63 protein-coding genes, 4 riboswitches and 1 other annotated feature (2 of these 68 only partly in view) are annotated in these 56,308 nt (G+C 41.6%); of the genes, 47 read left to right on the top strand and 16 right to left on the bottom strand.

Annotated elements, in window-relative coordinates; all coding sequences use genetic code 11:
* The 6 genes from AKG37_RS13990 to AKG37_RS13965 form a co-directional block, all read left to right on the top strand.
* Positions 1-495, top strand: partial view of a dihydrolipoamide acetyltransferase family protein gene (locus AKG37_RS13990; RefSeq protein ID WP_060699350.1) — the final stretch only. The gene continues 828 nt to the left of window position 1, outside the view; 495 of the gene's 1,323 nt are visible here — the last part of the coding sequence; its start codon lies beyond the left edge, outside the window; its stop codon occupies positions 493-495.
* A 12-nt stretch (positions 496-507) separates the two neighbouring features.
* Positions 508-1,890 carry a dihydrolipoyl dehydrogenase gene (gene lpdA, locus AKG37_RS13985; protein ID WP_060699349.1) on the top strand — a complete coding sequence of 461 codons (1,383 nt, stop codon included), beginning with the start codon at positions 508-510 and terminating at the stop codon, positions 1,888-1,890.
* A gap of 25 nt (positions 1,891-1,915) precedes the next feature.
* A complete protein-coding gene (locus tag AKG37_RS13980) occupies positions 1,916-2,617 on the top strand; it encodes an SDR family NAD(P)-dependent oxidoreductase (protein WP_237697763.1) in 702 nt (233 codons plus the stop codon).
* Entirely contained in the window at positions 2,595-3,380 is a 786-nt protein-coding gene (locus AKG37_RS13975) for an SDR family NAD(P)-dependent oxidoreductase (RefSeq protein ID WP_060699347.1), read from the top strand. Before AKG37_RS13980 ends, AKG37_RS13975 begins: the two co-directional genes overlap by 23 nt.
* A 93-nt stretch (positions 3,381-3,473) precedes the next feature.
* Positions 3,474-4,430: a sugar-binding transcriptional regulator gene (locus AKG37_RS13970; protein ID WP_060699346.1), complete on the top strand. Its 957-nt coding sequence runs from the start codon at positions 3,474-3,476 to the stop codon at positions 4,428-4,430.
* Between the two features lie 64 nt (positions 4,431-4,494).
* Positions 4,495-4,824 carry a hypothetical protein gene (locus AKG37_RS13965; protein ID WP_008358910.1) on the top strand — a complete coding sequence of 110 codons (330 nt, stop codon included), beginning with the start codon at positions 4,495-4,497 and terminating at the stop codon, positions 4,822-4,824.
* 13 nt (positions 4,825-4,837) lie between these two features.
* Here the strand turns inward: AKG37_RS13965 and AKG37_RS13960 are convergent, their stop codons facing one another.
* Positions 4,838-6,163, bottom strand: a complete 1,326-nt coding sequence (locus AKG37_RS13960) for an APC family permease (protein WP_060699345.1) — start codon at positions 6,161-6,163, stop codon at positions 4,838-4,840.
* 329 nt (positions 6,164-6,492) lie between these two features.
* Between AKG37_RS13960 and AKG37_RS13955 the strand changes: the two genes are divergently transcribed.
* On the top strand, positions 6,493-7,449 hold the full coding sequence (locus AKG37_RS13955) for a ring-cleaving dioxygenase (protein ID WP_060699344.1): 957 nt from the start codon (positions 6,493-6,495) through the stop codon (positions 7,447-7,449).
* A 229-nt stretch (positions 7,450-7,678) separates the two neighbouring features.
* On the opposite strand, the gene AKG37_RS13950 is transcribed toward AKG37_RS13955, so the two are convergent.
* Positions 7,679-8,995, bottom strand: a complete 1,317-nt coding sequence (locus tag AKG37_RS13950; protein ID WP_060699343.1) for a S1C family serine protease — start codon at positions 8,993-8,995, stop codon at positions 7,679-7,681.
* Positions 8,996-9,163: 168 nt separating this feature from the next.
* Here AKG37_RS13950 and proG point away from each other — a divergent pair, with 168 nt between their 5' ends.
* From proG to AKG37_RS13900, 10 genes are all read left to right on the top strand, one after another.
* Positions 9,164-9,988, top strand: coding sequence for a pyrroline-5-carboxylate reductase ProG (proG, locus tag AKG37_RS13945; RefSeq protein WP_060699342.1), 825 nt, complete (start codon positions 9,164-9,166; stop codon positions 9,986-9,988).
* 189 nt (positions 9,989-10,177) lie between these two features.
* Positions 10,178-11,002, top strand: a complete 825-nt coding sequence (locus tag AKG37_RS13940; protein WP_060699341.1) for a M55 family metallopeptidase — start codon at positions 10,178-10,180, stop codon at positions 11,000-11,002.
* Positions 11,003-11,020: 18 nt separating this feature from the next.
* The gene (locus AKG37_RS13935; protein ID WP_041116384.1) at positions 11,021-11,956 is read left to right on the top strand and encodes an ABC transporter permease; all 936 of its coding nucleotides are present in this window, start codon (positions 11,021-11,023) and stop codon (positions 11,954-11,956) included.
* The gene (locus AKG37_RS13930; RefSeq protein ID WP_078061025.1) at positions 11,953-12,912 is read left to right on the top strand and encodes an ABC transporter permease; all 960 of its coding nucleotides are present in this window, start codon (positions 11,953-11,955) and stop codon (positions 12,910-12,912) included. Before AKG37_RS13935 ends, AKG37_RS13930 begins: the two co-directional genes overlap by 4 nt.
* 7 nt (positions 12,913-12,919) lie before the next feature.
* Positions 12,920-13,933, top strand: a complete 1,014-nt coding sequence (locus AKG37_RS13925; RefSeq protein ID WP_060699340.1) for an ABC transporter ATP-binding protein — start codon at positions 12,920-12,922, stop codon at positions 13,931-13,933.
* Entirely contained in the window at positions 13,930-15,552 is a 1,623-nt protein-coding gene (locus AKG37_RS13920) for a peptide ABC transporter substrate-binding protein (protein WP_060699339.1), read from the top strand. The genes AKG37_RS13925 and AKG37_RS13920 overlap by 4 nt, the downstream gene beginning before the upstream one ends.
* Before the next feature lie 110 nt (positions 15,553-15,662).
* Positions 15,663-16,604: a S66 peptidase family protein gene (locus AKG37_RS13915; RefSeq protein WP_060699338.1), complete on the top strand. Its 942-nt coding sequence runs from the start codon at positions 15,663-15,665 to the stop codon at positions 16,602-16,604.
* Positions 16,601-17,680 carry a mandelate racemase/muconate lactonizing enzyme family protein gene (locus tag AKG37_RS13910; protein ID WP_060699337.1) on the top strand — a complete coding sequence of 360 codons (1,080 nt, stop codon included), beginning with the start codon at positions 16,601-16,603 and terminating at the stop codon, positions 17,678-17,680. The genes AKG37_RS13915 and AKG37_RS13910 overlap by 4 nt, the downstream gene beginning before the upstream one ends.
* The gene (locus tag AKG37_RS13905) at positions 17,680-18,573 is read left to right on the top strand and encodes a C40 family peptidase (RefSeq protein WP_060699336.1); all 894 of its coding nucleotides are present in this window, start codon (positions 17,680-17,682) and stop codon (positions 18,571-18,573) included. Before AKG37_RS13910 ends, AKG37_RS13905 begins: the two co-directional genes overlap by 1 nt.
* Positions 18,574-18,586: 13 nt before the next feature.
* On the top strand, positions 18,587-19,555 hold the full coding sequence (locus tag AKG37_RS13900) for an ABC transporter ATP-binding protein (RefSeq protein ID WP_060699335.1): 969 nt from the start codon (positions 18,587-18,589) through the stop codon (positions 19,553-19,555).
* Positions 19,556-19,592: 37 nt separating this feature from the next.
* On the opposite strand, the gene AKG37_RS13895 is transcribed toward AKG37_RS13900, so the two are convergent.
* Positions 19,593-20,474, bottom strand: coding sequence for a dimethylarginine dimethylaminohydrolase family protein (locus tag AKG37_RS13895; RefSeq protein WP_060699334.1), 882 nt, complete (start codon positions 20,472-20,474; stop codon positions 19,593-19,595).
* 179 nt (positions 20,475-20,653) lie between these two features.
* Between AKG37_RS13895 and AKG37_RS13890 the strand changes: the two genes are divergently transcribed.
* The 5 genes from AKG37_RS13890 to AKG37_RS13870 all read left to right on the top strand — a co-directional run bounded on the left by AKG37_RS13890 (position 20,654) and on the right by AKG37_RS13870 (position 23,529).
* Entirely contained in the window at positions 20,654-21,175 is a 522-nt protein-coding gene (locus tag AKG37_RS13890; protein WP_060699333.1) for an acyl-CoA thioesterase, read from the top strand.
* A 115-nt stretch (positions 21,176-21,290) separates the two neighbouring features.
* Positions 21,291-21,617, top strand: coding sequence for a PadR family transcriptional regulator (locus tag AKG37_RS13885; RefSeq protein WP_060699332.1), 327 nt, complete (start codon positions 21,291-21,293; stop codon positions 21,615-21,617).
* 4 nt (positions 21,618-21,621) lie between these two features.
* Positions 21,622-22,374 carry an HAAS domain-containing protein gene (locus AKG37_RS13880; protein WP_060699331.1) on the top strand — a complete coding sequence of 251 codons (753 nt, stop codon included), beginning with the start codon at positions 21,622-21,624 and terminating at the stop codon, positions 22,372-22,374.
* 104 nt (positions 22,375-22,478) lie between these two features.
* Positions 22,479-22,967: a small multi-drug export protein gene (locus AKG37_RS13875; RefSeq protein WP_060699330.1), complete on the top strand. Its 489-nt coding sequence runs from the start codon at positions 22,479-22,481 to the stop codon at positions 22,965-22,967.
* 16 nt (positions 22,968-22,983) lie between these two features.
* Positions 22,984-23,529, top strand: a complete 546-nt coding sequence (locus tag AKG37_RS13870) for a GNAT family N-acetyltransferase (protein WP_060699329.1) — start codon at positions 22,984-22,986, stop codon at positions 23,527-23,529.
* A 22-nt stretch (positions 23,530-23,551) separates the two neighbouring features.
* Here the strand turns inward: AKG37_RS13870 and AKG37_RS13865 are convergent, their stop codons facing one another.
* Both AKG37_RS13865 and AKG37_RS18610 read right to left on the bottom strand, forming a co-directional pair.
* Entirely contained in the window at positions 23,552-24,592 is a 1,041-nt protein-coding gene (locus AKG37_RS13865; RefSeq protein ID WP_060699328.1) for a bifunctional transcriptional activator/DNA repair enzyme AdaA, read from the bottom strand.
* Between the two features lie 218 nt (positions 24,593-24,810).
* Positions 24,811-24,945, bottom strand: a complete 135-nt coding sequence (locus AKG37_RS18610) for a YrzI family small protein (protein ID WP_077233722.1) — start codon at positions 24,943-24,945, stop codon at positions 24,811-24,813.
* Positions 24,946-25,121: 176 nt separating this feature from the next.
* Positions 25,122-25,232, top strand: a riboswitch (guanidine-I (ykkC/yxkD leader).
* 65 nt (positions 25,233-25,297) lie between these two features.
* Between AKG37_RS18610 and AKG37_RS13860 the strand changes: the two genes are divergently transcribed.
* Positions 25,298-25,627, top strand: a complete 330-nt coding sequence (locus AKG37_RS13860; RefSeq protein ID WP_060699327.1) for a DMT family transporter — start codon at positions 25,298-25,300, stop codon at positions 25,625-25,627.
* Positions 25,624-25,938, top strand: coding sequence for a DMT family transporter (locus tag AKG37_RS13855; RefSeq protein ID WP_060699326.1), 315 nt, complete (start codon positions 25,624-25,626; stop codon positions 25,936-25,938). Before AKG37_RS13860 ends, AKG37_RS13855 begins: the two co-directional genes overlap by 4 nt.
* Before the next feature lie 29 nt (positions 25,939-25,967).
* Here the strand turns inward: AKG37_RS13855 and AKG37_RS13850 are convergent, their stop codons facing one another.
* Positions 25,968-26,153, bottom strand: a complete 186-nt coding sequence (locus AKG37_RS13850) for a hypothetical protein (RefSeq protein ID WP_060699325.1) — start codon at positions 26,151-26,153, stop codon at positions 25,968-25,970.
* Positions 26,154-26,315: 162 nt separating this feature from the next.
* On the opposite strand from AKG37_RS13850, the gene purU reads away from it, so the two are divergent.
* From purU to AKG37_RS13820, 5 genes are all read left to right on the top strand, one after another.
* Positions 26,316-27,218, top strand: a complete 903-nt coding sequence (gene purU, locus AKG37_RS13845) for a formyltetrahydrofolate deformylase (RefSeq protein WP_060699324.1) — start codon at positions 26,316-26,318, stop codon at positions 27,216-27,218.
* 43 nt (positions 27,219-27,261) lie between these two features.
* Positions 27,262-27,479, top strand: a binding site (T-box leader).
* A gap of 54 nt (positions 27,480-27,533) precedes the next feature.
* On the top strand, positions 27,534-28,631 hold the full coding sequence (gene proB, locus AKG37_RS13840) for a glutamate 5-kinase (RefSeq protein ID WP_060699323.1): 1,098 nt from the start codon (positions 27,534-27,536) through the stop codon (positions 28,629-28,631).
* Between the two features lie 12 nt (positions 28,632-28,643).
* A complete protein-coding gene (locus AKG37_RS13835; protein WP_060699322.1) occupies positions 28,644-29,891 on the top strand; it encodes a glutamate-5-semialdehyde dehydrogenase in 1,248 nt (415 codons plus the stop codon).
* Between the two features lie 125 nt (positions 29,892-30,016).
* Complete coding sequence (locus tag AKG37_RS13830) at positions 30,017-31,153, top strand: response regulator aspartate phosphatase (protein ID WP_060699321.1); 1,137 nt, start codon at positions 30,017-30,019, stop codon at positions 31,151-31,153.
* 294 nt (positions 31,154-31,447) lie between these two features.
* Positions 31,448-31,876 carry an organic hydroperoxide resistance protein gene (locus tag AKG37_RS13820; RefSeq protein ID WP_060699319.1) on the top strand — a complete coding sequence of 143 codons (429 nt, stop codon included), beginning with the start codon at positions 31,448-31,450 and terminating at the stop codon, positions 31,874-31,876.
* A gap of 39 nt (positions 31,877-31,915) precedes the next feature.
* Here AKG37_RS13820 and AKG37_RS13815 read toward each other — a convergent pair whose 3' ends face one another.
* A complete protein-coding gene (locus tag AKG37_RS13815; RefSeq protein ID WP_060699318.1) occupies positions 31,916-32,362 on the bottom strand; it encodes a MarR family winged helix-turn-helix transcriptional regulator in 447 nt (148 codons plus the stop codon).
* A gap of 161 nt (positions 32,363-32,523) precedes the next feature.
* On the opposite strand from AKG37_RS13815, the gene ohrB reads away from it, so the two are divergent.
* Complete coding sequence (gene ohrB, locus AKG37_RS13810; RefSeq protein ID WP_060699317.1) at positions 32,524-32,940, top strand: organic hydroperoxide resistance protein OhrB; 417 nt, start codon at positions 32,524-32,526, stop codon at positions 32,938-32,940.
* A 205-nt stretch (positions 32,941-33,145) separates the two neighbouring features.
* Here ohrB and guaD read toward each other — a convergent pair whose 3' ends face one another.
* The 4 genes from guaD to AKG37_RS13790 form a co-directional block, all read right to left on the bottom strand.
* A complete protein-coding gene (guaD, locus tag AKG37_RS13805) occupies positions 33,146-33,616 on the bottom strand; it encodes a guanine deaminase (protein ID WP_060699316.1) in 471 nt (156 codons plus the stop codon).
* Positions 33,617-33,753: 137 nt separating this feature from the next.
* Entirely contained in the window at positions 33,754-36,042 is a 2,289-nt protein-coding gene (gene metE, locus AKG37_RS13800; protein WP_060699315.1) for a 5-methyltetrahydropteroyltriglutamate--homocysteine S-methyltransferase, read from the bottom strand.
* A 152-nt stretch (positions 36,043-36,194) separates the two neighbouring features.
* A riboswitch (cobalamin riboswitch) is annotated at positions 36,195-36,386 on the bottom strand.
* Positions 36,387-36,498: 112 nt separating this feature from the next.
* Positions 36,499-37,458, bottom strand: coding sequence for a S8 family peptidase (locus AKG37_RS13795; RefSeq protein ID WP_060699314.1), 960 nt, complete (start codon positions 37,456-37,458; stop codon positions 36,499-36,501).
* Between the two features lie 377 nt (positions 37,459-37,835).
* Positions 37,836-38,315, bottom strand: a complete 480-nt coding sequence (locus tag AKG37_RS13790; RefSeq protein WP_060699313.1) for a GNAT family N-acetyltransferase — start codon at positions 38,313-38,315, stop codon at positions 37,836-37,838.
* A gap of 215 nt (positions 38,316-38,530) precedes the next feature.
* Here AKG37_RS13790 and AKG37_RS13785 point away from each other — a divergent pair, with 215 nt between their 5' ends.
* The 7 genes from AKG37_RS13785 (at position 38,531) to AKG37_RS13755 (ending at position 44,726) form a co-directional block, all read left to right on the top strand.
* Positions 38,531-39,217, top strand: coding sequence for a response regulator transcription factor (locus AKG37_RS13785; RefSeq protein WP_060699312.1), 687 nt, complete (start codon positions 38,531-38,533; stop codon positions 39,215-39,217).
* A gap of 3 nt (positions 39,218-39,220) precedes the next feature.
* Positions 39,221-40,570 carry an ATP-binding protein gene (locus AKG37_RS13780; protein ID WP_060699311.1) on the top strand — a complete coding sequence of 450 codons (1,350 nt, stop codon included), beginning with the start codon at positions 39,221-39,223 and terminating at the stop codon, positions 40,568-40,570.
* Between the two features lie 67 nt (positions 40,571-40,637).
* Positions 40,638-41,327, top strand: a complete 690-nt coding sequence (locus AKG37_RS13775) for a PepSY domain-containing protein (RefSeq protein WP_060699310.1) — start codon at positions 40,638-40,640, stop codon at positions 41,325-41,327.
* 93 nt (positions 41,328-41,420) lie between these two features.
* The gene (locus tag AKG37_RS13770) at positions 41,421-41,939 is read left to right on the top strand and encodes a PepSY domain-containing protein (RefSeq protein WP_060699309.1); all 519 of its coding nucleotides are present in this window, start codon (positions 41,421-41,423) and stop codon (positions 41,937-41,939) included.
* Positions 41,940-42,017: 78 nt separating this feature from the next.
* Positions 42,018-42,158, top strand: coding sequence for a hypothetical protein (locus AKG37_RS19040; RefSeq protein ID WP_162838486.1), 141 nt, complete (start codon positions 42,018-42,020; stop codon positions 42,156-42,158).
* 131 nt (positions 42,159-42,289) lie between these two features.
* A riboswitch (M-box (ykoK) riboswitch) is annotated at positions 42,290-42,453 on the top strand.
* 208 nt (positions 42,454-42,661) lie between these two features.
* Positions 42,662-44,020, top strand: a complete 1,359-nt coding sequence (gene mgtE / locus AKG37_RS13760; protein WP_060699307.1) for a magnesium transporter — start codon at positions 42,662-42,664, stop codon at positions 44,018-44,020.
* 307 nt (positions 44,021-44,327) lie between these two features.
* Positions 44,328-44,726: a metal ABC transporter substrate-binding protein gene (locus tag AKG37_RS13755; protein WP_060699306.1), complete on the top strand. Its 399-nt coding sequence runs from the start codon at positions 44,328-44,330 to the stop codon at positions 44,724-44,726.
* Between the two features lie 105 nt (positions 44,727-44,831).
* Here AKG37_RS13755 and AKG37_RS13750 read toward each other — a convergent pair whose 3' ends face one another.
* The gene (locus AKG37_RS13750) at positions 44,832-45,695 is read right to left on the bottom strand and encodes a LysR family transcriptional regulator (RefSeq protein WP_060699305.1); all 864 of its coding nucleotides are present in this window, start codon (positions 45,693-45,695) and stop codon (positions 44,832-44,834) included.
* Positions 45,696-45,852: 157 nt separating this feature from the next.
* Here AKG37_RS13750 and AKG37_RS13745 point away from each other — a divergent pair, with 157 nt between their 5' ends.
* The 3 genes from AKG37_RS13745 to AKG37_RS18930 all read left to right on the top strand — a co-directional run bounded on the left by AKG37_RS13745 (position 45,853) and on the right by AKG37_RS18930 (position 46,908).
* Complete coding sequence (locus AKG37_RS13745; protein WP_060699304.1) at positions 45,853-46,215, top strand: cupin domain-containing protein; 363 nt, start codon at positions 45,853-45,855, stop codon at positions 46,213-46,215.
* Between the two features lie 115 nt (positions 46,216-46,330).
* Positions 46,331-46,696, top strand: coding sequence for a cupin domain-containing protein (locus tag AKG37_RS13740; RefSeq protein ID WP_060699303.1), 366 nt, complete (start codon positions 46,331-46,333; stop codon positions 46,694-46,696).
* 62 nt (positions 46,697-46,758) lie between these two features.
* Complete coding sequence (locus tag AKG37_RS18930; RefSeq protein WP_160316323.1) at positions 46,759-46,908, top strand: hypothetical protein; 150 nt, start codon at positions 46,759-46,761, stop codon at positions 46,906-46,908.
* A 94-nt stretch (positions 46,909-47,002) separates the two neighbouring features.
* Here the strand turns inward: AKG37_RS18930 and AKG37_RS13735 are convergent, their stop codons facing one another.
* Entirely contained in the window at positions 47,003-47,332 is a 330-nt protein-coding gene (locus tag AKG37_RS13735; protein WP_024424656.1) for a MerR family transcriptional regulator, read from the bottom strand.
* A 192-nt stretch (positions 47,333-47,524) separates the two neighbouring features.
* On the opposite strand from AKG37_RS13735, the gene AKG37_RS19035 reads away from it, so the two are divergent.
* The 3 genes from AKG37_RS19035 (at position 47,525) to AKG37_RS13725 (ending at position 48,703) form a co-directional block, all read left to right on the top strand.
* The gene (locus AKG37_RS19035) at positions 47,525-47,680 is read left to right on the top strand and encodes a hypothetical protein (protein WP_162838485.1); all 156 of its coding nucleotides are present in this window, start codon (positions 47,525-47,527) and stop codon (positions 47,678-47,680) included.
* A 38-nt stretch (positions 47,681-47,718) separates the two neighbouring features.
* A complete protein-coding gene (locus AKG37_RS13730; protein WP_060699302.1) occupies positions 47,719-47,883 on the top strand; it encodes a hypothetical protein in 165 nt (54 codons plus the stop codon).
* 355 nt (positions 47,884-48,238) lie between these two features.
* Entirely contained in the window at positions 48,239-48,703 is a 465-nt protein-coding gene (locus AKG37_RS13725; RefSeq protein WP_095408317.1) for a MarR family winged helix-turn-helix transcriptional regulator, read from the top strand.
* A gap of 31 nt (positions 48,704-48,734) precedes the next feature.
* On the opposite strand, the gene AKG37_RS13720 is transcribed toward AKG37_RS13725, so the two are convergent.
* The gene (locus AKG37_RS13720; RefSeq protein ID WP_060699301.1) at positions 48,735-51,155 is read right to left on the bottom strand and encodes a bifunctional diguanylate cyclase/phosphodiesterase; all 2,421 of its coding nucleotides are present in this window, start codon (positions 51,153-51,155) and stop codon (positions 48,735-48,737) included.
* A gap of 246 nt (positions 51,156-51,401) precedes the next feature.
* Here AKG37_RS13720 and AKG37_RS13715 point away from each other — a divergent pair, with 246 nt between their 5' ends.
* The 4 genes from AKG37_RS13715 to AKG37_RS13700 all read left to right on the top strand — a co-directional run bounded on the left by AKG37_RS13715 (position 51,402) and on the right by AKG37_RS13700 (position 55,239).
* Positions 51,402-52,016, top strand: a complete 615-nt coding sequence (locus tag AKG37_RS13715; protein WP_060699300.1) for a DedA family protein — start codon at positions 51,402-51,404, stop codon at positions 52,014-52,016.
* A 77-nt stretch (positions 52,017-52,093) separates the two neighbouring features.
* Positions 52,094-52,264: riboswitch (yybP-ykoY riboswitch) on the top strand.
* A 31-nt stretch (positions 52,265-52,295) separates the two neighbouring features.
* Positions 52,296-53,087, top strand: a complete 792-nt coding sequence (locus tag AKG37_RS13710) for a TerC family protein (protein ID WP_060699299.1) — start codon at positions 52,296-52,298, stop codon at positions 53,085-53,087.
* A gap of 215 nt (positions 53,088-53,302) precedes the next feature.
* On the top strand, positions 53,303-54,058 hold the full coding sequence (gene sigI / locus AKG37_RS13705; RefSeq protein ID WP_060699298.1) for an RNA polymerase sigma factor SigI: 756 nt from the start codon (positions 53,303-53,305) through the stop codon (positions 54,056-54,058).
* On the top strand, positions 54,055-55,239 hold the full coding sequence (locus AKG37_RS13700; protein ID WP_060699297.1) for an anti-sigma factor domain-containing protein: 1,185 nt from the start codon (positions 54,055-54,057) through the stop codon (positions 55,237-55,239). The genes sigI and AKG37_RS13700 overlap by 4 nt, the downstream gene beginning before the upstream one ends.
* Before the next feature lie 39 nt (positions 55,240-55,278).
* Here AKG37_RS13700 and AKG37_RS13695 read toward each other — a convergent pair whose 3' ends face one another.
* A complete protein-coding gene (locus tag AKG37_RS13695; protein WP_060699296.1) occupies positions 55,279-55,473 on the bottom strand; it encodes an alpha/beta-type small acid-soluble spore protein in 195 nt (64 codons plus the stop codon).
* Positions 55,474-55,597: 124 nt separating this feature from the next.
* Positions 55,598-56,308, bottom strand: the 3' portion of a protein-coding gene (locus tag AKG37_RS13690; protein WP_060699295.1) for a DUF1836 domain-containing protein. 6 nt of this gene lie beyond the right edge of the window; only the last 711 of its 717 coding nucleotides appear in the window; the start codon falls outside the window, past its right edge — the gene reads right to left on this strand; its stop codon occupies positions 55,598-55,600.

The raw sequence follows: 56,308 nt of genomic DNA, 5'->3' as shown, positions 1-56,308 counted from the left end.
CATGCGGTCAGCAACGTACTCACGCGCCACCCGCACATCAATATGACATTTGAACAAAATGAGCTCCATTTCCATGACGATGTACACATTGGCCTCGCTGTTGCTGTGAAAGACGGCTTAATGGTTCCAGTCATCTCTCATGCGAATGAAAAAGGATTAAAACAGCTGACAAAAGAGGCAAAAGAAATTGGCCGAAATGCACGTGACCAAAAGCTGCTGCCAGACCAGCTGAAAGGGTCCACTTTTACCATTAGTAACTTAGGTATGTATGCCATTGATACCTTTACCCCAATTATTAATCAGCCAGAAGTGGCGATCTTAGGGGTTGGGCGCATTCAAGAAAAACCTGTTGTGGTAGATGGAGAAATTCAGGTGCGGCCAATGATGGGTGTGAGTTTATCGTTTGATCACCGAGTGGTAGATGGCGCACCAGCGGCTGCCTTTTTAACAGACCTTAAAAAAGTGCTTGAACAACCATTTGAATTGCTAATGTAGGAGATGAATCGGATGACGAAAACGTATGATCTGACAGTCATTGGCGGAGGGCCTGGCGGGTATACTGCCGCCCTTCAAGCAGCTGAGCGTGGACGGAAGGTCGCATTGATTGAAGAGGATTTTCTTGGCGGTACTTGTTTAAATCGGGGCTGCATTCCTTCGAAGACACTGCTCAAACATGCAGAAGTCATTGAATCAATTGAAAAGGCGAAAAGCTGGGGAATCGAAACAGGTGACATGATCCTTTCCTTCGATAAAATGAGAAAGCGCAAAGATGACGTCATTGAAAAGCTCAGGGGCGGAATTGCCTTTTTATTAAAGCAAGGAAAGATTGATGTATATAACGGCAGAGGTACTGCTGTAACAAAGCACCGGATTGAGATTGAAAAACAAGAAGGTTCAGAATCAATTGAAACGAAAGAGCTTATCATTGCCACTGGATCTTCACCTGCCATTCCGCCAATACCGGGGCTTAAAGACATTCAATTTGATACAAGTGATACGATCTTTGACATTCCAGATATTCCTGCTTCTGTCGTCATCATTGGCGGCGGTGTCATTGGACTTGAGCTGGCTTGTATTTTCCAAAGTCTTCAATCAAAAGTCACCATTATTGAAGCGGCTCCATCGATTATTCCGCAAGAGGACGAGGAAGCATCTAAGCTCTTAGAAAGAGAATTAAAGAAAAAAGGCATCCATATCGCGAAGAAAACCACTGTGACCGAGGTGACAGAAAGCGAAGGAGTCAAAGCGGTTCATGCAACAGACGATAAAGGAGAAACGCACATCTTTACGGCGGAAAGATTGCTTGTTTGTGTAGGAAGAAAACCGAATGTATCAGCTGTCAGCGAGCTTGACCTTCAGCTGGATGGTCCGTTTATCAAGGTGAACGATCAGATGCAGACAAGTGCGGAAGGTGTTTATGCAGTTGGCGATGTTGCCGGCGGTTATCAGCTGGCTCATGCGGCAATGGCAGAGGCAGCTGTTGCGGTCAGTAACATTTGCGGTGTATCTGAAAAAATGAATGCTGATGTCATGCCTAGATGTATTTATACATTACCAGAGGTAGCAAGTGTCGGTCTGACTGAGAAAGAGGCAAAAGCCAAAGGACTTAACGTACGGGCGGAACGATTTGATTTAGCGGCAAGCGGTAAAGCACTAGCGGCAGGTGATCAAACAGGCTTTATTAAATTGGTATACGATACAGCTTATGGTGAAGTGATTGGTGCGACGATGGTTGGTCCGCACGTTACAGAAATGATTTCAGAAGCTTCCTCATTTATGTATTTAGAAGGAACAGCAGAAGAGATGGCGAAAATGATTCATCCTCATCCGACCATCTCAGAAGGTTTTTATGAAGCAGCTCTTGATATCGTGAGCAAGCTGAGAAAATAAACGCCAAACAAGGGATAGGGAGGAGATGCATGTGCACGTCCAGCTTCATCAGAAAGCGGCACTTGTGACAGGTAGCACAGATGGGTTTGGAGAAGCCATCTGCCTGGCTTTAGCCCGGGCAGGTGCACATGTTTTTTTGCACACATTTCATGACGAATCAAAGGCTAAAACCATTCGTGAAGACATTCAAAAAATGGGCGGTCAAGCAAGTATCATCAAGAACCCGCTAGAAACACCGCGCGATGCCACGCAGATGCTAAGGCAAGTCATTGATACATGCGGTAAACTAGATATTTTGGTCAATCAAGCAGAGCAAGGAGCAGGCGCACAGCTTGATGACGATAGTCCCAATGAGTGGGTGGAAGAAGTGGAATCGGTTGTGAATACAGTCTTTCTTTCCAGTCAAGCCGCCGTATGGCATATGGTTGATCAGAAGCAAGGCTGCATCATTAACATATCGTCTTCAGGCAGTATAACAGGAGATGGCGGAATTTCACATGCTACATCGAACTCTATGCTAAATGCCATGACAAAAGGGTTAGCAAGAGAATTTAAAGACAAAGGTATCCGGGTGCTTGCGCTGTTGCCGCCGCCTCTCGATTTGGTTCCTGATACAGAGCAAATCAAGGAGACTGTGGCCCATATGACGGTGTTCCTAAGTACATCGTATGGCGCATTTACAGATGGCGCAGCGATTATGCTTGATGGGGGTGAGAGCGCTGGCTAATAATCAAAAACCAGTTCTCATCGTTGGCGGAGCCCAAGGGATCGGAAAAGAAATTGCTGAGCGTTTTTTAAAAGAAGGGCACCCGGTCGCCGTGTCAGATATAAATAAAGAAGGACTTTTGCTTTTAAAGAAACAGCATCCTCAGCTGCTGACGTTTCAAGCTGACGTTTCATCGTGGGAAAGTGTTCAGCAGATGATATCAGCAGCTGAAAGGGAGCTGGGGGGCATTGCTCACCTTGTGTATTCAGCAGGGATGACAAAATCACTTCCTTTTTTAGAAGTCGATTTTTCACTTTGGAAAAAGACACTGGCTGTGAACTTATATGGTCTTTATTATTGCATTAAAGCGTTGGCACCCTATATATGTGAGCGGCAAGAAGGGAGTATTGTCATCATTGGATCGGGATCTGCAATTACTGGCTCAGGCGGCGGTATTCAGTATTATGCATCAAAAGCAGGTGCTTTTGGTCTGATGCGTTCACTCGTAAAGGAACTAGGCTCGCATCATATCCGCATCAATGTGATTGCCCCGCGCGTGATTGAATCTCAAATGCTTGATACGCTATATCCTACTGAAGAGAGGAAACAGCAGCTGCAATCACTTATTCCCATCGGCAGATTAGGAAAGCCTGGGGATATCGCAGGACTGACTTTATTTCTCACACGTGACGAGGGAAGTTATGTGCACGGGCAAATTATCCTGTTAGACGGCGGGAGAACGTATCAGCCGAAATATACTGAGGGAAAAAGAGCGGAGAATTAATCGCTCTTTTTGTCATTTTCATAACAATTGTTCCAATTGGAAACGAATGTTTGGTATACTGGTAATCATAGTATATTAAAAGGATGATGTCACATGCTGAATTGGGAAGAAAGACGGCAGCTCGTCAAAGTTGCTCATCTTTATTATACAGACGGGTGGACGCAGCAGGAAATTGCAAAAAAGCTCAATGTCTCAAGACCAGTCATTTCAAAGCTCTTACAAAAAGCAAAAGATGTGGGAATCGTTGAAGTGTACATTAAAGACGAAAGTATTCATACGGTGGAGCTGGAAAAGCAGCTAGAAACAACCTTTCAATTAACAGATGCGGTCGTTGTCCCAAGTGTTGGAACGATGTCTGAGATGGTGAAACGGGCAGTCGGTCAAGCAGGTGCTTACTATCTCTCTAAAAACATGAAAGATGCTGAGAAAATCGGCATTTCATGGGGGACGACGCTTGCTGAGCTTGTAAAGGAATACCCGTTTGAACGAAGAAACGATGTGAAGGTCATTCCATTAGAGGGCGGAATGGGCAGACAGGCCGTCGACATTCATGCGAATCAGCTGGCATATGAGCTGGCAAAGAAGATGAATGGTACATGTTCCTATTTGTATGCCCCTGCGATTTTAGAAACAGAAGAATTAAAAGAGCGGCTTATGGCGATGCAGGACATTGAAGCTGTGCTTGAAGAAGGCAAAAATGTGGATATTGCCCTCATCGGAATAGGCAACCCGCATAAAGGCTCAACTTTAAAAACAGTCGGTTATTTAAAAGAAGAGGATTTATCTGGTTTAAGGCAATCAGGGGCTGTCGGTGATATTGGTTTTCGTTTCTTTGACGGAGAAGGAAAACCCGTCCAAGATGAACTGAACCAAAAGGTCATTGGATTATCACTGGAACAATTAAAGAGCGTCAAAACGGTCATTGCGGTTGTAGAAGGAACCCATAAAGCTGAAAGTATTTTAGGGGCATTGAATGGCGGCTTTATCCAAGTCTTGGTGACAGACGAACTGACAGCGGCAGCTATTTTAAAGGAAGCATCTGTCCAATAAACGACAGGCAGCGATCGAATGGTATAGAAAAGAGCAACATCAAACGAGAAAGGAGCTGTGTATCTTGAAGAAAACCGAAATGGAAGCAAACCTACACTGTACTCGGTGCCAAGAAGAGACCCTCCACAGCATCGTTTATGTGAATGATCAGATGAAAAGCGTTGAGTGTACAGAATGCCATCAGAAGATCAGTGTGCAAGTCGACATCATGAAGGAATTTTACAAAGAGGTATATGAAAAAATAGCAACAAAGCCGAAGCGGATGACGCAGGAATATAAGGCGAATTTGAATGGATTTATCTCAAGACTCCCAATCCGCGTGCTGAGTAAGCCATACCGTCTCATGAGATATTTAAACGAATCATACAAAGTGATCAAGCAATATAAAAAGTAAAGCAGAGCAAGGTTTAGCGCTCTGCTTTTTTTTGTGTGTTTTTCATATAATAATAAATTGGCAGTCCAGCCAACCCGATCAGTATAGAGATGAGGCAGCTTTTCCAATCGGTGATCATGGTGCTGATTAAGACGAATAAAGAGCCGATAATCGCAATGATCGGTGTCAGCGGGTAAAGTGGCACACTATAAGCACGCTCCATTCCACTATTTTGTTTTCTCAGCTTAAAGACGGCGAAAAAGGCCATGACATAAAAGATGTAGATCATGAAAATTGACACCTCAGACAGCTTCTCTGGATTACTGACGATCATAAACACAATGGCGATTAGAATTTGCACAAATACAGCGATCCAAGGTGTTTTGAAAGTAGGGTGAATACGTGAAATCGCATTGGCAAATGGAATTTGTTTTCGTTCTGCCATTGCAAAAATCACCCGAGGGAATGAAAGAACCTTTCCGTTCAAACAACCAAAGATACTAATGATGATCCCAATACTAATGATTTTACCGCCAATTGGCCCAAAGAGCATTGTAGCGGCGGTGCTTGTCGCATTTTCACCGAGCTGGACGATTTGATCAGCTGGCAAGACGTGTAAAAGTGCGACATTAATAAAGAGGTAACAAGCCGTCACAATTAAAATCCCGCCTGCCATCGCACGAGGAAGCAGTTTCTCTGGGTTTTTCATTTCACCGCCAAGCGCAGCAAGTAAAATCCAGCCATCATAGGCAAACAACGTAGCTAAAATCGCTGCACCGAAGTTCATTTGAGCAATACTATCGTTGACAGCCATAAAGATGTTTTCGTTTCCTTTCCATAAGCCAAACACAATAATAGCGGCAATCGGGACAAGCTTTCCAATGGTGGTCAGCCCTTGCACAAATCCACCGTATTTCGTTCCCATCACGTTGATGACACATAAAAATAAAACGGTCATAATGCCAATCGTTGTAGACCATAAAGAAGAAAGAGAAAATAAATTGGCTAATAATGAACCAAAATAAAGACCAAGCGCACCAATGATGGCAGGCCCGTAAATAATAATCTGCACCCAGCCGCATAAGTAGCCCCAAAATTCACCGTACACCTCTTCAAGATAGGCGTACAATCCGCCGGTTCGCGGGATTTGTGTACCAATTTCAGCAACAGTCAGTCCGCCTGCAAGGGTTAAGATTCCACCTAACAGCCAAGCGAATAATGCGATGTCTGAGCTTCCAGAATAGGAAAGGACGTTGCCTGGCTTCATAAAGACGCCGGACCCAATAATGGTTCCGATGACAAGAGATAGGGCAAAAAATAAGCCGATGTCTTGTTTTAACGCGGGTTGTTCTTTGTTCATTCCACACGACCTCCTGCATCACTTTCGTACGTTACTGTGACATGTATTTTGTTCATTGTAATACGATTTTAGGAAAACAAGAATTAAAAAAATTTTCTGATTTTCGTATTTGTATTTAAAAGTGTTCGTTTATTGGAGATATTAGGGTGAAAGGTATTTAAAAGACGAACGATAGTAGATTATTTTTGGTCTAATGTTAATTTAATCGCTAGAAACCGAACATCTCATAAACGTGCAGTCAAAAGGTTGACTTTTCTTGAAAAATGACCTATTTTATTCATAAGGATATTATCTTGAATTCGAGATATTTTGAAATAGGAGTGAAAATAATGAAAATCAATGGGATTCACCACGTATCAGCATTAACAGCCAATGCTCAAAAAAATGTAGATTTCTACCGCCAAATCCTTGGCTTGAAACTTGTAAAGAAAACAGTTAATCAGGATGACCCATCAATGTATCATTTATTTTATGGAGATGAGGTTGCTTCACCAGGAACAGAGCTTACATTCTTTGAAATTCCAATGCTTGCCCGCCGTTTGGAAGGGACAAATGCGATCACACGCACAGGTCTTCTTGTTTCATCTGAAGAGGCACTTTCTTTTTGGGAAAAGCGCTTTGAAGAAAAAGGCGTGCAGCAAGAAATAGCTTCCTTGAGAGGCGGGAGACCTGCCTTGCGCTTTAAAGATCCAGAAGGGCAGCAGCTATTTTTAACAGTAGAACCGAATGCACAAGAGGCAGGCTCACCGCCAGTGCATGGCGATATTCCGGCAGAGTTTGCAATTAGAGGTCTGGGGCCAGTTGAATTAACCGTTGCAGAAGCGGACAAAACGATCCGTGTTTTAACAGACATCCTTGGCTTCACCGAAAGAGCGCGTGAACAATCGAATGATGGTGAGATCGTGACTATTTTTGAGTCAGGAAATGGCGGGGCTGGAACAGAAATTCATGTGATTGAAAAAGCAGAGGGACCTTCTGAGCGTTCCGGCAGAGGCAGTGTGCATCACGTCGCCTTTCGCGTAGAGGATGCAGAGGAGCTGGAAAAATGGTATGACAAAATATCAAAAGCAGGCTTCACGAACTCTGGTGTTGTGGAACGCTTCTACTTTAAAGCCCTTTACTTTAGAGAGCCGAATGGTATTTTATTTGAAATTTCAACAGATGGTCCTGGGTTTACAGTCGATGAAGGGGTGGATGAACTTGGCGATCAATTAGCCCTTCCGCCATTCTTAGAGCATAAACGAGCAGAAATTGAACAAAGATTAACGCCAATTCAGTCTTCATAACAAAAAGCAGCTCACTGAGCTGCTTTCAGCATGTAGACAAATCCTCGCATTCGTTGTCAGGTCTGCGTTCCAGTGCTCACGAATGTCAAATTCGCTCCGCACCGGTGCTCGCCCTTCCTAGACTGCAAAGGTTTTCTATCATGCTGAAAAGAAGACAAAGGGCTAAAATAAAGATCATTTTAGCCCTTTGTCAACAATTTGAAAGCAGCTCATTGAGCTGCTTTTTTTATTAGGAACTGACCTGCTTAGATTCAGATTGTGTTAATGTGACCCTTTTTGTTTCTTCTTTTCCGTTTCGAATGAGGGTGATGTTCACGGTGTCTCCTACTTTTGCATTCGTGTAAAGCTCATGACGTAATTCACTTCCGGTTTTGATTTGTTTCCCATTGATGGCAGTAATGACATCCTCTGACTTTAAGCCAGCTTTGGCGGCAGGTGAGCCTGCAGCGATTTCTTTGACGTACACGCCTTGATCGAGCTGACTGCTTTTGAGTCCGAGTGTTTCTTTCTGATACACATCTGGGACTTGTTCAAGGTCCAGCATGCTGATACCGATATATGGCCGCTCAATTTTCCCTTTTGCAAGAAGCTGTTCAGCGATTGGTTTGACATCATTGATTGGGAGCGCAAATCCAATGCCTTCAACACCTGTTTCGGAAATTTTCATGCTTGTGATCCCCACAACCTTTCCGTCTGTTGTAAGAAGCGGGCCGCCGCTGTTCCCTGGGTTAATGGCTGCATCTGTTTGAATGACATTAATGCTGCTTTCACCTGCTGATGTGTCCATAGAGACTGTTCGATCGACCCCGCTGACAATTCCTTGTGTCACCGTTCTTGATAGGTCTTCACCAAGCGGGTTTCCGATTGCAATGACAGTTTCCCCGGCACGAAGTGAGGAGGAATTACCTAATGTCGCAACCTTCGTCACATGACTGCTGCTAATTTCTACAACGGCTAGATCAGTGAGCGGATCAGCTCCAACTAGTTTTCCTTCAATGGTTTGACCATCGTGTAAGGAAACGGTTAATTTATTTGCTCCTTCAATGACGTGGTTGTTTGTTAATACATAAGCTTTACTGCCGGACTTTTTGAAAATGACCCCTGAGCCTGTACCGGTCTTTTCCTCTTGACTGCTTTTGTTTTGCTGGGATTCATCAAAGGGTGTATTGAAATCGCCAAAGCTTGTATCTGTTTGACTTTGTGCTTGATAGTTTGTAATACCGACAATAGCGGGTGAGACATTTTCGACCATGCTGGAAATGCTGCTGGATGAATTTGATGTTTGGACAGCTGTTGTTTTTGATGAATTGTCACTTGTGTTATTTGTCGATACGGCTGCTGTTTTCGTTGACGAATCATTTGCTGTATTGTTTAATGGGTGCTGGGCATATGGCGAAAGAACGTAGACCCCTAACGCTAATGTCCCGCCCACAACGCCGCTGACAAATGGCTTAAACCAGCCGCTTCGTTTCTTCTTGTGTGTTTGCGGCTGTTCCATTGTTTGCTGTTCATGAGACGTTTGTTTTTCATCATTGTGATGTGTCATTCGAATCACTCTCTTTCATTTATTTTTCATGTGTGTGTTTAAGGTGTTGTACTGTATGTGATGGATACTAACTTGATGGTAAGAAAAAAGTGTGGGATAAAAATGAAAACATTGTGGGAAATTGTTAAAATAAGTAGTGAATTTAAGCAAAATAGAGGAGATTAAACTGTGGAGATAATCGGAATTATTGGATATGGAAGCATGGCTGATATGATGGTACAAAAGTGGCTGGAAAAAGGAGTGCTAGATGCCCGTCAAATAATGATTCATACAAGAAGTGAAACGGAGAGGCTGCAACAGCTCAAAGAAAAATATCAAGAAATACACATCTGTTCATTAGAGGAACTATCTGCGTCATGTGATGTATTGTTTGTGTGCGTGCCACCACTTGCTGTACTTGATGTTCTGGATCAGCTGCCTTCTGTAGCGAGAGCGGTACATATTGTGTCAGTAGCAGCAGCTGTGACATTAGAAAAGTTAACAAAGCATACGACTCAACCAGTATCCAGATACATCCCAACGCTCACGTCAGCTGTAGGAACTGGCGTATCCCTTGTTGCACATGGTGAAACTGTAGGACCTGAGGATCAAGAGCGTTTGCACCGCCTGCTTTCAGCTTTTAGCATCGTCCGAGAAGTAGAGGAAGACCGGTTTGATGCTGCGAGCAATTTGACAAGCTCATCTCCTGGTTTTATCGCTGCGATTTTTGAAGAAATGGCGAAAGCGGCTGTAAGAAATAGTGAGCTTTCCTTAGAGGAAGCGTATGAATTTTTAACGTATGCCCTTTTAGGTACAGGGCAGGTTCTTGTAGAACGAGGCTTAACCTTTGCTGAAACCGTCGATAGAGTGGCAACAAAAGGTGGGATTACAGGAGAAGGTGCTGAGGTCATTCAAAAGCAGGCACCCCAAATGTTTGATGATTTATTTACACAAACCATGAAGAAATATGATCAGCTGAAATCGCAGATCAACGAAGCAGACAAACACCACTAAAGACATAGTTAGTGGTGTTTTATATGTAAAAAAAATCCTTTATTTGTTATTCTTTTGACCTGTAGTATCTGAGTCTATTTTCCTTATTTTTAGACATTGTATTGAAAAATCAATCAAGTTCTCATATAATTTTTTAGAAAATTTAGAAAAATATACACAAATTTTATGTTTAATTAAAGGGGGATGGGAATGAAGCTCTATCTATCTGTCGATATGGAGGGGATTACTGGTCTAGCTGATCATACATTTGTCGATTCGCGTCTGCACAACTATGAGCGGGGAAGGCATTTGATGACGAGTGAAGTAAATGCCTGTGTAGAGGCGCTTCTTCAGCATGGTGCAACCGATATTTTAGTGAATGACAGTCATTCTAAAATGAACAATCTTTTGATCGAAGAATTGCATGAGGAGGCAGTTCTCATATCAGGTGACGTAAAGCCTTATTCAATGGTGCAGGGATTGGATCAAACCTATGATGCAGCTGTTTTTTTAGGCTATCATGCAAGGGCATCCATGAAAGGTGTGATGTCGCACAGTATGATCTTTGGTGTCAGACATTTTTACATAAATGATCATCCGATTGGTGAAATGGGCTTTAATGCGTATGTTGCAGGCTACTATGGTGTTCCCGTGATACTTGTTTGCGGAGATGATCAAGCAGCACTTGAAGCAGAAAAGCTGATCCAAGGTGTGAAAACAGTAGCAGTGAAAGAGACGATATCAAGATCTGCTGTGAAATGCTTAACTCCTGCCAAAGTCAATCAACAAATCTCGCTGCAAGTGGAAGCTGCGATGAAACAGATTGATCAAATAAGGCCGCTGACGCCTCCTGATCAGCTGCTATTGAAGATTGAGTTTGCCAATTATGGACAAGCTGAATGGGCGAATTTAATGCCGGGTACTGCCATCATAGAAGGAACAACGACAGTGGCATACCAAGCTGACAATATATTAGAAGCCTATCAAGCGATGCTAGTCATGACAGAGCTTGCCGCACGGACAACATTTTGTTAAGTGAGGGGGAGACAGCAGATGGCCAGCTTTTTGCTCAAGCGTTTTATTGCGATGATTGCCACAATCTTAACGATTACGACTTTAACGTTTATTTTAATGAAGGTCATCCCAGGATCGCCTTTCAATGAAGAACGAAATACGAACGAAACCGTCCAGCGAAACCTCGAAAGCTACTATCACTTAGACGAACCACTCTATGTTCAATATGTCATCTATTTAAAATCGATTGTTACCTTTGATTTTGGTCCTTCCATTAAAAAGCCTTCTGAAAGTGTCAATGATCTATTGGCGAGAGGCTTCCCAGTCTCATTAGAACTAGGTCTTATCTCAATATTGATTGCTGTCATCTCCGGCATCCTGCTAGGGGTCATGGCTGCCCTCCGGCATAATGGTTTGATTGATTACATCGCCATGACCATTGCTGTTTTCGGTATTTCCATTCCAAACTTTATCTTTGCTACCTTATTAATTCAGCAGCTTGCTGTCAATTTGAAGCTCTTTCCTACAGCGATGTGGACAAGTCCTATGCATATGGTACTACCTACAATCGCCCTTGCTGTCGGCCCGATGGCCATTATCGCCAGACTAACGAGATCGAGCATGATTGAAGTGCTGTCGCAAGACTATATCCGTACTGCCAAAGCGAAAGGACTTTCTCCCTTTAAAATTGTATTTAAACATGCACTTCGGAATGCACTTTTACCCGTTGTGACCATTCTTGGAACACTTGTTGCAAGTATTTTAACAGGAAGTTTTGTCATTGAAAAAATATTTGCCATCCCAGGAATGGGAAAATACTTTGTCGAGAGCATTAACAACCGTGATTATCCTGTCATCATGGGAACCACTGTTTTTTACAGCATTATTTTAATCACACTTCTTTTCATTGTAGATGTGGCGTATCGTCTCCTTGATCCAAGGATTCAGCTGCATCAGAAAGGAGGAAAGGCATGAGCATGCATCTTCCCGATCAACCGAACCGGCATCATGAGGTGCCAGACGAATGGTTTTCTCCTCGAGAGCAAAAGAAAACGGAAGCCCATGCCATTAAAAGACCCTCTCTTTCATATTGGGCAGACACATGGAGACGGCTGAAGCAAAATAAGCTTGCGATGTTTAGTCTGTCGGTTCTGATGTTTCTTTTTGTCATGGCAGTCTTAGGCCCATTACTTGCGCCAAATAGTGTGACAGAGCAGCGCCTTTCTATGCAAAATCTGCCTCCATCAGCGGCTCATTGGTTCGGAACAGATGAGCTTGGACGAGATGTGTTCACACGTACATGGTATGGAGCCCGAATTTCGTTATTTGTCGGCGTCATGGCAGCCCTTATTGATTTTGCCATCGGCGTGATTTATGGGGGCATTGCCGGCTATAAGGGCGGGCGCTATGACCATGTCATGATGCGAATTGTCGAGGTGCTGTACGGTCTTCCTTATTTACTTGTCGTCATTTTATTGATGGTGCTCATGGGGCCGGGGCTTGTCACCATCATTGTAGCGCTCACTGTCACCGGATGGATTGGAATGGCAAGGATCGTGAGAGGTCAGGTGCTTCAGCTGAAAAGCCAGGAATATGTCCTTGCCTCAAAAACCTTTGGTGCAAAAAGCCTGCGGATCATTCGCCGCAACCTGCTGCCGAATACGATGGGACCGATTATTGTCCAGATGACCCTGACTGTGCCGACCGCGATATTTGCTGAAGCGTTTCTAAGCTTTCTCGGTTTAGGCATTCAAGCGCCGTTTGCAAGCTGGGGCGTCATGGCGAATGATGCCTTACCTACTGTGCTGTCAGACAATGGACATTGGTGGCGATTATTTTTTCCTGCATTTTTTATTTCACTCACGATGTTTTGCTTTAACAATTTAGGTGATGGCTTGCAAGATGCGCTTGATCCAAAGATGAAGAGGTGATGGCGCTTTGAAAAAAGTTCTACAAATCATCGATCTGCACGTCAGCTTTCGGACATACGGCGGTTCAGTTCATGCAGTGCGCGGAGTGAATATAGATGTATATGAAAATGAAACGCTTGCCATTGTGGGAGAATCAGGATGCGGGAAAAGTGTGACATCACAAAGCGTTATGAGGCTTCTGCCGGCATACAGCGCAAATATCGATCAGGGAGAAATCTGGTTCCAAGACCGCAACTTGCTGTCATTATCTGAAAAAGAAATGCGCGCCATACGAGGTGTCGATATCTCGATGATCTTCCAAGATCCGATGACCGCACTGAACCCCACCTTGACAATAGGGGATCAGCTGATGGAGGCGGCGAAGGAACATCAAAAGCTAACGAAAAAAGAAGTGAAAAAAGCCGCCATACAAATGCTTGATTTGGTCGGCATTCCACAGCCGGAGGAAAGATTAAAGCAATATCCGCACCAGTTCAGCGGGGGAATGAGGCAGCGGCTGATGATTGCAATGGCATTGATTTGCGAGCCGAAGGTGCTGATCGCAGATGAACCAACGACTGCACTGGATGTGACCATACAGGCACAAATTTTAGAGCTGTTTAAAGAGATTCAGAGGAAAACAGGTGTCACCATTATTTTAATCACACACGACTTAGGGGGCGTAGCCCAAGTTGCCGATCGGGTAGCAGTCATGTACGGAGGGAAAATGGTTGAAGTCGGAACAAGGCGAGATATTTTTTACAGTCCGCAGCACCCTTATACAAAAGGGCTCCTGCAATCTGTTCCTAGACTTGATATGAAAGATGAACTCATTCCCATTGAAGGCAGCCCGCCTGATTTATTTGCTCCACCAAAGGGCTGTCCTTATACCGATCGCTGCCCGGCTGCGATGAAAGTGTGTGATCATATCATGCCGTACGAAACGCAGCGTTCACCTACTCATACGGTGCATTGCTGGCTCCAGGATGAGCGAGCGAACCAAACGATTTTATCTTTAACACAAAGGGGGAGTTTTTCATGAGAAAAAAAGGGTGGATGATTAGTGTCTGTTTGTTCATCATTATGCTGCTTGCAGGATGTACAGCCAATGAGCAAGCAGGTAAAGGATCATCAAGCGATCAAGGTGCAAAGAAGGTGTTAACCTTAAATAACGAAAACGAACCTACGTCATTTGATCCGCCGATTGGTTTTAATAATGTATCGTGGCAAGGACTGAATAACTTAATGGAGGGTTTAACGAGGCTAAATGAAAAGCATGAGCCATCTCCTGCCATGGCGGAAAAATGGGAGATTTCAGGGGATGGGAAAACGTACACGTTTCATTTAAGAGATGGCATCAAGTGGTCGAATGGTGATCCGGTGAAAGCGAGTGATTTTGAATATGCGTGGAAGCGTCTGCTCGATCCGAAAACAGGCTCCTCTGCATCGTTTTTAGCCTACATGATTGAAGGCGGAGAGGCATTTAACAGCGGGAAAGGAAAGAAAGATGACGTAAAAGTAAGCGCTGAAAATGACAAAACGCTAAAGGTTACACTGGCATATCCGCAGAAGTCCTTCTTAAATATGACCGCAAACCCAGCCTTTTTTCCTATCAATGAGAAGGTAGCTGAGAAGGACCCAAACTGGGCAAAGGATGCCAAAACTTTTGTCGGGAATGGGCCGTTTCAGCTGACAGAATGGAAGCATGATGAGAGCTTCACCATGGAAAAAAGCGAGACGTATTGGGACAAAAAAACAGTCAAGCTGGATCAGGTGAAGTGGCTGATGATCAGTGATCGAAACACAGATTATCAAATGTATCAATCGGGAGATTTAGATACTGCCTTTGTCCCAGCGGAGCAAAGTGAAAATCTGTTGAAAAATAAAGATGTACAAATTGAAGATCAGGCTGGATTGTTCTTTTATCGTCTGAATGTGAACATGGAGCCTTTTCAAAATAAAAACATTCGCAAAGCCTTTCAAATGGCGATTAACCCGCAAGATATCGTCGATTATGTAACGAAGAATAAAGAAAAACCAGCTCGCGCCTTCGTATCACCGGGTATTCTAGATTCAAAGGGGGAAGATTTCAGAGAAGCTGGCGGAGACCTTGTCAAACATGATACAAGTGAGGCTGCGAAGCTATTAGAAAAAGGGCTGAAAGAAGAGAACTATTCGAAGCTACCGCCCGTCACATTAACATATAGTACAAAGCCAGAAAACAAGAAAAAAGCAGAAGCCATCCAGCAGCAATTAAAAGAAGCGTTAGGTGTAGACGTGAAGCTTGCAAACATGGAAGCGAATGTATTTGCAGAAGATCAAAAGGCGCTGAAATTCCAATTCTCGCAAAGTTCATTTTTAGCAGATTATGCAGATCCGATCAATTTCCTAGAGAGCTTTCAAACAGGGAATGCGATGAACCGGACTGGATGGTCAAACGACACCTATGATCAGCTGATTAAAAAGGCGAGTCAGGAAGCAGATGAACAAAAAAGAAACAGCATCCTTCATGAGGCAGAGGCACTTCTCATTGAAGAAGCACCGATCATTCCAATTCATTTTTATAACCAAGTTCATTTACAAAAAGAAGGCGTGAAGGGGATTGTCCGCCATCCCGTTGGGTATATCGATTTGAAATGGGCGCAAGTAGATGGAGAGTAGTAAATGAGAAACACGGACGCTTTGGAATAAAGCGTCTGTTCCTTTATTTGTTCATGTTATGGAGAAGTAGCCCATAGATTGAAAGAAACAAAGAGAAAGAGGGGATTGGCATGAACCAGCTGCCAGCGGCACTTCAAACAGGGGATACGGTGGGAATTATTGCACCAGCAAGCCCGCCTGATGAATTGAAATTAGCAAAAGGGATTGCCTTTTTAGAAAGCCTCGGGCTGAAGGTGAAAAAAGGGAAGTATCTTGACCACCGGTACGGTTATTTAGCAGGGCGTGATCATGAAAGAGTGGAAGATCTTCATGGCATGTTTCAAGATCCAGAAGTCAAAGCGGTTATTTGTGCCTGCGGAGGATACGGGACTGGAAGACTGGCAGAAGCCATTGACTATGACCTCATTCGCCGGAATCCAAAAATCTTTTGGGGTTATAGTGATATTACGTTTTTACATACGGCCATCCAGCAGCAGACCGGCCTAGTGACCTTTCATGGTCCAATGCTTTCCTCTGATGTGGGACTTGAAGAGGTCCATCCTTATACGAAGGATACTTTTTTGCAGCTGTTCACACCGAAAGCCTTTACGTATACGCATCATTTGTCACCTCTTCATACCTTCTACCCCGGCACCGCTTCAGGTGAGATTATAGGAGGGAATCTTGCCCTCCTCGTGACAACACTTGGTACACCCTTTGAAGTGGATACGAAGGGAAAACTTTTGTTTATTGAAGATATTGACGAAGAGCCTTATAAAATCGATCGAATGATGCAGCACCTTACCTCTGCTGGAAAATTGGATGATGCGGCTGGATTCATCATTGGAGATTTTCATCAATGCGAACCGAAAAAGAAAGACCAGTCCCTCACCTTGGAACAGCTCTGGGAAACCTATGTTGTGCCGCAAAAAAAACCTGCACTTGGCGGCTTTCGGATTGGGCATTCATCACCGAACTTTGCCATTCCGATGGGCGTGCAGGCTGCACTAGATGCGGCAGAAAAAAAACTACACATTTCTCCAGGTGTTGCAGCGAAAGAGGCGATCAAATGAAAATTGTGGATGTTCGTACATGCAGAACGAGTGTGCCGCTAAAAAAGCCTTTTAAAACCGCTTTAAGAACGGTGTATGACGCAGCATCTCTGATCGTCATCATCACATATGATCAAGGTGATGTCAGCTACGGAGAAGCAGTCCCCACCTCGGTGATTACAGGAGAAACACTGGAAAGCATTGACTATGCCATCTGTGAAGTAATCAGACCGATTTTGCTTGGGGCTTCCTTGACAGAGTATGAACAAATCTTTTCCGCTATGACCCGCGTGCTCGCATACAACACAAGCGCAAAGGCAGCGATTGATATGGCCCTTTATGATGGCTTAGCGAAGCAGGCAGGGCTTCCGCTTTATCAATACCTTGGCGGATATCGTCATCAGCTCGAAACCGACTATACGGTCAGTGTAAACCGGCCGCTTGAGATGGCAGAAGATGCGAAGCAATACGCAGCTGAAGGATTTCAGACGTTGAAAATTAAAGTAGGAAAAGATGACATACACACGGATATTCAGCGGATCAAGCGGATTCGAGAAAAAGTCGGGCCAGATATTCAGATCAGGCTCGACGCAAACCAGGGCTGGACGTGGAAGGAAGCGATCATCGCCATTCGAAAAATGGAAGCGATGAATATCGAATTAGTAGAACAGCCAGTGCCAAAAGAAGATATTGAAGGACTGCGCCGTGTGACGGAAGCAACCGATACATTGATTATGGCAGACGAAAGCATTTTCAGTTTCCATGATGCAATCAAAGTGCTTGAAACGAGAAGCTGTGATCTGATCAATTTAAAATTAATGAAATCAGGCGGCATAAAAGAAGCATTAAAAATCAATGCCCTAGCCGAAGCGTACGGGGTAAAGTGCATGGTTGGAAGTATGATTGAGTCAAAGCTTGGCATTACAGCAGCCGCACATTTCGCCGCAAGCCAGCCGAATATCACCCGCTGCGATTTTGATGCCCCGCTTATGTTGAAAGAGGACATGATAGACGGAGGAATCGTGTACAAAGGAAAAGATATATTTTTACCACTGCATCATGGGTTAGGCATTCAAGGTGTGAAAGGAGTCTCGTGATGATATATGAATCAAAGGTTCCGGTCGCTAACATATGGACAACGCCGCAGTCGCCGAGAGACATCGATCGAAAGGTACTTCAGGATTCCATCAACATCAACGAGTGGATTGACGAGCAAACATATGAAGAAAAATTGGCTCTATGTGAAGAAAATTTGATCCAATCGCAAGTATTGCTTGGCGAACGAGTGATTGGATTAGAAGAGGCGGATGGCTGGGTGAAAGTCGTCATTCCGCAGCAAGCCAGCCGGAAACACCCGCAAGGCTACCCTGGCTATATACCTGCGAAACAATTAAAGCAAGTAACAGAGGAAAGTGCGTCCGCTGCATCTCTTATCGTTTATCAGAAAAAAGCCATCCTATATCAAAACGGGGAACCAGATAGGGAGATTAGTTTTTTAACAGAGCTGGCAGCAGCCAAAGAAACAGATGATCAATTTCATGTTGTGACCCCAGTAGGTATGAGAGAAATCAACAAAGCGGATGTGCGCCCGGTTTCGCAAGCTTTCTCTGCAACTGGCAAAGATGTCGTAGACGCAGGAAAGCAATTTATTGGTCTTTCGTATTTATGGGGAGGCATGAGCAGTTTTGGATATGATTGTTCAGGGTTTGCTTACAGCATGTACAAAGCATGTGGATATCTTTTACCGAGAGACGCAAGTGACCAAGCAGTTCAGGGAACTCCGGTGACATCAAGCCATTTAGAACCAGGCGACTTGCTGTTTTTTGCAAATGAAAACGGAAAGGGAGCGGTCCGCCATGTAGGGATCTACGCTGGGGACGGGAAGATGCTTCATTCGCCTAAAACCGGCAGACAAATTGAGCTTCTTGCCCTTTTTGGTACTTCGTATGAAAAGGAATGGGCAGGTGCAAGGCGGTATTTACCAAGCTAGAGGAGGAGCGATCATGGCAGTTGAACCACTTTTACAAGTAAACAACCTCAAAAAACATTTTCATCTATCTAAAGGGAGAACCTTAAAAGCGCTGGATGGCGTCTCTTTTCAGCTGAAACAAGGTGAAACCTTTGGTCTCGTTGGTGAGTCTGGCTGCGGAAAATCGACACTTGGGAAAGTGCTCATGCGTCTTTATGAACCAACAGACGGTGAAGCCTTATATGAAGGAAAAAGTCTTCATCACCTTTCTAAAAAAGATTCATTTGATTTCAACCGGCAAATTCAAATGGTGTTTCAAGATCCGTATTCCTCCTTAAATCCGAGGCTGTCTGTAAAAGATATTATGCTGGAGCCAATGGAAATTCATCAGCTTTATGGCAGTCAAAAGAAAAGGATTGCCCGTGTGAAAGAACTGCTCGAAGCGGTAGGACTAAGCTATGACTTTGCCACCCGCTATCCGCACGAATTTAGCGGAGGGCAGAGGCAGAGAATCGGCATTGCAAGAGCACTTGCCTTAGCGCCCAAGTTTATTGTGGCAGATGAGCCGATTTCTGCACTAGACGTCTCCGTTCAAGCGCAGGTTGTGAATCTGCTTAAGAAACTGCAAAAAGAGGAAGGGTTAACATTCCTCTTTATTGCACATGATTTGTCGATGGTGAAATATATTAGCGACCGGATCGGTGTTATGTATTTAGGTCATCTCGTCGAATTAACGAGCAGTGATGCCTTATATCAAACACCACTTCACCCATATACACAAGCCCTGCTGTCTGCTATTCCCATTCCAGATCCTGACGTAGAGGACAAACGCAAAAGGTTTATTTTAAAAGGAGAAATTCCAAGTCCAGTGAACCCGCCAAGCGGCTGTGTATTTCGAACAAGATGTCCTGCAGCGATGGATGTGTGTGCGGAAAAAAAGCCAGCATTGCAAGCAGTGGAGGAAGGACATGAAGTCGCCTGTCATTTATATGATAGAAAATAAGACAAGCCATAAAAAGCCAGCAAGTAGACAAGCTGTTCTACATGCTGGCTTTTTTAGTGGATGAACGCCGAATCGGCAATGTGCAGCATCTGAAAGAGCCGCCAGATTTAATGATTTCAGAAAAGTCCACTTCAATGACGGTATACCCGTGAGCGGTTAATGCAGCATTAGTTTGTTGATTGATGGACAAGCTGATCACTTTTTTCTGCCCAATGGATAAAACATTTGGTCCAAGTGTGAATTGCTCATGTTCACTTATTTCAATCAGATCATAATGCGTTTTGAGCAGCTGGAGATCCTTTTTCTTGAACGCTTCAGGATAAATGAGTATCTCATTTGGAGACAGAATGTTCATCACACAATCGAGATGCAAAATGTGAGGAGGAAGGTGAATAGGAATAATGTCGTGATTCGGCAATTCTTTTTTGAGCTGATGGATGGCGGCTGGACTGGTTCTTTTGCTCGTTCCAACAAATACACGAGTTTGATCCACAAGCACATCGCCGCCTTCAATCGTTCCGTCTGTCAGGGTGACGACTGACCAACCGTTTGCTTGTGCCCACTCTTTAAGGCATTGTTCTTCCCCTTGCCGAACCTGAGCGGCCATGCTTGAAACAAAGAGTGTATGTCCAATCGTAAATCCAATATCCCGGGTGAAGACTTGCTCAGGGAAGCGTTCATTCGCAGGGAGCAGGATGGGTTGTACTTGATGATCCTTTAGTGTCTGGATCAATTGTTTATGCTGAGCAACTGCTTTCATTTGAGAAATATTTTCTTGTGCAAAATGTTTCTGTGTTTCGTTAATAATTTGTTTGATTTCCATATAAATAGGACTGCATAAAAGGACTTCATGTAAATCGTCATATTCATTCATGCACTGCGGCATCTTGTAAACTTGCTCTGCTCTCATCGAATCCATTAAATGGCCTCCTTGTTCGTTCATAGTTCTATTATTCCTCGTTCTCGTCATGGTTGAAACATTTCCGAAAGAAAATCTCTCACATGAGACTAAAGCAAAAAGTTTAGACAAACCTAAAAGAATAGTGTTTAATAAAAGTCGTTCCGCATCCAAGAAAACAGCAAGAAGGAGCTATGATGATGAGTGAAGAAAATTTCAAATACTGCAAGGAATCGAAAGTTGTCAAAACCAGCAGGGTATTCCCTCTCGATACGAATAACCACCAAACCTTATTTGGCGGAAAATTAATGAGTTATATAGATGACATTGCCTCCATCTCGGCAGCTAGACACAGCCGCAGTGAAACAGTCACAGCTTCAATGGATTCTGTTGACTTTTTAGAGCCAATTGGGCAAAAGGAGTCCGTATGCTTGGAATCCTATGTGACATGGGTCGGCACGTCTTCTATGGAAGTGTTCGTTAAAGTCATTAAAGAAAATTTGATGTCGGGAGAACGCAGACTTGCAGCAACTTCATTTTTGACATTTGTCTCGTTAGATGAAGACGGGAAGCCTAAACGAGTCCCGCAAGTGATGCCGGAAACAGAGGAAGAGATCATGCTTCATCAAACAGCGAAGCAGCGGGCAGAAGAAAGAAAAAGCCGCCGAAAGCATAGTAAAGCGCTGGCTGACGCACTTGGCACAGATAAACCATGGGCGTAAAAATCACCCTTTTTAGCGGTGATTTTTTTCTGGTACAGTATCTTGCATGACAAGATAGTGTGTGGTAAGATGATGCTATCTTGTGATGCAAGATACTGGAATCGGAGGAACAATGATGACAACATCCACACAAATGCTAAAAGGAATTTTAGAAGGCTGCCTGCTATCGATCATTTCTGAAGGCGAGATTTATGGGTATGAAATGACGAAGAAGCTCGCGCATTATGGATTTGATCAAATTAGTGAAGGAAGTATTTACCCGATTCTGCTGCGTATGCAGAAGGAACAGCTGGTGACCACTGTTACAAAAGCATCAGCAAGCGGGCCAAAAAGAAAATACTATACGCTCACACAAGCCGGGGAACAAGCGCTCACAGCATTTATTGCCCGCTGGAGTGAGCTTTCAAAGAATGTAAACCGCTTATTACAAAAAGGGAAGTGAGATTATGGTATCAAAAGAAACGCGACACATCCTATTAGAACTGCAACTTTATCTCATATCAAAGGGGAAAAATGAGGACGAAATTGATGAGCTGATGGATGAACTGACAACACATGCTGTTGAGGCTGAGAAAGACGGGAAAACAGGGGAGGATGTGTTTGGCGGAGATCCGCGAAGCTATGCTGATGAACTCGCACAAGAGCTGTCAGGACATCATAAAGACTGGGTTCCATTCGTCAGTGCTTTCTTAATTGGGTCACTTTTTTACATGATTTTATCAGATGCAATCAGCCAAAACTTATCCTATTCTTGGTTTGCTTTGATTGGATATCCGCTCGTTTTAGTGGCCAATGTCATCATGATCATTGTGATGTTTAGAGCGTCTGCCTTTCAGACAAGCCGCCGGACATTTCTCTATTTTTGGATCTTAGGAATCTTTCAGCTAACTTCAATGGTCACTATCAAATTGTTGGATCAAAAACTCGGTACACCACTACTTGTCCTTACTTCAGGACAAAGATGGGGCGTCATCTTGCTTATGCTGCTATGTATCATTGTTTTTAATGCGATCTTAAAGGCGAATGTCTTTTCATTGATTCCGATCATCTTTTTCGGACCGCAGCTCATTTTCGAATGGATTGGCTGGACATCACCAAGCGTGCTTCTGCTACAAAGTCTATTATCTATCGTCATCTTAATATTCCTAATGCTCATGGTCCTGCGCCGGGCAAACAAGAAAAATGAAAAAACGATGTAGCACATCCTATCCGGTGTGCTTTTCTTTTTCTAAAAAAATGTAGAATTGGAATCGTGTTTATCATTACAATGGGGAGAGGACAAAAATGAAAAGGGGTTCTGATTTTGGATATCGTATGGGGATATGTACTCGTTTTTGTATTGGCTGCTTTGCCTTTTTTTGAAGTGATTGGTGTCGTTCCATTCGCAATCTTAAGCGGGCTGCATCCTGTGACAACGGCTGTGATTGGATTCATCGGCAACTTTCTTACAGTCTTGTTTCTCATTGTGTTTGTGGACCGGTTTAAAGCATGGTGGTTGAAGAGAAAAGAAGAGAATGGTGATGAAAAAGGAGAGAAAAAGCAGCTGAGGGCGAGAAAAATTTGGGAACGATACGGTCTGCCTGGATTAGCGCTCATTGGTCCTTTTATCATTGGCAGTCATTTAGCGGCCTTGATGTGCATGAGCTTTGGAACGAAAAGAAAGCAAGTCGCGGTATGGATGACAGTCAGTTTAATGATGTGGACAGCGCTGGCAGCTAGCTTAACGGGTGCGGGATTCCATTACTTTGCCCCAGATTCCAATGGATTGTTCGGAGATATTTTTAACAAGTAAATAAGGGGGGGTATCAATGACTCATCAAACAAGGACAGTGCTTGAAACAGAGCGCCTGAAACTGAGAACAATGAATGAACAAGATGCGTCATTTTTATATCATGAGCTGTTCCAAGATGAAGAAGTAATGAAGTATTATCCCTCTTTAAAAGATGAACAGCAGACGAAAGAATGGATTGCATGGAATCAAAAGAATGACCGCATGTACCACATGTCATTATGGATTATTGAAGATAAAGAAACAAATGAACTCCTTGGACAAAGCGGAATTGTTCTGCAAAACATCGAAGGGCAAACGGAGCTTGAGATCGGCTATATGCTAAAGAAAGCGGCGTGGGGAAATGGCTACGCTTCTGAGGCTGCAAAAGGCTGTCTCACCTATGGATTTGAAGAAATGAAGGTCAGACGGATGGTCAGCTTAATTCGTCCTGAGAATGAAGCGTCGGTGAAGGTTGCTTTGAAAATGGGCATGAAAAAAGAAAAAACCATTTCAAAATGGGACCAAATCATTGATGTATACAGCATCACGCGTAACGGAGAAAACGGCTCGCTTACCGAATAAGCAGAGCCGTTTTTTTCTATTATCAACGCTGTTCTAACTGAAGCAAATATTTCTTCCGTTCAATTCCCCCGCCATAGCCACCGAGCTCACCACTTGTTTGAATCACGCGATGGCAGGGGATGATAATCGCCAATTGATTGGCACCATTTGCATTACCAACCGCCCGAACCAAATGCGGATCGCCCAGCTTTGTGGCTAGATCTCGATAGGATCTCGTTTCGCCGGAAGGAATGCGTGAGAGCTGGTCCCACACCTTCATTTGAAAAGGGGTGCCATGTAAGGAAAGTGGTACAGTAAACTGGGTCAGCTTTTTTTCAAAATATAAGGTCAATTCCTTTGCCAATTGCTGATGGACGTTTGTTTCTCCCACTAAAATGCGGGCATGATACTTCTTTCTCATGGTCTCAATTTCTTTTTCGAGTCCACGCCTGTCCATAAATTCCAGTAAGTACACATGTGTGGCATCTGTCACGCTAATCATCCGTCCGACCGGTGTGGAAATAAAATTTGCATAGAGAATGTTAACCTGCGCTTTTTTAGGTGGATTTCCCATGATTTTTGTAAATGCATCATTGAATGCACTCGAAGAATCATAGCCGAAGCTAACCTGCTGATCGATCACTTTTTTTCCGTTCAAAATTTCTTTAAAGGCAAGTCCCATTCGGCGTGATCTTGCATATTGAACAAAAGTCATGCCGTAAATGTCTTTAAATTTTCTTCGAGCCGTAGCGGAGTGAATCCCTAATTGGCGAAAGTCTTCTTCTTTCCAGCGTTTCTCAGGATTTTTTTCTATTGCTGAAACGAGTGTTTTGACTTCATCGGGAATGCTGTTTGGGTATGTTAATGGCGTGCAGCGCTTGCACGGACGATACCCTGCCAGCAGTGCTTCCTCCGCTGTAAAGAAAAACTCACAGTTTTCATATTTGGGCTTTCTAGCCGTACATGTGGCATGACAGAAGATTCCGGTTGTCTTAATACAGGCAAAGAATGTGCCGTCATATTGCGGATTCTTGTCAATAAGTGCTTGATAAAATTCATGTTTTTGTTCATCGGTCATCATCATACAATCCACCTCTTGATTTCCTATAAAATGTTTTTCAGGATTATTTGATCTATAAATGCAGCAGAACGTTCATCACATCAATTTTATTTCATTATATCAGCGATGTGATCAATGGGGAGCGTATCTAAACCTGATCCATCTCTCTCGTATAACAATCAAGCATTGCAAGTATCATAAACATGTCAATTTCCTCCTTTTCACATTTTTTATTTCCAGTTTTAGTTCATATATTTTAGTTGTTTTTGTTTCATTTCTTCATAAAAAGCTTCAACTTCTTGTTCGTAAAGAACGGTCTCAATGTCTTTGTATTTACGCTGGATCGTCAATGTAATGAAAAATAAATGGAATGTCATTTACGCTTACCTCCCTGTGACCTGTGTCTAACACTTAGTATACGGTGCTCCCATAAAATTTCTTTCGAAAAATGAACAAGTATATTTGAAGGTGGGAGGCAAAGCGTTAGACTGTCATTTCGGGGTGTGATACAATTTTTACACAGAATCTGCTCTACGTCAGATCTGCTTATAATGAATTGGTTTTCTAGGGTTCCGTGCAATTGTGCAGTCTGGACCGAGAGAAAACACATAGGGTCTTTGCAATAGAGACCATATGGACACGGAGGGATAAAAGCCCGGGAGATTTGATCAAACGATCGATTTCCGGGCTTTTTTGTTGCTTGGAATCGTTCAGAAAGGAAGAGATCGGATGAAGTGGGGAAATGTATTGATTGCGGCCATCTTTGAAGTCGGCTGGGTGATGGGGCTGAAATATGCTCATTCTATGCTGGAATGGAGTGCAACCGTTGTTTGTATTATCGCCAGCTTTTATTTACTCATGAAAGCAACAAGTGTACTACCAGTTGGCACACTTTATGCCGTTTTTACCGGTCTTGGAACAGCAGGTACCGTCATATTAGGCATGGTGCTTGGTGAGCCGGTTCAGATTGTCAAACTGCTGCTGATTGTGATGCTTTTGTCCGGTGTATTAGGACTGAAGCTTACAACAAGTGAAAAGAAAGGAGAGACTGAATCATGAGCTGGCTTTTACTCATTGGGGCAGGTATTTTAGAAATGCTTTGTGTCACCATGATGAATCAATTCCAGAAAGATCGACATGTCAAATGGATTTTATTCATAGCAGCTGGATTTTCGCTGTCCTTTTTCATGCTTTCTCTTGCAATGAATACGATTCCGATGGGAACGGCGTACGCCATTTGGACTGGAATTGGAGCTGCTGGAGGAGCTGTTGTCGGAATGCTGTTTTACGGTGAATCGAAGGACGCAAAACGTATTTTCTTTATCGCGCTAATTTTATCCGCGGCAGTCGGATTAAAAATCATTGAATAAGAAAAGGCTGGCATCTGCCAGCCTTTTTGTTACATCGAATGATGATTGGAATCGTTTTCATTTTTGCGGTAAAGCTGACTCACAAGCAGAAAACATACACCAAACGTGAGCAAAGGAATGAGTCTCTCACCGGTCATAAAAAGATACAAACCCGTGATCAGACATATGATGCCGAGCCAAAAGCTCACTTTACCAAACAAAGTCATACTTTTCATCTCCATCACTCCTTTTGTGGTAAAAGGTCTATCTACATTATATCACGCCAGATGCAGAATTGAATGAATATTCAATAAAAAATCCAGCTCTTCATTGCTTTTTCTCTTTCCAGTCCAGTATAATATTTCATTAGAATGAAAACGTAAATGAGGTCATAATTGATGAGAACATTGATTACAGAGAAACTTGAATTACACAGACAAAAGCACGAGCAAAAAGGCAGATTGCTTGTCAGCTGCCCGGATCAGCCTGGCATTGTGTCAGCTGTTTCTTCCTTTTTATTTGAGCACGGAGCGAACATCATTGAATCCAGCCAATATACAACAGATCATGAAAGCGGCCGTTTCTTTTTAAGAATTGAATTTGATTGGAAAGACATTTCGGCCAACTTAGATCAGCTGAAAAATAGCTTTGAGCCAATTGCCGCATCATTTCAAATGACCTGGAGCATGTCACGTGCCAGTGATTTGAAAAAGCTGGCGATCTTTGTATCGAAAGAGCTTCATTGTTTAAATGAACTTTTATGGGAATGGCAAAGCGGGAATCTTATGGCTGAAATCGCAGTTGTCATCAGCAATCATGAAACGGCAAAGGATACGGTCGAAGCACTCGGCATCCCATTCCATTTTGTGAAGGCGAATAAAGACATTCGTCAAGAGGCAGAAAAACAGCAGCTTGCTCTACTAGAAAAGTACGACATTGATGCCGTTGTGCTTGCTCGATACATGCAAATTTTAACGCCTAGATTTATTGAAGAGCATCCGAACAAAATCATTAATATTCATCATTCCTTCCTGCCAGCGTTTATCGGTGCAAATCCCTACAAGCGGGCATATGAGCGGGGAGTCAAATTAATTGGTGCGACTTCTCATTATGTCACCAATGATTTAGACGAAGGACCGATCATTGAACAGGATATTGAGCGTGTAGATCACCGGGATGATGCGGAAGCACTAAAAAATATTGGCAGAACAATTGAGCGGAGTGTACTTGCGCGTGCTGTCAAATGGCATCTAGAAGATCGAATTATTGTTCACGAGAATAAAACAATTGTCTTTAATTGAGTGCTTGACTTTTTTCTAGGAATTGGTGATAATATAAAAAAATTAACGAGCGTTGAAAAGGAATAGTAAGCAGGAACTGGTGCGTAAAGAGAGCAAATGACATGCTGAAACATTTGCCGCAGACAGCTGCTGAACCTGCCCTTTGAGCCTTAGAGGAAAAATCTAAGCGCGTGCCTGGCGTTACAGGAGTTGAGTGGAATAAGCAGACACATGCTTATTCAATGAAGGTGGTACCACGGAAAATCCCTTTTCGTCCTTTGCATAAGGAGAAAAAGGGATTTTTTTGTGCCTAAAGGTATAGCGGAGGGAATCAGGATGAAAAAGCAAAGGATCGTCATAAAAATTGGCAGCAGTTCATTAACAGAGCAAAAAGGAACCATTGATGAACAAAAGATGTTGGATCATGTAAGAGCCATAGCCAAGCTCAAAGAGGCAGGACATGAAATCATTTTAATTTCGTCAGGAGCCGTTGCGGCAGGATTTGGCAGCTTAGGATATCCATCAAGACCTGTTACCTTAAAAGGGAAGCAGGCCGCCGCAGCTGTTGGTCAGGGCTTGTTAATGCAAAAATATACAGAACTTTTTTCGCAGTTTCATATGACACCTGCACAAATGCTTTTAACTCGTAATGACTTTTCAGATCGAACAAGATATCGAAATGCTTACGCAACGATGATGGAACTGCTGGAAAGAAAAATTTTACCGATCATCAATGAAAATGATTCAGTTTCAATCGAAGAGCTTACCTTTGGAGATAATGACATGCTGTCAGCTCTAGTCAGTGGATTAATTCATGCAGATCAATTGATCATATTAACGGACATTAATGGCATTTATGATGCAAATCCAAATGAGCATCCTGAGGCAAAGCGTTTTGATGTACTGACCCACATTTCAGAAGAACTGTTTTCATATGCGAAGAGCACTGGTTCAAAGGTTGGAACTGGTGGAATGAAATCGAAGCTGTCTGCTGCACAAACGGCACTTTCACTTGGCGTGAAAGTGTTCATTGGCACAGGAACTGGGGAAGACAAGCTGCTTCACATTCTGGCGGGGCAAGGTGACGGAACGTATATCGGTGAACAAGACTTATCAGCCATCAACAACCGGCGCCAATGGATTCAATTCCACTCACCGGTCTCTGGAAAGATCATGATCGATGCAGGAGCCGAAGCAGCAATTTTGCATAACGGCAGAAGCCTTCTTCCGGCGGGAGTCATTGATGTCGCTGGTGACTTTTCTAGAGGAGAGGTCGTAGAAGTTGTTGGTCCAAATGGATTGGTTGGTAAGGGACAAACCTTGTACGCATCAGATGAGCTTCTCGGCATTAAAGGGATGCGAAGTGACGAGCTTTCAAAAGAGAAACCTGAGGTCATACACAGGGATCACTGGGTACAGCATGTACAAAACTGAGGAGGGAATACGATGAATGAAGTTCTTGAAAAAGCAAAAAAAGCAAGTGCAGCCAAAGATCAACTACTGCTAAAAACGACAGAACAAAAAAATGCTGCTTTACACGCTATCGCAGGTGCACTAAAAGCATCTTCAGCCTATTTAATAGAAGAGAACCACAAGGATGTTCAGGCTGCGGAAGAAAAGCAGTTCACACCATCTGTCATTGACCGGATCACGCTCACGGAAGAGAGAATTGAAGCCATTGCAGATGCGACCCTTCAACTCATTCAGCTCAAAGACCCAATTGGTGAAACGTTAGAAACCATTCAAAAAGAAAACGGGCTGTTCATCGAAAAGGTGCGTGTGCCGCTTGGTACGGTTGGCATGATTTATGAGGCAAGACCAAATGTGACAGTCGATGCTGCCACCCTTTGCTTAAAAACGGGGAATGCAGTGATTCTACGAGGAAGCTCATCTGCTATTCACAGTAATAAAGCGATTGTAAAGGTCATTCATGAAGCACTTCATACAACGGATATTCCAGTAGACAGTGTGCAGTTGATTGAAGATACTGGCCGTGAAACGGCGAAAACGCTGTTTACCTTAAATGAGTACCTCGATGTCCTCATTCCGCGAGGCGGGAAAAATTTAATTGATCTTGTAGTGAGAGAGTCGACCGTGCCAGTGCTTGAGACAGGTGCAGGAAATTGTCATATCTACATTGATGAAACGGCGAAAAACGAAATGGCTGAGAAGATTGTGCTGAATGCCAAAACGCAAAGACCATCCGTTTGTAATGCCATTGAGAGCATTGTCATTCATGAATCATGGGCAAAAACATATGGCGCTTCGTTATTTGAAGCCCTTCAATCAAATGGGGTAGAGATACGCGGCGATGAAGCAGTATGCGCGATTGCTCCTAGTGCTGCATTAGCAACTACAGAGGACTATGAAACGGAGTTTTTAGCGCCGATCGTCAGTATCAAAATTGTAGAGAACATAGAAGAAGCCATTCAGCATATTCAAACATATAGCTCCAAGCACTCTGAAGCGATCATTACGGAAAATGATGAGCATGCGTCCCTTTTCTTAACAGCTGTCGATGCTGCTGCTGTCTATCATAATGCCTCTACTCGTTTTACAGATGGCTTTGAATTCGGCTATGGAGCAGAAATAGGCATTAGTACCCAAAAACTGCATGCAAGAGGGCCGATGGGTCTGCCAGCCTTAACCTCCGAAAAATTTGTCATTCGTGGTCAAGGACAAATAAGAGAATAACCATTTCAAAAGAGAGTCTTGTGAAAACAGGCTCTCTTTTTCCTTTCATTTTTTGTATTTCTTCGGTCAAGTATGATAAAATATGGTAATGTTTTATATTTTGAGAAGATTGGAGAAGGCAACATATGGCGAAAATCATTCCCTCTTCGGATATTGGGGTGAAAATCAACAAGTGGTATGAATTAATCCGCAGATTTGATTCAGAACAAGCAGAACAGTTAAAGCAGGAAATTCGCACTTCTCTTGATTCAATGGAAGAAGATCAGAATTTGCTTCTCTATTTTTCTTTAATGGAATTTAGGCATGAAGTCATGCTTGATTATTTAAAGCCATTAAAGGAAGGAAAGCTTCGCGCCAACTTTTCCGAGCTTTCGAAAGAAATAGATGAGCATCAAACACATGTCACAGGCATGCTTGAATACTACTATCATTTTTTCAGGGGCATGTATGAATTCGGCCGGAGAGAGTACATTGCTGCCATATCGTCTTATCAAAAGGCAGAGCACAAGCTTTCTTTTGTATCAGATGATATTGAACGTGCGGAATATCATTTTAAAATGTCTGAAGTATATTATCACATGAAACAAACACATATCTCGATGCATCATGCTAAACTTGCGCTGGATGTTTATGTTCAGCATGAACTGTACGCGCTTCGCACCATTCAGTGTGAATTTATTGTGGCCGGTAACTATGATGATATGAGAAGGCATGAAAAGGCATTACCACATCTCGAAAGAGCACTTGCGAGATCCAGAGAGTTTCAGAATGTGCGTTTTATTGCTTCCTCGTTGTTTAATATGGGCAACAGTTATTACCGAATGGGAGACTTGAACCGTGCACTCGAATTAATGAAAGAATCCATCTCGTTATTTGATCAAAATCAATCCGATCATCTTCGTCGATCAATAGACCCTCTTTATACAGCCGCTCAGATATTATACAAACAAGGAAATCACGAAGAAGCATTACACTACAGAGAAGAATGTATGAAACGAGCAGAAGCTCTTCAGGATGACATTCATATTCAGAAGACCATATTTTTAGAAGCATTGTATTTAAGACAAGATGCTGAGTATATTAAACGAATTTTCCATTTTTTAGAGTCTGCTTATGCATATCCAGATATAGAAGAGCTGGCGTTAGATACCGCAAAGTATTATAATGAAATGGAGGATTATGAAAAATCTTCCATGTTCTATAGGGAAGCAGAACATGCTCGAATCTATATTCAGAGAGGGGATTGTTTATATGAATTTTAAAAAATGGGCAGTCGTCTGTACAAGCATCACCGTCATGGCATTGTTACTGGCATCAGCAAATACCGACCCAGATAACAGAAACCACACGCTAGAACAACAGAACTCACAGCATGATACGATTTAAAAGCCCTTGTTAAAGGGCTTTTTTTACTGTCTAAAGATTTGAGAACATGCTCATAAAAAGAAAACGAAGAGGAAATCTTAAAAAAGAGTGTGAATTGATTGACTCTGCAATTTAAATTGTGTACAATTCAATTGTAGAAAACATTATTGGAGAGAAAGAGGGTTATATTCATGTCAGACGTTTTATTTACTGCAACTGTATCAGCTGTCGGCGGAAGAGAAGGAAAGGTTGTTTCAACAGATGGTGTACTTGAGCATGATGTAGCAATGCCTGGAACACCAAGAGCAAAAAAACTTGAAAAAGCAACAAATCCAGAGCAATTATTCGCAGCAGGCTACTCTGCATGTTTTGATTCAGCCCTTCAAATGGTAGCGAGACAAGAGCGTATCCGTTTTGAAAGTGAAGTAACGGCACATGTAAGCTTAATAAAAGACAGTTCAGATGGCGGTTTCAAACTTGGCGTTCAATTAGAAGTAAAGGGAACTGGAATCGAGCAATCAGCATTAGAAGAACTTGTTCATAAAGCACACGGCGTATGCCCATATTCAAAAGCAACTCAAGGAAACATCGAAGTAGAACTAGTAGCTGTCGCAAAATAATAGATATAGACATGATAAAAGGCTGAGGGAACAATTCCCTCAGCCTTTTGGTTGTGTTAATTTTTGCAAAAGTTCATGTAAAGACGCACGCAGTGTTTTTAGCTCTTCTTCCGATCTGCCTGTCCCAGACAGCATGTGAGATGGAATGGCAGTGGCCTTTTCTTTTAGCTGTTCGCCGTATTCCGTTAAACGAATGTCTACAGAACGCTCATCCTCTTTCGAACGTTCTCGAATGATGAGTCCGTTTTGCTCCATCCGTTTCAGCATGGGTGTGAGTGTGCCAGAGTCTAAATAGAGAAGCTCTCCCATCGTTTTCACATTTAATGTCCCATGCTCCCACAATAAAAGCAGTGCCAAATATTGCGGATAGGTAATGTTTAATTCTTCTAATAACGGTTTATACTGCTTCGTCATCTCTCGTGAACTTGCATATAACAAGAAACAAAGCTGATTCTCCAGCTTCATGTGTTCGAATTCATTTGTCATGTCTGTCACCAACTATTTTTCGTCATACTTATCATTGTATAAGATTTTCTTCCTTTTTAAAATAAATACAGACAAAAAGTGAAAAATTCTTCAATGTGCGATAAATGTTTGAGAAATGAATAGAACGTGAAAAGAATCAATAGATGAAGGAGGAGATGAAGATGAAACCATTATTCACAGCAAAAGTAAAAGCGCAGCATGGAAGAGCAGGACATGTTCGTTCAGAAGATGGTGTACTCGATCATAACATTGTCATGCCTAATGCAAAGAAAGACGGAGAGACTGGTACGAATCCAGAGCAATTATTTGCAGCAGGCTATGCAGCTTGTTTCGGAGGCGCACTTGAACAAGTAGCGAAGAAGCAAGGGGTAGAGATAGAATCGGAAGTAGAAGGACATGTTAGTCTTTTAAAAGATGAGAGTGATGGAGGCTTTAAGCTTGGCGTAAAGCTAATTGTATCTGCGAAAGGTCTTGATCATGACAAAGTGAAAGAGCTTGTCCGTGCTGCACATGAATTTTGCCCATATTCAAAAGCAACAAGAGGGAACATTGAAGTAGAGCTTGAAGTGGCGGAGTAATAGTAGAAGACACCTGCCCACAGCAGGTGTCTCAGCGCGCAGACAAACCCTCGCATTCGGTGTCAGGTCTGCGCTCCGGTGCTCACCCTTCCTAGACTGCAAAGGTTTTCTTTTCACGCTGAAAAGAAGACAAAGGACTAAAATCAAAATGATTTTAGTCCTTTGTCAACAATCTGCAACACCTGCTCACAGCAGGTGTCTTTTTTTAATATTCTTTCTTTTGATCATATGCTTCCCATGCTTCAAATGGTGCAAGGGTTTTTTGAGGTGTCAGCTTGAAAAATGGTATATTTCTTGATTCGTATTCTTTGTTGATTTCTTCATAAATAAACGAGTCATCAAATCCAGAATCCGCTGCATCTTGATGTCCAGCAGCAAAATACACCGCTTTTGGTCTAGCCCAGTAAATAGCGCCAAGGCACATCGGACAAGGCTCACAGCTTGTGTATAGAATACAATCTTCTAATTGGTATGTATGTAGAGTTTGGCACGCCTTTCGAATGGCTGTGACTTCTGCATGTGCGGTTGGATCGTTACTCGTTGTCACATTGTTGCTTCCCTCTGCAATAATCTGACCATCCTTGACAATGACTGCTCCAAAAGGGCCGCCAGTACCACTATTGACTCCTTCTACTGCAAGATCAATTGCGCGTTGTAAAAAATCTTCGTGATTCATTGTCTTCCTCCCTTTGTTCGACTGACTTCTCTAGTATAAACGAATCATGCTAGAAAAGAAATCATCGCAGTAGAAGATCGGACAGGACAATTTGCATATAAAAACCCCTGCTGTGTTCAGCAGGGGAGGGCATTTCATTATGCGTGCTGCGCTAGTTTTTTACGAGCGACTTCAGCCGCTGTGACCATGTTTTTCAAAGCAGCAATGGTTTCAGGCTCTTGTCTAGTTTTTAGACCACAATCAGGATTTACCCAGAAGCGATCTGTCGGACAAACGTTCAGCGCATCATCAATGATGTGGCTCATTTCTTCCACAGATGGAACGCGCGGGCTATGGATGTCATAAACACCTAGTCCAAGTCCTTTTAAATACGGATGCTTTTCTAAGTAATCGAGGAATCCGCCATGACTGCGTGAATGTTCAATTGTGATCACGTCAGCATCCAGGTCTTCGATCGTATCGACAATATCCTCGAAGTTACTGTAGCACATATGTGTATGAATTTGCGTTTCATTTTGAACAGATGATGTTGATAAACGGAACGACTCTGCTGCCCAGTTTAAATATTCTGCCCAATCACTTTCTTTGAGCGGAAGACCTTCTCTTAGTGCAGGCTCATCCACTTGAATGACTTGTATACCAGCTTCCTCTAACGCTTCTACCTCTTTGCGCAAAGCGAAAGCGATTTGGAAAGCAATGTCTTTCCGGGAAATATCCGTTCTTGGGAAAGACCAGTTTAAGATGGTGACAGGTCCTGTCAGCATTCCCTTGACCTTTTTCTCTGTTAAGCTTTGTGCGTAAACCGTCTCTTTCACTGTCATTGGCTCTGTAAACTCTACATCTCCATAAATGATTGGCGGCTTCACGCAGCGTGATCCATAGGATTGCACCCAAGCAAATTTCGTAAAGGCAAACCCAGCTAGTTTTTCACCGAAGTATTCAACCATGTCTGTGCGTTCGAATTCTCCATGTACGAGCACATCCAGGCCAATTTCTTCTTGAATATCAATCCATCTTTTTGTTTCTTCCTTAATAAATTCATCGTACTCTGCATCTGTCCACTCATTTTTACGCCACTTTTGACGAGCACTGCGTACTTCAGCAGATTGCGGGAAGCTGCCAATTGTTGTCGTTGGAAGAAGCGGCAGTTCAAGAGATTCATTTTGAATGCGAAGGCGTTCTTCAAAGGCAACTGGACGTTTAAAATCTTTCGATGAAAGATTGTTGCGTTCTGCTGTTAAATCCGCATTTGTTCCTTTTGCGAACTCTTTTAAGGTAAGAAGTGCTTGTGCAGCTTCATTGATGTCGGCATCAATAGCCGCTGCTCCTTTTGTTAAACCTTCTTTTAGCAGTGTTAATTCAGCCAGTTTTTCAGTTGCATAAGATAGTCCATTTAATAGTTTTTCTTCAAGCTGTTCGCTTGGGTGCTTTGCAACTGGCACATGCAGTAAGCTGCTTGATGGCTGCAGCCACACTTCTTTTGGCTGAGCGTCAGCAATGACTTCAGAAATGAAGGATAATCTTTCGCCAAGATCTGATCTCCAAATATTTCTTCCATCAATGACACCAGCTGCTAAAATTTTATCTTTCGGGAAGCCGTGCTTTTTCACTTGATCAAGGTTGCGCCCTTGATCATGGACAAAATCAAGACCGATCGCTTCAACAGGATATGTGACAAGCTCCTCATACGCGTCTACTGAATCAAAGTATGTTTGAAGAAGAATATTTAAGGCAGGTACGGCTTCTTTAATTGTTTCATAGATTTCTTTTACAGCTTTTACGTCTTCACTTGAAGCTGTAACAAGTGCTGGCTCATCAATTTGAACCCATTTGACACCAGCTTCTTCAAGTTCTTTTAAAACCTGAATATAAAGCGGCACTAGACGCTGCTGGATTTCTTTCACTTCATTTGCTTCATAGCCTTTAGAAAGTGAGACAAATGTATAAAGACCAAGTACAACAGGCTTGGTTTCAACACCAATCGCCTTTTTCACCTTTTCGTAGGCTTCAAGCGGTTTGTTGTGTGTGAGTTTAAATTCCGTGCTTTTCTCGTATTCTGGAACGATGTAGTGATAGTTTGTATTAAACCATTTTGTCATTTCACTTGAGACGGCGTCTTTTGTACCTCTTGCCATCGCGAAGTATGTATCTAGCGGGTCTTTTAAGCTGCGGAAGCGTTCTGGAATCCAATTGAACATAACAGCTGTATCCAGTACGTGATCATAGAAGGTAAAGTCTCCAGAAGGAACAACATCAATTTGTTGATTGATTTGCGTTTTAATGGCCGTTAAAAATTGTTCATCCAGTGTGCTTAAGAGGGTTTCACGGTCTGTTTGACCTTTCCAATAAGACTCAAGTGCTTTTTTCCATTCTCTGTTTAAACCAATTCGGGGAAAACCTAGATTACTTGTTTTAACAATTGTCAATTCCAATTCCTCCTCTAAATATAAAAAGACATTTACACTCATGGCCAAGATTGATGAGGGCAAATGTCTGGTTTAAAAAGACAAAATGTGTGTGCGAAAGAAGGCGTGAGCATAACTGACGCTTTTCCGACATCTCCTATCAACCGTAGGGGGTTTGATGTGATAGAGCGGCTGGTATCCTGGCTGGTGAATCTGCAAGCCTTTCATCCTTCCCATCCTTATGACAGTGGATTCATGAGAAAAGCTCTCCTCACTCACAGTGGCGGGACCGCGCCGGATTTTCACCGGTCTTCCCAATTAAAATTCGATGTGTGATCGAATTACCGACTCTCAAACTATGAATTTATTGTGTTCGATTATATAACGTTCACTTCATTTCGTCAAAGTAAATTTTGAATAATTTTAATTAAAAAAATCCTGAGAAAATTCTTGCTTTTCTCAGGACCTCTATGGAAGCTATAGAGATAAAAGGTCTGCTTCCAATGTTTTTTCTAAAAGGACATCAGGCGCAGTTAAATATAGAAATCCATTCCCTACAAGGGCTTTCGATTGCTTTAGTGGAAGGGTTCTTCTGACAAGCTGAGCATAGACCTCAGGCTCTGTCAGCTTGCGCTGAAACGCATCTTCTTCGGCATTTTTGATGATGGCTAGTGCACCGCTTACGTGAGGGGCAGCCATTGAAGTTCCTGTGAGTCTGCCATATTTATGGTTAGGAAGTGTGGATAAAATGTCTTCTCCTGGAGCGACGAGGTCGATTTCTTTATTAGCATTGGAAAATTCAGAGGATTCTCTTGCAAGGGAGACAGAGCCGACGGCAATAACTTCATTGTATGCTGCTGGATAGGAGAACTCTTCCGTACGCTCGTCCCCGTCACCTTCATTTCCTGCTGCACATACAACAAGCACACCACTATTTACCGCATTTTGAATGGCTTCCTGCAGTTCTGGCTCATTGCTTGGACCACCGAGAGACATGGAGATAATATCCACCTTCTGCTCTGCGGCGTAGTTAATCCCATTAATGATCCATTCATATTTTCCGCTGCCATTTTCACCGCCAAGAACTTTCACGATAAGCAGCTTGGCTTCAGGGGCAACCCCTAAAATTCCGCCATTTTGATCTGTTGCTGCAATTGTTCCTGCTACATGGGTACCATGCCCATTGTAGTCTTTTACATTTTCAGCATCTCCATTGTCATCATCGGTAAAATTCTTGCCACCGATAATCTGATCTTTTAAGTCGGGATGCTCTGTGTCACAGCCTGTATCAAGGACAGCGATGGTTATGCCTTTTCCTTTGAAGCCACTTGACCAAAGTTCGGGTGCTTTAATCTCCTGAATACTTTCCGGCGTCTCTTTCGCTTCCATCACATTGGCTTTTACTTCATACGGAATTAAGCGAATTTCACCTTTCATAAGAAAGCCCTCCTTATTTTGTTTTCAAAGTAGATTCAGGCTGCATAATGTTATTGTATAAAAGAAACTTTTGATCGGAAAGGGTCAATTGTAATCATTTTTAGAATAATCAATCTATTATTAAAAATGCAGTTCTCCTCACTTATTGACGAAAAAGCTCACCTTTTGAAGAAAACTCTTGATATCATATGAAAATGAAGGAAATACTGCATAGTGAGCTTGCACCTGTACAGATGAAAATGGGTGAATAGAACCAAAAAAGATGATCTTGCAAAACAACAAAATTAATTGATAGGTGAGTAGTGAGGAGAAAGGAGAACGAGAAAAACATTTTCCCCAAAAAATATTTCATTCTCTAGTGTTCGTTTCATGAACAGTTAAGTTAATAGCAAATTCATGATAATCTGTTCACCAATTGGGCCAGTTTTTCTTCTACCTGTATCCTGAAAGCCTATTTGTGTATATAGAGTTTGGGCAGGGATATTTTGATGATTCACGGCCAGTACGATCTCGTTATAGGTAGGAAATTCAGAGGTGACGAATGGTTTTAATAACGACATGGCATGTTTGGCATACCCTTTTCTTTGCTGCGTCTGATGAATAGATAATGAAGTTAACAATATAGCGTTTGGGTTATTTGAATATTCCTTAACACGATCTGTGGTATGTAATACAAAGAAGCCAACTGGTTCCTTTTCATGTAGTATGACAATTCGGTGTTGTCCTTCAGTAAACTCAAAATATTCACTTGGTAAAGCAGTGAATTTTGCTTGTTCTTTGTCTAGATTAAAAGACGTTAAGCCTTCTAAATATGCCTCTGAAAAGTGTGCTAATGTGATGTTGTCATATCTGATCATAATGTCATGTTCCTCCTTGTCTTTTATAAATGGGCAATGCGTAACCTATATATGTTAATAATAGCTCAATTATAGAACATATGTTCCTTCGGGTCAATGATTAAGAACCTTTCTGTTGAAAAAAGTTAGATGTGAAGATTGTGACTGTTCCAAATGATAAAGGCAACATATAATAATGGAAAGACAAGCTTGCCTATCAGATAGGAGAGATAGAGATGAACAAAGGGAAGATACTCGTAGTTGAGGATGAAAAGAAAATTGCAAGGGTGCTGTCACTTGAACTTGAATATGAAGGATATGAGGTGACAGTGAAAGGAACAGGAATGGACGGACTTCAGGCTCTTGAAGAAGAAAGCTTCGATTTGGTGCTACTTGACGTCATGCTTCCAGAATTAAGCGGACTTGAAGTGCTGAGAAGAGTACGTAAGACAAATACATCGACACCAATTATTTTGATTACAGCAAGAGGAAGTGTTCCTGATAAGGTAAGCGGGCTTGACCTTGGAGCGAATGATTATATAACAAAACCTTTTGACATAGAAGAATTATTAGCGAGAATTCGCGCGCAGTTAAGGTTAAATATACATGCGAAAGAAGAAAAGGAAATAGAGCTGAGTATAGCAGATTTAACTGTCAATGAGAAAACTAGAGAAATACAAAGGGCGGGGCAAATGCTTGAACTGACACCGAGAGAATATGACCTGCTTGTCCATTTGCTGAAACATCAGCAGCAAGTGCTCACAAGAGATCAGCTTTTAACAGCCGTTTGGGGCTTTGATTATTTCGGTGATACAAACGTAGTGGATGTCTATATCCGTTATTTAAGGAAAAAAGTCGATTACCCATTTGAAAAACAGCTGATTCACACAGTGAGAGGTGTGGGTTATGTGATGAAAGGATAAAGAATGAGATTAAAAAATAAGATTCAGCTTTATACGTCGTTGTCTTTGTTTTTAATGGTGCTGCTATTTCATACAGCGATATATTTTATTTTTTCAATGACCTTGACCCAAAAAGATATGTCCCGTCTGTCTGAAGTGGCTGAAAATATTGCGATTGCGTTAAAAAAGTCAGAAGAAGAAGGTCTTCCATCCTCAGAGCTGCTGAAGGCATACCTGCCTCAAAATGGGATGATCCGTGTCGTGACAGAAACGGGTGAGTCAAAGCTGACTGTCACAAAGGAATCAACGTTTAGCTCACTGCCTTTTACATATGAATCTGGTCAGACGGCAGAAATCAAAGAATACAATAAGCATATGATTGCGTTTGCGGCCATTCCAGTTATTTGGACAAATGGCGAGATTGTGTCTCTTCAAGTATATGAAGAAATTGAAAATACGGAAGAGAACTTAGCGTTATTGAAAATGATTTTAATCGCTGCAGGTGTTTTGTTTATTATGCTTTCTTATGTTGCAGGGCACATTTTAACCAAACAAATTGTTCGCCCAATTAGTCGAATGACCAATACGATGAAAGCAAGTATGAAGGAAAAGGCATTTAAACGAATTGAATTAACAAGTGATTCAAAGGATGAATTATATCAAATGGGTCAAACCTTTAATGAAATGTCTGAAATTCTTGAGAAACATTATGAGAAAGAACAGCAATTTTTGCATGATGCCTCTCATGAATTGAAGACACCAATTACCGTCATTATGAGCTACAGCAATTTACTAAAACGCTGGGGGCAAACACGTCCAGAGGTTGTAGAAGAATCCTCCCAAGCGATTCATGACGAAGCGAAAAAAATGAAAAGACTGACAGATCAATTGCTGACATTGGCGAAAAACGGTCAGCCGCTTTACTTGGATATGAAGCCAGTTGATCTTGGTCATTTGTGCAAGCAGATATGTCATACACTTGAAGTGGCAACCAATCGAACCATTCAATCTCATGTGCAAACAGATCGACCGCTTATCGCGGAAGGAGACGAAGAGAAAATCAAACAGCTTTTGACCATCTTGATTGATAATGCGGTCAAATATAGTGCAGAGCCAGTTGATGTGACCTGCGGAAGGGCAGGAGACAAGCCATTTATTTCAGTGATTGATCAAGGAATTGGCATGAAAGAAGAGGATCTGCCGAAAATCTTTGACCGCTTTTTCCGTGTGGATGAAGCGAGAAACAGTGAGACGGGCGGAACCGGACTTGGCCTTTCAATTGCGAAGCAAATTGCAGAAGAGCATGGGGCCGAACTGAAGGTAGACAGCCGTATCGGCGAAGGGACAGCCATGACCATTCTTTTTCAAAAATAAATGGGTCTTTTCTCATCAATTTCTCATTTCCTCCTTATAAAATAGGAAATAGGAAGGGGGCGCTGCATTGTCTAGAAAAACGAAAATGGTGCTTGCGCTCGCAGGATGCCTTGCGATTCTTGCGGCCTTTGCCATGATTATGATCCAAACCATTGATCAAAAAATATTAAGTGAAGCAGAAATCAAAAAAATGATCGCAAAAGACTACAATGGAAACATTACACATATTGATTTAATCAATCATAAACAAGACTATACATTGACGCTGGAAAATTCAAATGGTATCTATCAGATCATTGCATCTTCTGCAAGCGGTCAAATGAAAGAAATCACACAGTTAAAAAGCTATCAAAAGCCAAATGAAAAAAATGCTGAACTTCAAGCAGAAGAAGCGGCAGTGAAAAAAGTGAATGGCACTGTAATTCAAAAGAAAGAAAAAGCCGATCGTTTTACCTTTACAATTCAATCAAAAAAAGAACTGTATCAAGTTGATGTTGATAAAGAAACGTTTAAGGTGATCGAAGCAGAAAAGAAAAAGCCTGCCTCTAAAGAAAAGAAGCCGACAAAAATAACGGTGGAAGAAGCCATTCAAATCGCTGTCAAAGAAGTTGGCGGGACAGTAGATGATGCCGATCTTGAAACATTTAGCGGGATGCTCGTGTTTGAGGTGGAACTGGATTTGCCTGACGGCAGAGAGGCTGAGGTACTTGTGAACGCCTATACAGGAGACATTGAGGGCATTACGTACGAAAACTAATTCTTTTCTCATGATTTTCTCATGTTTCTTTCCTTCCTTTATCATCTTGTTTTTTTAAGATGTAGAAGAAATCAAATAGAGGAGGAAATGAATATGATGAAAAAAATACTAGTAGCTACAGCATTAACGGGAACTCTTGTTGCAGGTGGTTTCTCACTTCAAGCGCTAAATACAAATCAAACAGCAAATGCTGAACAAGTGGTGCAAAAAAAATCATCTTTCGTCTCAAAGAAACAAGCTGAAAAAGCAGCCTTAAAAGTAGTCAAAGGCTACGTAGATGATGTGGATCTTGAGCGTAAAAAAGGAAAATGGGTGTATGAGGTCGAGATTAAAAAAGGCGGCTTTGAATATAAAGTATATGTGGATGCGAAAACAGGAAAAGCGCTGAATGACCCAGTGAAAGAAAAGAAAAAAAATGTGAAGATCACGAAAAAACAGGCTGAAAAAATTGCCCTTACAAAAGTAAAAGGCACAGTCACTGATTCTGATCTAGATAAAGAAAATGGTGTATACATTTATGAAATTGAAATCACAACACCAAGCGGCGAGGAAGTTGATTTTGAGATTTCCGCTAAAACAGGCAAAATCCTGAAGCAAGAATGGGATGATTAAGCCATCACACCAAACCTTACACTTTCATGTGTAAGGTTTTTTCATTGGGACAAACTACGGGAAAGGAGGCGAGAGATTATGAAGAAAAAAGAAGAAGAGCAGACAATGGACTATGCGGAATATGTTCCGCGTCCTGATGGAGAAGGATATGCTTTGTTTTTGCATGATTCCTTTCATCTCCTCTCCCAAGAGGACATGAATCAGCCAGAAGAGGAATAAAAGGTCTATAAGGGCGATGGTCAAGCTGTCCATCGCTCTTTTTTAAAAAAGTAAGCGAATACATTAGGAATCTGGGCATCTTGCTTATTGACATCATTCCGCTTTTTCTGTAATCTCAGTGTGTTAACAATATGAGACTTCGTTAGGTGAGGCTCCTGTATGGAGATACGCTGCTGCCCAAAAATGTCCAAAGACGCCAATGGGTCAACAGAAATCATCGACATAAGGTGATTTTTAATGCAGCTGGATTTATCCTATGCCATACAGTGCTAAAGCTCTACGATTGAAGGAGCAAGTGTTTATTTTGTCATGCTTACAAAGCGCCTTCATTCAGTTGAAGGTGCTTTTTTATGAGAAAAGGAGGTGTGGGGATGGATCATCCCGATTCGAGACACATAGAGAGTATGTCAAAAGATCAGATTGACGCATCAGATAAAGGAGATCCTGACCCCCGCACATTCTAAGGGATTCGGGTATCTCCTGACTTTGGGGAGGTTACAGCGATGATACAGAACATTACGTACGATGAACTCATTTTAAGAATCATTATTTTACTAAGAGATGGCAAACGCAAAGAATTTAAAAACATTATGGAAGAACTTCAGCCATACGATATGGCCTACTTATTTAAAGAACTTCCGGAAAAACACCGCGGCCGCTTTCTTAGTTTTTTAACAGTCGATGATGTGACGGAAATGATGGGTGAGCTTGAGCGGGAATACCAAGAAATCGTTCTTGAAAAAGTAGGGAAAGACAAAGCTACCTTCGTCACAAACAAAATGGATAACGATGACCTAGCCAACTTGTTTGATGAAATGGACGATGAGCTGAAAGATCAGCTTTTATCAAACATGGAGGCAGAGGAATCAAAGGCCGTCCAGCTTCTCATGAATTATCCTGCTGAGACAGCAGGACGGATCATGACCAACCGGTATGTATGGATTCCTCAGCATTACACGGTTCAGGACGCAGTTGTAAAGCTGAAAAGCTTTGCTGAAATTGCCGAATCGATCAACTATTTATATGTCATTAACGATCAAAAGCAGCTTGTAGGGGTTTTGTCGTACCGTGATCTTATTTTAGGTGAGCCGGATGAAAAGGTGCAGGATCTTATGTTTACAAGAGTCATTGCCGTTGGTGCCTTTCAGGATCAGGAAGAAATCGCAAAGCTGATTGAACGGTATGATTTTCTTGCCATTCCTGTTGTGGAAGAGAACAATGTCCTAGTCGGGATCGTCACAGTCGATGATATCATTGATGTTGTCATTCAAGAGGCAAGTGAAGACTATGAGAAATTTGCTGCCTCTGGTAAAGATATTACGTTCGACACGCCCGCTTTTGTTGCGGCATACCGCCGGCTCCCGTGGCTCATTTTGCTTTTATTCATTGGGCTGATTTCAGGCAGTATTTTAAATTATTTTGAAGATACCCTTCAGCAAGTGGTCGCTTTAGCCTTTTTCATGCCGATGATTGCTGGGATGACAGGGAATACAGGTACACAGTCGCTTGCGGTCGTCATTAGAGGGCTTTCAAAAGAAGAATTAACGAAAAAAACCATTATCCGCCTGATTTTTAGAGAGCTGAGAACAAGTATTTATATTGGGATTGTCTGTTCAATCATTATTACAGTCGTCGCAATGGTGTGGCAGGGAAATATGATTTTAGGTTTTGTTGTCGGTTCCTCACTCCTAGCAACCCTTATTATTGGAACAATGGCAGGTACGGTTGTGCCTATTATTTTACACAGATTAAACGTGGATCCGGCTATTGCATCAGGGCCGCTGATTACAACATTGAATGATATTTTATCACTGCTGATCTATTTTGGAATTGCAACAGCGTTCCTCCATACACTTATGTAGCAAGAAGACTGTAAAACATGACGCTTTACAGTCTCAGCGCGCTGACAAACCTTCGCATTCGGTGTCAGTCCTTGCGTGCCGGTGCTCACGAATGTTCAATTCGCTCCGCTCCGGTACTCGTCCTTCCTAGACTTCAAAGGTTTTCAGATCACGCTGAAAGGTAGACAAAGGACTAAAATAAACATCATTTTAGCCCTTTGTCCACATACTAAGACTGTAAAACATGACGTTTTACAGTCTTTTTTGAATAAAGATTGCATATAGCGCTTCCATCCTTTACATTTTAAGGAGAAGGTGGGAGAGAAATATGAAGAAGTTTTTATTCATTTTGATATGTATGCTTTTGCTGAGTGCATGTCAAAGGGAAGACGAGGGGAAAGACCGAAGGCTAGTGGCTGCAGAGCATATGCTTGAAGCCATCACTGAAGGAAATAAAAGAAAAATGGAAGATGTCTACGTGGAAGGCGCGGTCCCAAGCCCGAATGACATTCTGAAACTGAAAAAAGAATGGGGCATAGACACACTTTCTTATGAGGATTTTCAATTGGAAGAAGCCAGCATTCACGTGTTCCATGCGAATTATGAAGATGAAAAAACTGGGGAGAAAAAGGCACTTGCCCTCCGAGTGACAGAGGATCCAGAAAAAGGCGGCGTGCTGATTGACTTTGTAGGGGTCGTTGAAGGAACTGATGCTTCCTCTAAATAAAAAAATTGTTTAAAAACTATAATGAAATTTATTTATTTACAAGGATAGAAGAGCTGAGATAATCTTGCTCTATCTATCCTCTTTTTTACTAAAATAACTAACCAATCACAAATTAGTTATGCCTAATAATTCCATAAATCGTGAGAGGGCACTGGTCATGTACGAATCACGGCGCCTTATAAACACAGTGGGCACTATTCTATGTGGTTCCGGTAATGGGTGGCAGGTAAATCTGTCTTGCGCCCGTGATTCAACCATAGATTTTGGTAACACAGTGACTCCAAGCCCGTTTTCAACGCATTTCAGAACGCCCTCTAAAGTACCATATTCCATTATTTTCATAGGAGCAAAGCCGTTGCTTTCCAGCCATTTCTGCCATCGTCCCAAATAGATGCAATGCGCGAATGACGAGAGCAATGGTTCATGTAAAATGGATTCTACCTGGAACTGCTCTGAGGAGTAGCTTGTAATCAGAACTAGAGACTCTTCTAATATAGGGTACTCAATAATATCCGGATGATGAATTGGGCCATCTACCAATGCGCCGTCCACCTTATAGTTGAGAATGGCACTCACTTGATCTACAGTAGGTGCCATATACATACTCAATTCTACTTGTGGAAAATTCTTATGATATTCTGCAAAAATTTTTGGCAATCTTGTAGAAGCAGTTGACTCTATCGCTCCAATGTGTAAAGTTCCCCGCGGAGTAGAGGAAAGCTTTACTGCCTCTATCGCTTCTTCGAAATTGTAGAGTAATTTGTTTACATATGGCAACAGTTCACGTCCCGCAGGCGTTAAGGATATCTTCTTGTGATATCGATATAGAAGAGGAACACCTAATTCTTGTTCAAGACGTTGTATTCGTGCAGTGACATTTGACTGCACATAATTTAAATTCTTAGCAGCTTTTGTAATACTTTGTTCTGTGGCTACTGCTTTAAATACCTCCAAAGATTTAATATCCAAAATAATTCTCCCTTTTGCATCACTAATTGTGATGATGTATACATTATTTTTTAATTTTACGTGATCCATTGAAGTATGTAAACTGAATGATACAAGGGGGGATGTTAAAACTAAGGTTTTGCGTACCTTGTTATTTGATAATAATGGAGGGAATCTAATGATCTCAAAGATGAATGTCCAAGAAAAATTTCTGCAAATAAATGATTATTGGAAGCCTAGAATAATCGGTGAATTGAACGACTCATACATTAAAATGGTAAAGATTAAGGGTGAATTCATTTGGCATCACCATGATGATGAGGACGAAATGTTTTTTGTATGTAAAGGGAATCTGGTCATCCGTTTTAGGGATAGGGAAATAGCGCTTAATGAAGGAGAGTTTCTTGTGATACCTAAAGGAATTGAACACCAGCCAATTGCTGAAGAGGAAGTTCATTTGCTATTAATCGAACCAAAAACGACTCTAAACACGGGGAATGTGGTTAACGAACGAACCGTTCCGATTCCTCAAAGAATTTGATGAACACTAGATCATTGAATTAATTTTAAAACAATACTATGCTTTCAATTGCTTCATAGAGGTATGGATTCTGATATTAATATGATACGTAGAATACGAAAAAGGGAGGATTCATATGAGTAGACAAGCTATCAATTTGAATGAAAAATTTTCTAAGTTCAATGAACATTGGTCGCCAAAGGTTATTGGTGAAATGAATGACTATCAATTTAAGTTAGTCAAGATTCAAGGGGACTTTGTATGGCATGATCATAAACATACAGATGAGGTATTCTTCGTAATAAATGGTGAAATGTCCATCATATTCCGAGATGGAGAGGTGAAACTCTCAGAAGGAGAAATGTTTGTCATCAAAAAAGGTTTAGAGCATAAGACTTATGCTGAAAATGAATGCCAAGCAATGATAATAGAGCCTATAGGTGTAGTAAACACTGGTGACACGATTTCTGAATTAACCGCTGAAGTTGATGTATGGATTTAAAACGCTAAGTCGCATTTAAGATGAAATATAGCCATGGTGGTCTTAGGTGATAAACATTTAAAATGACTCATAATATTCTTCAACTAACGGGTGCCTTACTTGAAATCGAGGCAGCGATCGCTGTCTCGATTTACTACTTAGTGATCCGCAACGTTATTTTTGAAAAAAATCACTTACACAGAATCAACAAAAAAGTACAGCACTGGGTATAAGTGATGTACTAATTCATAATCTGTGACACGAAAGGCAGCCTATTGTTAAGCCTGTTTTATCATACATTTGCAGAGTAGTAAGCGATTTTTTTGTTTATCGATTCTTGTAGCGGAAGTGTGCATTGATCTGACCTTCCAGCATTTTTTTCTTAAATTGTCCGCTTTTGAGCGCTTGTTCTTTTTTCTTCATGTCTTTTAAAATTTCAGCTGTCTGCACCCCGTCTTCCCTTTTATTGGCGATGTCCATTAACCGTTCAACATCTGCAAATGAATATTTCCGTGTGCCTCTAGTTGAGCGCTGGGGATAGATGAGTTTACGTTCCTCGTAATATCGGATTTGCCTGACGGAAAGTCCTGTTAATTCACTGACAATCCCGATTGAAATGACTTTTTTATCTTTATAAGATACATCTTCCTGCGTCATATACTCACCCCTGCAAGTCTTTTCTTCATATTATATAGAACGAGAAGTAAAAAAACCTAACGTTTGTTAGAAAATATAACACAAAAACGAGAAAAATGAAAAAATAATGGCAGGAAAGATGACAGGAGGTGTGCAATGCTTCTTACAGCATCATATAATGATGGTGAATTGAAATAGGAGGAGGAGCATAAGATGGAGCGAGCACAGATCATTCGTATGGCAAAAGAAATCATCGCATTAGATGTGAAGAGGGATGAATTGCTTGAGCAATTTATGCAGGCTGCAGGTCAGAATGCACATGCTCTTCTACGAGCCGTACAAAATGATTTGTATAAAAGGTCTTCATAAGCACCCGATCCAAATCACTTGATAGGGGGAGATAATCGGTGCGGCGTATATTAAAAGAAGCTTTAGCTAAAGAAAGACATTATTATACGAAGCAGCTTTGTTCATTAGGGGTTTACAGCCCTGATGCGGCCAAGAACATGACAAATAGTGACTTAAAAAAAGAGTATCATTTCTTTTTCAACAAAACAGAGCGCTGTCTGTAAAAATCCCTTGTAATGTGCGGATGTCACATAAAGGGTTCTTTTTTTGTTTAATATTATAGCAATATTGAATTTTGTAGAAATTTGGCGAATAAAGTACAAGAAACCATAGAGTCCTTACAGATTATGTTAAAGTGTGTCGCATCATGATGGTTTGCTGAAAAAGCTTTTTTTCGAGATGATTGTGAAAAATAAGAAGGATTTTAAAAGTTTATATCGAAAACTTATACATAACACGAATGGAGTCACTTATGTGGTTGAAAGGGTTTTCAAAAACGTACTTCTATTTTTTACGAAAGGCTCCAACTGCACCGCAAGACAGCCTTGAAGTTAAAAAAATATTATAAGAGGTAGATATGTGATGAGACTATCGTTTAATGAAGAAGAAGTAGAACGTTCAATGACGCTTTACAAGGTTTTTGCAAGAGCATTTAAAAGCGTTTCAGAACACAGTATTAGAGACAGCAAAGAGCATGGATTTAATCCAACTGAATTTGCCGTTCTTGAATTACTGTACACAAGAGGTGCTCAAAAGCTTCAGCAAATCGGCTCAAGACTCCTGCTTGTCAGCGGGAATGTGACGTACGTAATCGACAAATTAGAACGAAATGGTTTCATTGAAAGAGAACAGGACCCTAAGGATAAACGGTCGGTTTATGCTCATTTAACGGATAAAGGGCGAAGTTATCTTGATAAGATTTATCCGATTCACTCTCTTCGGATTGCGCGTGCATTCTCTGGTCTGACGCGTGAAGAACAAGAGCAATTGATTAGTCTATTGAAAAAAGCAGGTATTCACAGTCAACATTTATTATTTAGATAAAACGAAAAAGGTGCCATGATTGGCACCTTTTTTATGTGTCCATCTGCGCCGGATAGGCGATGAATTTTTCAATATCGCTTGCTGGCAGCGGCTTGGCATAATAAAATCCTTGCAGGTCGTCACAGCCCTGGGCAGATAAAAGCTGGGCCTGAGCAAACGTTTCAACACCTTCTGCTATGACTTCAAGAGACAATTGGTGTCCCATCGCTATAATAGCCCCGGTAATCTGTTCAGACTTTGAATCACTTAAAATATCCTCAATAAAGGATTTGTCGATTTTTAGTCGATGAATAGGTAAATCCTTCAAATAGCTTAAGGAGCTGTGGCCTGTACCGAAATCATCAATACTAATACGAACGCCAAGCTGTTTCAGCGACGTTAACACCTGTTTTGATTGCTTAATATTATCCATTGTCATACTTTCTGTGACTTCAAGCTCTAAAAGAGATGGTTTCAGGTCGTATTTTTTTAGTGTCAGCTTAATCAAATCAATTAAGTCTTCGGAATTGAATTGTTTCGCAGATAAATTGACAGCGACAGGAATCTTTAGTCCATCGTCATACCACACTTTGGCCTGCTTACATGCGGTATCGATGACCCATCTGCCAATATCAATGATGAGGCCTGATTCCTCTGCTAGTTCAATAAAAGCCTCAGGTGACTTTAAGGAACCATCTGGTGCCTTCATTCTTAAAAGGGCTTCAACCCCAGTCATGTTTCTTGTTTTGGCACTAACTTGCGGCTGGTAATGAAGGACAAATTGCTCTCTTTGAATGGCATCCCTTAATTCCAGCTCTCGGTTTAACCTGTCTTCACTCAATCTTTCCATAGATTCGGTAAAGAACTCATAACGGCTTTGCTTATGTTTTTTGGATAAATACATGGCCATATCGGCCTTTCTCATGAGTTCCATCCCGTCTTTGCCATTTTGCGGAGAAATGGCGATGCCAATACTGATAGATGTAATGAGCTGATGGTTCTGGATGAAAAAAGGACGTTCAAATTGGCGGATGATATTCCTAGTAATTTGTTCAATTTTAAGTGTATCATGCTCCAGGTGAGGGAAAATCATTAAAAATTCATCACCGCCAAGTCGTGCGATAAAGCCATTGTCCGGTAAACATTGTGTCAGTCTGTTTGCGGCAGCTTTCAGCAGTAAGTCCCCTATGTTATGACCAAGTGCATCATTAATAATTTTAAAACGATTTAAATCAAGAAATAGAACCGCCGTTGATGTTTTTGTCTCTTCTTGAGCGGATAGAACATCATTTAAATGGTTGATCCCGTGGCGGCGATTAGGAAGCTCTGTTAATGCATCATAATGTGCCATGACATGAATTTCTTTTTCTGCAATCCGCTGCTGCGTTAAATCTTTTAATACAAGATAAATGCTGTCTAGTGAATCGTTGACATGAACAGGTATGTAAGTGACATGGTAATAATAAAAACGATCTGTTGTTTTCAGCTCTGCTTCGCGTGTGATGGCCTTTTTTGACTGGGAAATAAATTCTTCCCACAACTCAGTCGGCATCACGTATTGGCTGACATCATCACCAATCTTAGAATTGCACAATGTTAAGATTTGTTTACCAGTGTCATTCGCAGAAAGAACCTTTCGTTCGACAGATAATACGATAATCCCATCAATATTATGTTTGATCAGCGATTGAAACCGCTGCTCATTTTCTTTCAGCTGATCTGACTGTGTCATGATTCGGTGATCGATATAGGCACCAAAGATCATCAGTGATTGGACTATAAGTGTCATTAAGCCGATGAAAATAGACAAGCTGAATGGTGACATTTCAAGAAAACCACCTCCAGCAGCATGTCCATCAGAGTGAAGAAACATGGTAGAAGCAGCCATGCCAGTATAGTGCATACCCGCAATTGCACACCCCAACAACATTGAACCAAAAGCCTTTAAAAGATAATTCTTCCGTTTATCTTTAGTGAGATCAACACGAAAGAAGAGTTTCAATGAGATGTAGGAGGTAATTGCAGCAATGAAAAATGAAAGAAAAAAGAGGACTGGATCATAGCTGATTGAGACATTGGCCATGGATTCCATTCCAAGATAATGCATGCTGCAAATAGCTGAGCCCATGGTAATTGAACTAATAAACAGCCGTCTTGTAGAGAGCTGCTTTTGAATGCATATTGTAAAAGCAATCAAGGACCCGATGAAAGACGCCAAAATCGATAAAATCAGTAATGGTGTTTCATATGTGATGCCAGCTTGCATTTGAAATGTCATCATGTCAATAAAATGCATTGACCATATCCCCATTCCCATGATCATTGCACCAATGATCAGCCATACCTTTTTCTTTGAACCGCTTGACTGTGTCACTCGGCTGGCTAAATGAAGAGCTGCGTAGGAGGCGACAGCGGCGACAGCGATTGACAGAAAGACAAGCCATCCGTTGTAGCTTCCTGTTAAATGGGTCATGTGAGAAAACCTCCTGTATCTTAAAACAAACATATACTTAATATATCGGATCAAATGGCTCCTGTGTTCACTTTTCCATCACTTAAATACAAAAATCGACGTTTTTTTCACCCATTTTTTATAGTAAAATCAAATTTAATGTAAAAAAACGATGAAAAGCGAATCGTTTCTTCAGTTTGATTCGTTTAATATATGGTGTGATTCTAAAAGAGATAGAATCAGTCGAATGATTATGTGTGAAAGGGATTGATAAACATCGAAGATTTTATTATTTCTTTAGCTGATGCCTTTAAGAACTTGTCATACTTTGGCATCTTCCTCGCATTATGCATTGAATTTGTACCTGCTGAAGTGGTTTTGCCTCTTGCGGGTTACTGGGTCTCAGAAGGGGACATGGCCTTTATCGGTGTAGTGGCGGCCGGTTCCATTGGCGGTGTGGTTGGCCCTTTGACCTTGTACTGGTTAGGACGTTACGGCGGCAGACCCTTTTTAAATAAATATGGGAAGTACTTTTTGATAAAACCTGAGTCGCTTGATAAATCGGATGCTTTCTTTAAAAAACATGGCGGGTTCGTCGCATTCAGCGGGCGGTTTATACCAGGGGTCAGAACGCTTATCTCCATCCCATGCGGTATTGCCAAGATGAATGTGTGGGTCTTTTGCCTGTATACGTTTTTGGCGATTACACCGATTACGTTTGTGTATGTGTATCTTGGGTTTACGCTCGGGGAGAATTGGAAAGAGGTTGGCACTATGTTAGACCCATATCTTTTACCGATTGGGATCGGTGTTGTGTTATTGTTTGTTCTTTACTTATTGCTAAAAAGAAGAAAAAGAAAAACTGAAACACCAACTGCCTAATCATTGGATCAAAACGAAAGTCACCTGTTGACAATCCAGTGTCTATTGATTATGATATAAGTAATCTAAATATTCTAAATCCCGCCAAAGGGGAGTAGCGTCCGGTTTTACCGGAAACAAAGTCGTCATTACATGGACTGATGTTCCATCGGCTTTGTTGGCATGATTCTACATATCACATGTCTAGCAAGACCTTTGCCATTACAGGCAAAGGTCTTTTTTGCATTCATAAGCCTTTGTCTGTTGTGGGACAATAGATAAAAACAAGGAGGAATGATGATGGATGCAGCCATTATTTTAGAGTACGGGTGGGTTCTTCTCGTACTGATTGGATTAGAAGGAATTTTAGCTGCGGATAACGCACTGGTCATGGCCGTGATGGTCAAACACCTTCCTGAAAAGCAAAGAAAAAAGGCATTGTTTTACGGACTTGCAGGTGCGTTTGTCATGCGATTTGGTTCTCTGTTCCTTATTTCGTTTTTAGTGGATGTGTGGCAGGTTCAAGCCATTGGCGCAATTTATCTTCTTTATATTTCCATTCACCATATTTTAAAATCGCACGTATTTAAGAAAAAAGAAACAGAAACAAACGTAAAGCAAAGCGGCTTCTGGGCAACCGTCGTGAAAGTAGAGCTTGCTGACATTGCTTTTGCAGTAGATTCTATTTTAGCGGCTGTCGCTTTAGCTGTGACACTGCCGGCAACAAGTCTGCCACAAATCGGTGGACTCGACGGTGGTCAATTTATTGTCATTCTATTAGGCGGTATCATTGGTCTTGTCATTATGAGATTTGCCGCAACTGTCTTTGTGAAACTGCTCAAAACAAGACCGAGCCTAGAAACAGCAGCATTTGTCATTGTCGGGTGGGTTGGAGTGAAGCTTACACTTTATACACTGTCACATCCGGCCATTGGTGTCGTATCGTCTCATTTTATTCATTCAACTTTATGGAAAGTCATTTTCTGGACGGTGCTTCTTGCAATTGCAGCATTTGGCTGGTTTTTATCAAGTCCATCAAGAAAAGGCGAGCAAGAAAACGAGGAGAAACAAGAGGTACGCGTAGGAGAGTAGGTTTTCTGAAAGAAATATCATTTCATTTTCATAACACGTATATTACAAATAAGGGGGAGATACCCCCTTATTTCTTTGCTTTTAGACGAAACATTGTAAAGTAGATGATGACATACATGTCATAATTGAGTAACAGGAAATGAATTCCTCATTTCTTCCTTTGCGCTTCCCTCATAAATTAGCTATCATAAATGAGTAATATAGGGAGAACTGAGGTGAAACCATTGCTTAGCCTTTTGTTTAAAAAAGGAAAGAAAAAGCAAACATTAGAGCAGTCGGCTATCAGTATTCAACAAGGTGATATCGAACTGCAAAATGCATTAATAGAGCAATACAAACCATTTGTCGCTAAGACGGTTTCATCCGTTTGTAAACGATATATAGATGAAAAAGATGATGAATTCAGCATAGGCTTAATTGCCTTTAATGAAGCAATAGAAAAATACTCTGCCGAAAAAGGAAACTCACTTCTTGCTTTCGCAGAATTAATTATTAAAAGAAAAGTGATTGACTATATTCGAAAAGAAGCGAGAAATGCGCCAACGGTTCAGATGGATCTTCAAGAAAGTGAGAATGGCGAATACTCTCAAAGCATGATTGAAGCGGAGCTGTCTGCAAATGAATATAGGCGCTTGATCGAACAAGAACATAGAAGAGAAGAAATTGAACATTTTAAAGAACGATTGAAAGTATACGGACTCACGTTTCAAGAGTTGCTTGAGCATTCACCAAAGCATGCAGATGCCAGGCAAAATGCGATTAAAGTAGCCCATACACTCGTTGAAAACGATGAGCTCAAAACCATTTTATTTCAGAAAAAACAATTGCCAGTCAAACAGCTGGAAAAGCTAGTGGAAGTCAGCCGCAAAACGATTGAGAGAAATAGAAAATACATCATTGCGATGGCGATCATTATGACGGGTGATTATGTGTATTTGAAAGATTACCTTAAAGGGGTGCTTAATTCATGAGAAGAGGCATTATAGTAGAGAAAAACAAAAAGTATGTCACGTTGCTGACCCCTGATGGACAATTTCTGCGGACAAAATATGAAGAGCAAAACTATGAAATCGGCCAAGAAGTGACATTTCCAAATGAATCACGTCTCGAAAGAAAAAGAGCCGGTTTTTTTGACCTGCTTCGTTTACGTCCATTAAATGCAGGAATCCTATCAATTGCAGCGATTATTGTCGTGATTTTTACTATGATGCCATCTTTCTCAAGTCAAAAAGCATATGCGTATATGACGATTGATATTAACCCAAGCTTTGAGCTGAAGCTTGATCAAAATTATGAAGTGATCGGTGTCACTCCACTGAATCAAGATGCGAAGCAAGTACTGTCGAATTTGAAGAATTTAGATAAAAACGACGTGACCAAGGTCGTACAGGAAATCATAGATGATTGTGACAAAAAAGGATACGTGAACGACTCTAGAAGTATTTATATTTCAACGGTTTATGAAAACAAGCAGGACAATACATATAAAACAAACGTAAAAAGCAAAATTAACACCATTTCTGGCGAATATCAAAAACGTAATTACAAGCTGGAAACTGTAGAAAGTGACCTGGAAACGAGAGAAAAAGCTCAAAAGGCAGGCATTTCAACAGGAACATATATTAGAAATCAAGAAATGCAAGACAAAGAACAAGAAGACATCAAAAAGGATGAAGACGCAGCAGAAAATGATGCTGTGAAAGAAGAAGATCCTAAGAAACATGATGAAGAGCAAACAGATCAAGACAAACAAAAAGAAGTCAAAACAGACGATAGCGAAGAGGTGCAGCCAGATCAAGAGGCTCCTGAAGCTGAAGACAAAGAGCAGAAGGAAGCAGAGAGGGAAGAGCAAGGATCTATTCAAAAGCCTCACCAAACAAAACCTGATGATGGAAACAAAGACAAAAAGATAAAGGAAGAAAAAGATCATTCTGTCGATAAAGAGCAAAAAAAAAATCACTCAACTGACCCTGATGAAAAAAGAAACCCAAACAGCTCATCACGTGGTAATGCGGGAAAACATGCAAAAAAAAACGCCAGGGATCAGAAACAGCCGCCAGCTAAGCGAAAAAGAGAACATGCGGAGCAAAAAGGGAAAGGTGCACCGTTTCCTTATCGTGAGAACCGGCATGAGCACACATATGAACAATAAAAAAACGCCAGAATAGCTCCGGCGTATTTCACCATGTCTTTATTTAGATGGATTGCCCATTTGTGATTGAGCCTGTTGAACGAGTCTTTTTGTGATTTCACCGCCAACAGAACCGTTTGCACGTGCGACTGTATCTGAACCGAGAGTGACGCCAAATTCTTGAGCGATCTCGTATTTAAATTGGTCTAAAGCTTGTTCTACTCCAGGAACAAGAAGTTGATTTCGATTTGCCATGTTCATTTTCCTCCTTTCACCTCATGTTTGCTACGCCTCCTTATTTTGAAAAAAACGGCGTGCAATTATGCTGGCAATTGCTGTACAAAAAAACCCGAGGTGATCTCATCACCTCGGGTTTTATTTAACCTTTATTCAGCTGCAGCGTATTAAACATCATTTCCTGTGCTGTACTTTGCAAGTGAGAAGTGAACACAGAGAAGACGGTGGAGCTGATAATACCTTTAATCAAATTCCATTGGTTCTGCGTCAATTCTGTAAACTCTTCATAGAGCTTGTCTGTCTGCTCCTCGGTCATTTCTCGTAAGTTTGTTTCCTTTAATGGAAATTGCGTATGGTGATAAATAAAATCAAGGACATGCGCATATGCTTCATAAAAACGGATTGGACTAATAATATCATCTGTTCGATCTGTAATGGTGTTAAATAAGGCAGATAAAATCATCCGAATGGCATCAAAGTCAAAAACTGATTTTAAATCCCTGACAATTAATAAAATAACGACCTGATCAATAGAGTACTTCTTGCCAAGCTCTGGATGGCCAATCATATCTTTAATATCACGTTTGATCCAATTTTGAATCGCCGTTGATTTAAGAGACGTTAGCTCACACAAGTTGCCGAGCTCAACAATTTCATTTGTAGAAAGACCGTGCTCTGATTTTTGCTTCCGCCGTTCAAGCTTCTCAAAAAAAGAAGGGATTTTTAATTCATCATAGTGATGATCCTTATCATTTTTAACAGATAGATTCAAAAGCTGAAGCGGAGTCAGATCTCCCTCTCCTTTTAGAGAATACAGAAGTCTCGTCATGTCCATTCTCGTTAATTTAAAAGT

The sequence above is a fragment of the Bacillus australimaris genome, assembly GCF_001307105.1.
Taxonomy (GTDB): domain Bacteria; phylum Bacillota; class Bacilli; order Bacillales; family Bacillaceae; genus Bacillus; species Bacillus australimaris.
Note: the sequence above shows the minus strand (reverse complement) of the source record. Positions and strands in the feature narration are given on the sequence as shown.

What these genes read in the sequence shown, in the direction of transcription:
- lpdA (WP_060699349.1), top strand. Translation starts at nt 508, where the DNA reads ATGACGAAAACGTATGATCTGACAGTCATTGGCGGAGGGCCTGGCGGG.
- AKG37_RS13980 (WP_237697763.1), top strand. Translation starts at nt 1,916, where the DNA reads ATGCATGTGCACGTCCAGCTTCATCAGAAAGCGGCACTTGTGACAGGT.
- AKG37_RS13975 (WP_060699347.1), top strand. Translation starts at nt 2,595, where the DNA reads ATGGGGGTGAGAGCGCTGGCTAATAATCAAAAACCAGTTCTCATCGTT.
- AKG37_RS13970 (WP_060699346.1), top strand. Translation starts at nt 3,474, where the DNA reads ATGCTGAATTGGGAAGAAAGACGGCAGCTCGTCAAAGTTGCTCATCTT.
- AKG37_RS13960 (WP_060699345.1), bottom strand. Translation starts at nt 6,163, where the DNA reads ATGAACAAAGAACAACCCGCGTTAAAACAAGACATCGGCTTATTTTTT.
- AKG37_RS13955 (WP_060699344.1), top strand. Translation starts at nt 6,493, where the DNA reads ATGAAAATCAATGGGATTCACCACGTATCAGCATTAACAGCCAATGCT.
- AKG37_RS13950 (WP_060699343.1), bottom strand. Translation starts at nt 8,995, where the DNA reads ATGACACATCACAATGATGAAAAACAAACGTCTCATGAACAGCAAACA.
- AKG37_RS13940 (WP_060699341.1), top strand. Translation starts at nt 10,178, where the DNA reads ATGAAGCTCTATCTATCTGTCGATATGGAGGGGATTACTGGTCTAGCT.
- AKG37_RS13935 (WP_041116384.1), top strand. Translation starts at nt 11,021, where the DNA reads ATGGCCAGCTTTTTGCTCAAGCGTTTTATTGCGATGATTGCCACAATC.
- AKG37_RS13930 (WP_078061025.1), top strand. Translation starts at nt 11,953, where the DNA reads ATGAGCATGCATCTTCCCGATCAACCGAACCGGCATCATGAGGTGCCA.
- AKG37_RS13920 (WP_060699339.1), top strand. Translation starts at nt 13,930, where the DNA reads ATGAGAAAAAAAGGGTGGATGATTAGTGTCTGTTTGTTCATCATTATG.
- AKG37_RS13915 (WP_060699338.1), top strand. Translation starts at nt 15,663, where the DNA reads ATGAACCAGCTGCCAGCGGCACTTCAAACAGGGGATACGGTGGGAATT.
- AKG37_RS13910 (WP_060699337.1), top strand. Translation starts at nt 16,601, where the DNA reads ATGAAAATTGTGGATGTTCGTACATGCAGAACGAGTGTGCCGCTAAAA.
- AKG37_RS13905 (WP_060699336.1), top strand. Translation starts at nt 17,680, where the DNA reads ATGATATATGAATCAAAGGTTCCGGTCGCTAACATATGGACAACGCCG.
- AKG37_RS13900 (WP_060699335.1), top strand. Translation starts at nt 18,587, where the DNA reads ATGGCAGTTGAACCACTTTTACAAGTAAACAACCTCAAAAAACATTTT.
- AKG37_RS13895 (WP_060699334.1), bottom strand. Translation starts at nt 20,474, where the DNA reads ATGGATTCGATGAGAGCAGAGCAAGTTTACAAGATGCCGCAGTGCATG.
- AKG37_RS13890 (WP_060699333.1), top strand. Translation starts at nt 20,654, where the DNA reads ATGAGTGAAGAAAATTTCAAATACTGCAAGGAATCGAAAGTTGTCAAA.
- AKG37_RS13885 (WP_060699332.1), top strand. Translation starts at nt 21,291, where the DNA reads ATGACAACATCCACACAAATGCTAAAAGGAATTTTAGAAGGCTGCCTG.
- AKG37_RS13880 (WP_060699331.1), top strand. Translation starts at nt 21,622, where the DNA reads ATGGTATCAAAAGAAACGCGACACATCCTATTAGAACTGCAACTTTAT.
- AKG37_RS13870 (WP_060699329.1), top strand. Translation starts at nt 22,984, where the DNA reads ATGACTCATCAAACAAGGACAGTGCTTGAAACAGAGCGCCTGAAACTG.
- AKG37_RS13865 (WP_060699328.1), bottom strand. Translation starts at nt 24,592, where the DNA reads ATGATGATGACCGATGAACAAAAACATGAATTTTATCAAGCACTTATT.
- AKG37_RS18610 (WP_077233722.1), bottom strand. Translation starts at nt 24,945, where the DNA reads ATGACATTCCATTTATTTTTCATTACATTGACGATCCAGCGTAAATAC.
- AKG37_RS13860 (WP_060699327.1), top strand. Translation starts at nt 25,298, where the DNA reads ATGAAGTGGGGAAATGTATTGATTGCGGCCATCTTTGAAGTCGGCTGG.
- AKG37_RS13855 (WP_060699326.1), top strand. Translation starts at nt 25,624, where the DNA reads ATGAGCTGGCTTTTACTCATTGGGGCAGGTATTTTAGAAATGCTTTGT.
- AKG37_RS13850 (WP_060699325.1), bottom strand. Translation starts at nt 26,153, where the DNA reads ATGAAAAGTATGACTTTGTTTGGTAAAGTGAGCTTTTGGCTCGGCATC.
- purU (WP_060699324.1), top strand. Translation starts at nt 26,316, where the DNA reads ATGAGAACATTGATTACAGAGAAACTTGAATTACACAGACAAAAGCAC.
- proB (WP_060699323.1), top strand. Translation starts at nt 27,534, where the DNA reads ATGAAAAAGCAAAGGATCGTCATAAAAATTGGCAGCAGTTCATTAACA.
- AKG37_RS13835 (WP_060699322.1), top strand. Translation starts at nt 28,644, where the DNA reads ATGAATGAAGTTCTTGAAAAAGCAAAAAAAGCAAGTGCAGCCAAAGAT.
- AKG37_RS13830 (WP_060699321.1), top strand. Translation starts at nt 30,017, where the DNA reads ATGGCGAAAATCATTCCCTCTTCGGATATTGGGGTGAAAATCAACAAG.
- AKG37_RS13820 (WP_060699319.1), top strand. Translation starts at nt 31,448, where the DNA reads ATGTCAGACGTTTTATTTACTGCAACTGTATCAGCTGTCGGCGGAAGA.
- AKG37_RS13815 (WP_060699318.1), bottom strand. Translation starts at nt 32,362, where the DNA reads ATGACAAATGAATTCGAACACATGAAGCTGGAGAATCAGCTTTGTTTC.
- ohrB (WP_060699317.1), top strand. Translation starts at nt 32,524, where the DNA reads ATGAAACCATTATTCACAGCAAAAGTAAAAGCGCAGCATGGAAGAGCA.
- guaD (WP_060699316.1), bottom strand. Translation starts at nt 33,616, where the DNA reads ATGAATCACGAAGATTTTTTACAACGCGCAATTGATCTTGCAGTAGAA.
- AKG37_RS13795 (WP_060699314.1), bottom strand. Translation starts at nt 37,458, where the DNA reads ATGAAAGGTGAAATTCGCTTAATTCCGTATGAAGTAAAAGCCAATGTG.
- AKG37_RS13790 (WP_060699313.1), bottom strand. Translation starts at nt 38,315, where the DNA reads ATGATCAGATATGACAACATCACATTAGCACACTTTTCAGAGGCATAT.
- AKG37_RS13785 (WP_060699312.1), top strand. Translation starts at nt 38,531, where the DNA reads ATGAACAAAGGGAAGATACTCGTAGTTGAGGATGAAAAGAAAATTGCA.
- AKG37_RS13780 (WP_060699311.1), top strand. Translation starts at nt 39,221, where the DNA reads ATGAGATTAAAAAATAAGATTCAGCTTTATACGTCGTTGTCTTTGTTT.
- AKG37_RS13770 (WP_060699309.1), top strand. Translation starts at nt 41,421, where the DNA reads ATGATGAAAAAAATACTAGTAGCTACAGCATTAACGGGAACTCTTGTT.
- AKG37_RS19040 (WP_162838486.1), top strand. Translation starts at nt 42,018, where the DNA reads ATGAAGAAAAAAGAAGAAGAGCAGACAATGGACTATGCGGAATATGTT.
- mgtE (WP_060699307.1), top strand. Translation starts at nt 42,662, where the DNA reads ATGATACAGAACATTACGTACGATGAACTCATTTTAAGAATCATTATT.
- AKG37_RS13755 (WP_060699306.1), top strand. Translation starts at nt 44,328, where the DNA reads ATGAAGAAGTTTTTATTCATTTTGATATGTATGCTTTTGCTGAGTGCA.
- AKG37_RS13745 (WP_060699304.1), top strand. Translation starts at nt 45,853, where the DNA reads ATGATCTCAAAGATGAATGTCCAAGAAAAATTTCTGCAAATAAATGAT.
- AKG37_RS13740 (WP_060699303.1), top strand. Translation starts at nt 46,331, where the DNA reads ATGAGTAGACAAGCTATCAATTTGAATGAAAAATTTTCTAAGTTCAAT.
- AKG37_RS18930 (WP_160316323.1), top strand. Translation starts at nt 46,759, where the DNA reads ATGACTCATAATATTCTTCAACTAACGGGTGCCTTACTTGAAATCGAG.
- AKG37_RS13735 (WP_024424656.1), bottom strand. Translation starts at nt 47,332, where the DNA reads ATGACGCAGGAAGATGTATCTTATAAAGATAAAAAAGTCATTTCAATC.
- AKG37_RS19035 (WP_162838485.1), top strand. Translation starts at nt 47,525, where the DNA reads ATGGAGCGAGCACAGATCATTCGTATGGCAAAAGAAATCATCGCATTA.
- AKG37_RS13720 (WP_060699301.1), bottom strand. Translation starts at nt 51,155, where the DNA reads ATGACCCATTTAACAGGAAGCTACAACGGATGGCTTGTCTTTCTGTCA.
- AKG37_RS13710 (WP_060699299.1), top strand. Translation starts at nt 52,296, where the DNA reads ATGGATGCAGCCATTATTTTAGAGTACGGGTGGGTTCTTCTCGTACTG.
- AKG37_RS13700 (WP_060699297.1), top strand. Translation starts at nt 54,055, where the DNA reads ATGAGAAGAGGCATTATAGTAGAGAAAAACAAAAAGTATGTCACGTTG.
- AKG37_RS13695 (WP_060699296.1), bottom strand. Translation starts at nt 55,473, where the DNA reads ATGGCAAATCGAAATCAACTTCTTGTTCCTGGAGTAGAACAAGCTTTA.